Genomic DNA, 56,318 nt, shown 5'->3' with positions numbered 1-56,318 from the left:
GCCGAACAATGCGGAAGTCCATGATTCTTTGAAAAGTGGAACAAGCTGTTTCCGGGGTGAGTGAATCGCGATTCGGCTTAGTCACCTGCTGCCAAGTCCGAAACGTCCGCCCCGCGCCGCTGCCGCCCTGTGAACGTCGCACACGCCGGGGTTCCCGTGCTCACCGGATGACAAGTTTCCGAGTGGTTTTTGTGCCTTGCCTGACAGGTTCCGGATGGCCGGGGCCGGTATCGCGGAAATCTCCGATTCCGGTGTTGCCCGCCGAGGTTACTCGGCCGTAACGTGCCGGTGCGGTGCTCGGTTCCAGGTCGGTGGCCCCCGTCGGCCGGAGCCATGGCGGACACGTTCCGGCCCGTCCTCCCGTCGGGAGAGGGTGTCCGCCGGCGGGGTCCCGCGGGATCCACACCCCCCGGAACCGCGAGACCCTGCCCTGTCTCCCCGGAGACAAGTACGGGCCGGGCGGATTGTCAGCGCGGTGACAAGTTCCGCGGGGGTGCCGAAGATCCGTGCCGCACCCGTTGTCAGTGCGCTTCGGGCCGACTTAACGTGCGGGCCCGCAGCGCGTATCCGATTGGCGTCCGCTGGAGGTGATATGGGAATCGAAGTGGTGGTCGAGGGTCTGACCAAGTCCTTCGGTAAGCAGAGCATCTGGCGGGACGTGTCACTCACTCTTCCGGCCGGAGAGGTCAGCGTCATGCTGGGCCCGTCCGGAACCGGTAAGACCGTTTTCCTGAAGTCGCTCATAGGGCTGCTCAAACCCGAGAAGGGCCGTGTCCTCATCAACGGGGTGGACATGGTGAACAGTCCGGAAAGAGACATCTACGAGACCCGGAAACTGTTCGGTCTCATGTTCCAGGACGGCGCCCTCTTCGGGTCCATGTCCCTTTTCGACAACATCGCCTTCCCGCTGCGCGAGCACACCCGCAAGAAGGAGTCGGAGATCCGCCGCATCGTCATGGAGCGGATCGAGGTCGTCGGGCTGCTGGGCGCGGAGGGGAAGCTTCCGGGGGAGATCAGCGGCGGCATGCGCAAGCGGGCCGGACTGGCCCGCGCGCTCGTCCTGGACCCGCAGATCATCCTGTGCGACGAACCGGACTCCGGGCTCGACCCGGTCCGCACCGCCTACATCTCCCAGCTGCTCATCGACCTGAACGCCCAGCTCGACGCGACGATGCTGATCGTCACCCACAACCTCGACATCGCCGCCACCGTGCCCGACAACATGGGGATGCTCTTCCTGCGCGAACTCGTCACCTTCGGCCCGCGCGAGGTCCTGCTCACCAGTGACGAGCCGGTCGTGGCCCAGTTCCTCGGCGGCCGGCGCGAGGGACCCATCGGGATGTCCGAGGAGAAGGACGCGGCCACCCTCGCCGCCGAGGCGGACGCCGCCCCCGCGACCCCCGCCGCGCCCCGGGTGATCGTCCCGCAGCTGGAGCCGTCGCCCGGCCTGCCGCCGCGGCAGGCCGTGGCCCGCCGACGCAAGCGCGTCATGGGCATGATCGACACGCTGCCGCCCGCCGCGCGGTCCGCCATCCGGGACACCTACGCCAAGAGCTCCGAGGCGGCCACCCTGCCGATGCCTACCGCCGGGAGCGGCGCGTGATCACCGGCGCCCTGCGGCAGACCGGGCGGCTCTTCGCGCTCGCCGCGGAAGTGGTCCGGGCCGTCTTCCGAAGACCCTTCCAGTTCCGCGAGTTCGTCGAGCAGTTCTGGTTCGTCGCCAGCGTCACCATCCTGCCCGCCGCCCTGGTCTCGATCCCCTTCGGCGCCGTCATCGCCCTCCAGGTCGGCTCCCTGACCGAGCAGCTCGGCGCCCAGTCCTTCACCGGCGGCGCCAGCGTCCTCGCCGTCGTCCAGCAGGCCAGCCCGCTCATCGTCGCGCTGCTCATCGCGGGCGCCGGCGGCTCGGCGATCTGCGCCGACCTCGGCTCCCGCAAGATCCGCGAGGAACTCGACGCCATGGAGGTCATGGGCGTCTCGCCGGTGCAGCGCCTGGTCGTGCCCCGGGTGCTGGCCGCCATGGGCGTCGCGGTCCTGCTCAACGGCCTGGTCTCGGTCGTCGGCATCCTCGGTGGCTACTTCTTCAACGTCATCATGCAGGGTGGCACCCCCGGCGCCTATCTCTCCAGCTTCTCCGCCCTCGCCCAGCTGCCCGACCTCTACGTCAGCGAACTCAAGGCGCTGGTCTTCGGGTTCATCGCGGGCATCGTCGCCGCCTACCGGGGCCTCAACCCGCGCGGCGGCCCCAAGGGCGTCGGCGACGCCGTCAACCAGTCCGTCGTCATCACGTTCCTGCTGCTCTTCTTCGTCAACATGGTGATGACGGCCGTCTACCTCCAGATCGTCCCGCCGAAGGGAGGCTGAGGTCCGATGGCCTCCCCGCTCGTCTGGCTCGACCGCTCCGGCGACCAACTCCTCTTCTACGTCCGGGCCCTGCTGTGGATCCCGCGGACCCTGCGCCGCTACCTCAAGGAGGTGCAGCGCCTCCTTGCCGAGGTGGCCTTCGGCTCCGGCGGCCTCGGCGTCATCGGCGGCACCATCGGCGTGATGATCGCGATGACGCTCTTCACCGGGACCGTCGTCGGACTCCAGGGCTACGCGGCCCTCGACCAGATCGGCACCGCCGCGTTCACCGGATTCGTCTCCGCCTACTTCAACACCCGCGAGATCGCCCCCCTGGTCGCCGGACTCGCCCTCTCCGCCACCGTCGGGGCCGGCTTCACCGCCCAGCTCGGCGCCATGCGCATCAACGAGGAGGTCGACGCCCTGGAGGGCATGGGCATCCGCTCCATGCCGTACCTCGTCACCACCCGCATCATCGCCGGCGTCGTCGCCATCATCCCGCTCTACGCCATCGGGCTGCTCTCCTCCTTCCTCGCCTCCCGCTACGTGACCGTCCTGTTCAACGGCCAGTCCCGGGGGACGTACGACCACTACTTCAACCTCTTCCTGTCCCCGACGGACGTGCTGCTCTCCGTCCTGAAGGTGCTGATCTTCAGCGTGATGGTGATCGTCGCCCACTGCTACTACGGCTACCGCGCCTCCGGCGGCCCCGCGGGTGTCGGCGTCGCCGTCGGCCGCTCCGTGCGCAACGCCATCGTGCTGATCAGCGTCACCGACTTCTTCCTGTCGCTGGCCCTGTGGGGCGCGACCACGACCGTGAAGGTGGCGGGGTGAGATGAGCGCACGCCTGGGACCCCGAGGACACGCACTGCGCCGCCGGCTCGCCGGGGTGGTGTTCGTGCTGGTACCCGCCCTGCTGATCTGGCTGGCCGTCGCCGTCTACGACAAGGAGTTCACCGACTCCGACCCGGTGGTCGTCGAGACCGGCAGCGCCGGCAACCAGATGCACCCCGGCGCCGAGGTCAAGCTGCGCGGCGTGGTCGTCGGCGAGGTCCGCGCCATCGACGCCACCGGCGACGGCGCCCGGCTCACCCTCGCCATGAAGCCCGGCGCACTGGACGACGTACCCTCCGACGTCCGCGCGCAGATGCTGCCCACCACCCTGTTCGGCGAGCGGTTCGTGGCCCTCGTGCCGCCCGCGGACCCCTCGCCCGAACCGCTGGCCGCCGGGGCCGTCGTCCCCCAGGACCGGTCCGCGAACGCCATCGAACTCCAGCAGGTGCTCGACGACGTGCTGCCGATGCTCACCGCCGTCCAGCCGCAGAAGCTCTCCGCGACCCTGTCCGCCGTCTCGCAGGCCCTCGAAGGGCGCGGGGAGCGGCTCGGCGACACGCTCACCCTGCTGGACGAGCACCTGGCCGAGTTCAACCCCAACCTGCCCGCCCTCAACCGCGACCTCAAGGAACTCGTGAAGGTCAGCCATGTCTACGCGGACGCGGCGCCCGACATCGTCACGGCGCTCACCGACTTCACCACCACCAGCGGCACCCTCGCGGAGGAGGACGCGGAACTCGCCGCCACCCTCGGCGCCACGACCCGGACGGCCGAGGACGTCACGGCCTTCCTGCGCAAGAACAAGGACAACATCATCCGGCTCGGCGACACCAGCCGCCCCACCCTGGAACTGCTCGCCGAGTACTCCCCGGCCTTCCCCTGCACCCTGCGCACCCTCGCCGACTTCGTGCCGGCCATGGACAAGGCGCTAGGCAAGGGCACCGACCGGCCCGGCATCCACGTCGACGTCACCGCCGTAGCCTCGCGCGGCGCCTACCGCCCCGGTCGCGACACCCCGGTGTACGACTCCGGCGGCGGCCCCCGCTGCCCCTCCGTGCCCTACCTCGGCAGCCTGCCCCGGGCCACCGCACAGGCCGCCACCCCCGCGGCCGAGCAGGACCTCGGGCCCGCCAACTCCCCGCAGGAGAACGACCTCGTCAACGAACTCCTCGCTCCCGCCGCCGGGAAGAGCCCCGGCGACCTGCCCGACTGGAGCAGCCTGCTGGTCGGCCCCGTCTACCGCGGTACGGAGGTGACCCTCGGATGACCGGCGCCGACCACGCGCACACCCGGCGCCGTCCGCTGACCGGACCGCTGGTCAAGTCCCTCGTCTTCGTGGTGGTCACCGCCCTCGCCACCACCGTGCTCGGCCTGAGCGTCGCCGGCACCAGTGTCGACTCCGACGGCGGCGCCGGCACCTACAAGGCCCTGTTCAGCGACGTCACCGGGCTCGTCGACGGCGACAGCGTGCGGATCTCCGGGGTGACGGTCGGCGAGGTGACCGACGTACGCGTCGTCGACCGGCGCACCGCCCAGGTCACCTTCACCGTCCGCGACGACCGCACGCTGCCCCGCTCGACCACCGCCGCCGTGAAGTACCTCAACATGGTCGGCCAGCGCTACGTCTCCCTCGGCCGCGGCAGCGGGGACCTCACCGGCACCCTCCCGGAGGGCGGCACCGTGCCGCTGGACCGCACCACGCCCGCGCTCGACCTGACCCTGCTCTTCAACGGCTTCAAGCCGCTGTTCGAGGGACTCTCCCCGAAGGACGTCAACGAGCTGGCCGGATCGATCGTGCAGGTGCTCCAGGGCGAGGGCGCCACCGTCGACAGCCTGATCCGCCACATCGGCTCGCTCGGTACGACGGTCGCCGCCAAGGACAAGGTGATCGGCCAGGTCGTCGAGAACCTCACCACCGTCCTGGACACCCTCAACGACCGCGAGGACAGCTTCGACGACCTCGTCGTCACCCTCCAGAAGCTCGTCAGCGGCTTCAACCAGGACCGCAAACCCCTCGGCGAGGCCGTCGCCGCCATGGGCGACCTGACCACCGTCACCGCGGGGCTCCTGGAGGACGGACGCGCCCCCCTCAAGAAGGACATCCGCGAACTGGGCCGGCTCTCCACCAACCTCGGCGAGCACACCCCGCAGATCGAGGACTTCCTGGCGAAGACCCCCGCCAAGATGACCGCCCTGACCCGGCTGTCCTCCTACGGATCGTGGTTCAACCTCTACCTCTGCGAGGCGCGCGTGAGCGGAGTGACCACCTCCGACGGCTCGAAGCCGCCGACCGGCATCGCGATCACCGAATCGAGGTGCCGCGGATGAAGCGCCCCCGCCCCCGCCCTCGCATCAAGCCGGTCAAGGAGCGCAACCCCGTCGCCGTCGGCGTCGCCGGGCTGCTCGTCCTCACCCTGATCGCCCTCCTCGCCTACAACGTCGACCGGCTGCCGTTCGGCGGCGGCACCACCTACAGCGCCGACTTCTCCGAGGCGGCGGGCCTGGACGAGGGCGACGAGGTGCGCATCGCGGGCGTCAAGGTCGGCCGGGTCACCGGCGTCGCGCTCGACGGCGCCAAGGTGAAGGTCACCTTCGAGGTCGAGGACGCCTGGCTCGGCGACCGCACCACCGCCGCCATCGCCATCAAGACCGTCCTCGGCGACAAGTACCTGGCGCTCGACCCGCTCGGCTCCGGCCGCCAGGACCCCGGCAGCCGCATCCCGCTCACCCGCACCACCTCCCCCTACGACGTGACGCAGGCGTTCCAGGACCTCAGCGGCACCGTCGACGACATCGACACCGGGAAACTCGCGGAGAGCTTCGAGACCATCTCCGACACCTTCAAGGACTCCCCGCCGCACGTGCGCAAGGCGGCGACCGGCCTGTCCGACCTGTCGAAGTCGATCTCGAAGCGCGACGCGAAGCTCTCCGAACTCCTCAAGGGAAGCGCGCAGTTCACCAAGACGCTGGAGAACAACAAGTCCAGCTTCGAGACCCTCATCGAGGACGGCGGCCCGCTGCTCGGCGAACTCCGCGACCGCCGCACCGCCATCAGCGCCCTGCTCAAGGGCAGCCAGGACCTCGGCACCGAACTCGGCGGCCTCGTCAAGGACAACGAGAAGCAGCTCGGCCCCACCCTCAAGGCACTCGGCCGCGTCACCACCGTCCTGGAGAAGAACAACACCCAGCTCGGCGAGACCCTCGCCCTGGTCGGCCCCTACTACCGCCTGGTCGGCAACACCCTGGGCAACGGCCGCTGGTTCGACAGCTACCTGTGCGGCGTCGTACCCCGCGACTACCTGCCCGAGACCTCCCAGCCCGAGACCGGATGCCTGCCGCCGAAACAGCCGGCGGCGGCCCAGGGGAGCGGTGCGTGATGACCCGACGCCGAAAGTTCCTCACCGGGGTGCTCGCCCTCGTGGTCCTCGCCGCCGGCGGCCTGGCCGCCGCCCGGGTCCTGGCACCCGACGGCACCCGGGTCACCGCCTACTTCGACCGCGCCATCGGTGTCTACGCCGGGTCCGACCTGCGCATCCTCGGGGTACGGGTCGGCGAGGTGGAGTCGGTGGACCCCGAGGGCACCAGGGTCCGCGTCGGCCTCCGCCTGGACGCGGGGATCAAGGTCCCCGAGGACGCGCGGGCCGTCGTCGTCGCGCCGAGCGTCGTCGCCGACCGCTATGTGCAGCTCACCCCCGCCTACCGCAAGGGCCCCGCCCTCGCCGACGGCGCCGTCCTGCCCGCCGCCCGCAACCACGTCCCCGTCGAGATCGACCAGATCTACGCCTCGATCACCGAACTCGGCGACGCCCTCGGCCCGGACGGCGCCAACGCCGACGGTGCCCTGTCCGAGCTGCTGAGGACCGGCGCCGACAACCTCGACGGCAACGGCGAGGCCATCGGCGACAGCGTCGAGCAGTTCGGCAAGGCCGCCAAGACCCTCGACGGCAGCAGCGGCGACCTGTTCAAGACGCTCGCCGGCCTCCAGACCTTCACCACCATGCTCAAGAACAAGGACACCGACGTGCGCACCGCCCAGGAACGCCTGGACGAGGTCGTCGGCTTCTTCGCCGACAACAAGGACGACCTCACCGGCGCCCTGGAGGAACTCGGCAAGGCCCTCGGCCAGGTCAAGACCTTCATCGAGGACAACCGGGGCGAGCTGAAGGACAACGTCGACCGGCTCCTGCCCATCACCCGGACCCTGGTCGAGCAACGGGCCTCGCTGGCCGAGGCGCTGGACGTGGCACCGCTGGCCGCCGACAACGTCGTGAACGCCTACAACCCCGACACCCGCACCCTCGACGGCCGCGGCAACCTCAACGAGATCAGCATGGGCGGCCCGCTGCTGCCGCTGCCCGTGGCCGGGGCGGAGAAGGGGGAGGGGCGATGAAGCGCGCGACGCTCTCCAGAGGCCGGGTGGCCGGCCTCACCGCCGGGGGACTGGCCGCCCTCGGGCTCGCCCTCGCCCTGACCGTCGGCGGGGTCACCGTCGTACCGAGCGGCTTCGACGGCATCGAGGACCTGCCGCTGCCCGGCGGAGCCGACCTCGGCGACCACCCCTACACCGTCACCGCGGAACTCCAGGACGTGCTCAGCCTCGTGCCGCACGCCGCCGTACGGGTCAACGACGTCGCCGTCGGCCGGATCACCGGCATCGAACTCGGCGAGGACGACTGGTCGGCCCGCGTCACCATGGAGATCAACGGCGATGTGCGGCTGCCCGCCGACGCCACCGCACGGCTCGAACAGTCCAGCCTGCTGGGCGAGAAGTACGTCCAGCTCGTCGCGCCCGCCAAGGAGACCGGAACCGGCCGGCTGACCGACGGCAGCGTCATCCCGCTGGCCCGCACCAGCCGCAACACCGAGGTCGAGGAGGTGTTCGGCGCGCTGTCGCTGCTCCTCAACGGCGGCGGCGTCAACCAGCTCAAGACCATCACCCGGGAGCTCAACGCCGCGCTCGGCGGCCGCGAACCCGAGGTCCGCTCCATGCTGAAGCGGGTCAACACCCTGGTCGGCGACCTCGACGACCACCGCGGAGACATCACCGACGCCCTCGACGCCGTCAACCGGCTCTCCTCGACCCTCGCCACCCGCAAGGACGACGTCGGCACCGTCCTCACCGACCTGTCGCCCGGACTGAAGACGCTGGAGGAGCAGCGCGGCTCCCTGCTGACCATGCTGCGCTCCCTGGACACGCTGTCCGGCGTCGCCGTCTCCACCATCAACGCGAGCAAGGACGACATGATCGCCGACCTCAAGGCCGTCGCGCCGACGCTGAAGGCGCTCGCCGACGCGGGCACGGACCTGCCCGACTCGCTCCAGGTGCTGCTGACGTACCCGTTCACCGACGAGGTGCTGCGCGGGGTGAAGGGCGACTACCTCAACGCGTACCTGAGCATGGTCGCCGTGCCCGGGACCGAGGTGATCCCGCCGCTGGTGGACGGGGGCACGCCCGGGCCGACCGCATCCGCGACGGCGCAGGGCGGCGGATCGGACCCGGCCGCGAAGAAGCCGGCCGCCAAGGACCCGGCCGCGAAGAAGCCGACCTCGCGGAAGGGGTCCCCGGGAGAGCAGGGCTCCGCCTCGCCGCTGCCGCTGCCCTCCGTGTCAGGGGCCGGGCCGGCGTCCGGAGGTGACCGCGGGTGATCACCCTGGCCGTACGGTTGAAGAACCTCGCCTTCCTCCTCATCGCCGTCCTCGCCCTCTCCTACCTCGGCATCCGCTACGCCGACCTCGGCCGCTACGTCGGCGTCGCCGACTACTACACGGTGGACGTCCGACTCCCGCGCACCGGCGGCCTGTTCACCCACTCCGACGTCACCTACCGGGGCGTCTCGGTGGGCCGCGTCGGACCGATCGACCTCACCGCCGAGGGCGTCGTCGCCGAGCTGCGCATCAAGAAGTCCGCGCCCCGCATCCCCGCCGACACCAAGGCCGTGGTCGCCGGGCTGTCCGCCGTCGGCGAGCAGTACATCGACCTGCGGCCGGAGAGCGACGGCTCCCCCTACCTCGCCGACGGCACCCGCATCGAACAGACCGACACCGAGGTGCCCGCACCCGTCACCGACGTCCTCACCAGCGTCGACGACCTCGTCGGCTCGGTCCCGCTGGAGGATCTGCGCACCGTGGTCGACGAGTTCGGCAAGGCATTCGAAGGTCACGGCGACGACCTCCAGGTGCTGCTCGACAGCGGCAGCGACTTCGTCGAGGCGGCCGACCGCGCCCTGCCGTCCACCACCCTCCTCATCAACGACGGCGAGACCGTCCTGCGCACCCAGGCCGAGGAGGCGCAGGCCATCCGGGGCTTCGCGACCGGAGCGAAGGACCTGGCCGCCGCCCTCAAGGGCTCCGACGCCGACCTGCGCCGCCTGCTCGCGGTCACCCCCGAGGCCGCCACGCAGGTCAGCGGCCTGCTGCGGGACCTCGACCCCAGCCTCGGCGTCGTCCTCGCCAACCTCCTCACCACCTCCGAGGTAGCCGTCACCCGGCAGCGCGGCATCGAGGAGCTGCTGGTGAAGTACCCGGCGGCCGTCGCCGCGGGCGCCAGCGCCGTCGACGGGGGCAAGCTGAACCTCGGCCTGGCCGTCACCTTCTTCAGCCCCCTGCCCTGCACCGACGGCTACGGCGGCACGCGCTACCGCAACGGCCTCGACCTCGGCACCGCCCCCGCCCTCAACACCGACGCGGCCTGCACCGCCCCGGCGTCGAGCGGGAAGAACGTGCGCGGCTCGGCCAACGCCCCGAAGGGCGGCGCGGTGCCCGACCCGGCCAGACCGGGCTCCCTGCCCTCCGGCAGCGGCGGGGCCGCCCCGGCAGCGGACGGCACCCCCGCCGCGGACGGTTCCACGGCCCTCCCCGGTGCGCTCGCCCTGCCCGGACAGAGCGGCGAGGCACCGGCCGGCCTGACCGGTCTCCTCGCCCCGGCCACCGGGAGCACGCGATGAGGCGGGCGGGCATCCTCACCGGGGCGGGGCTCGTGCTGGCCCTCGGCGTCTGCGGCACCGGCGCCTGGACGTACGCGCAGGCGCGCACCGACGACGCGCTCGCCTACGGCCGGGAGCGGGACGAGGCGCTCGCCGACGGGCGGGCGGGCATCGCCGTCCTCACCACCCTCGACGCCTCCACCCGGCAGCGGGCGGAGCGGAGCATCCAGGAGTGGCGCACCGTCACCACCGGGCCGCTGCGCGAGGAACTCGGCGACACCGGGGCGGCGGCCGGGACCTCGGCACGCGGCACGGTCACCGACGCCGCCGTCACCGCCCTCGACACGCGGTCCGGCACGGCCAAGCTCATCGCCACCGTACGCGTCCAGGTCACCCCGGCCGGGACCAAGAAGCCGTCCACCGACCGCAAACGCCTGGAGGCGGTCCTGGCCCGCACGGGCGAGGGGGAGTGGAAGGTGCGGGCACTGAGCGCCGTACCGGTGGCGGAAGGGAAGGGCGAGGAGTGATGACACCGACCTGGCTGCAGCGCAGGCCCCCTCCACCGGAGCCCGGCACGGACCCGGCCCCGGACCCCGCGGACCCGCCCGCCACGGACGCGCCCGACCGGGACGCGCCCGCCACGGACACGGCAGACCGGAACGCGCGGGACGCGCCGGACCGGGACCCGGACGATCGAGACGCGCCCGACGGGGACGCGCCCGACGGGGACGCGCCCGGCGAGAAGGGTGTGCCGCACGGGCGGCTGCGGAAGGCGGTCCTGGCAGCGACCGCCGCGGTCCTCGTCCTCGGCGGCTGCGGATTCTTCTACGCGGCCCACCAGTTGAGGTCCCAGGCGCCCGCCCGGAACCACGCGCTCACCGACACCGAGGCCACCACCCGCGTCGCGGGCGACGTCGGCGACGCCCTCGCCCGGATCTTCTCCTACACGCCGGACGGCACCGCGGCCGCCGAACGCTCCGCGAGCACCGTCCTCGACGGCCGCGCCGCCCGCCAGTACGAGACCCTCTTCGCCCGGGTCCGCGACGACCTCACCGAGCAGCGCGTCACCCTGAGCACCCGGGCCGTCCGCACCGGAGTGATCGAGCTCGAAGGCGACCGGGCCCGCCTGCTGGTCTTCCTCGACCAGAGCTCCCACCGCGGCGACGGCAACGGCAACGGCAAGGACAAGGGCAAGGACGAAGGCGACGTCGAGGCCACCACCGCGGCGGCCCAACTCACCGTCACGGCACGGCTCGACGACGACCGGTGGCGGATCGTCGACATCAAGGCCCGCTGAGAATGCGCGGGAGACTGGAGCACCCCATGAAACGCGCGGTCCGCCTCCTCCACGCCGGCCGCCTCCGGCCGCTCCCGGCCCTGGCCCTCGTCCTCACTCTCGTCGCGGGCGGATTCGCCGCCTGGGCCGGTCAGGACTGGTACCGCGCGGCCCACGACGAGCAGGCCGAGTACGCCGCCCAGCGGGACGCGGCACTCTCCGCCGGGGAGCAGGCCGTGCAGAACCTCAACACCCTCGACCACCGTGAGCTGAAACGCGGCCTGGACCTGTGGGAGTCGTCGACCACCGGAGAACTGCACGAGCAACTCGCCTCAGGAAGGGACGAGTTCACAGCCCAGGTGAAGGAGGCGAAGACGGTGAGCACCGCCCGGGTGCTGTCCGGCGCCGTCACCGAACTCGACGACCGCGCCGGACGCGCCCGGGTACTGGTCGCCCTGCGCGTCACCGTCGAGGCGGCCGACGGGGCGAAGAGCGACAAGGACAGCCGCATGCTCGGCGAACTCACCCGGACCGACGGCCGGTGGAAGCTGAGCGCCCTGGGACAGGCACCCGTCGGCGGCACATCGACCGGCTGACCCGGTTCCGCACCGCGAAGCCGGCCGCAGCGAGGAGGACACCGCACCATGTCGACGACCCGTCACCACATCAACCGCCAGCGGCGCCGCCAGGCCCGCGAGACCCGGCCCGCCGCCCCCGCCGGGCACCCCGAGCGCACGCCGGTGCGGACGGCCGGGCGCGGCACCACGGCCGTCCTGTCGCCCGGGGACACCGTCACCGCCGACCCGCCCGCGGCCGAGGAGGAGAAACCCACCCCGTCCCGGTCGCGCCGCCCCCCGGTCCTCCTCCTGCTCTGCGCGCTCACGGTGCTCCTCGGCGGCTTCGCGGGCTGGGCGCACGCGGAGGCCGAGGGGCTCAGGTCCGAGCCCGAGCGGAGCAACACCGCGCTGACCGACCTCGCCCGCACCAGCGAGATCAAGGGGCAGGTGGCCAAGGCCGTCGACCGGCTCTTCTCCTACGACCACGCGGACCCCGGCGCCCTCGACGAGGCGGCGAAGGACCTCCTGACGGGCAAGGCCGTCGACCAGCACCACGACCTGCTCGCCGACGTCCGGGCCCGGGCCGACGAGCAGAAGGCGGTGATCACCACGACGGTCACCGAGAGCGCGGTCGAACGGATCGACGGCGACCGGGCCCGGGTCCTCGTCTACGCCGACCAGAGCAGCGTCGCCACCGGTGGCAAGAAGAGCAAGGAAGGCGAGGAGGCCGCGCAGGACGAGGGCGTGTACGCCGCGGCCATGCTCGCCGTCGACGTCGTGCACCGCGACGGACGCTGGCTGGTCTCCGCCCTCGACACCTTCGGCCGCTGAGCCGGACGACCGACCGCCCTCGTGGGCCACCCCCGCCCCCGCACCCCCGACGGATCCGACAGGAGTGACGACCATGTCCGTACGCCGTGCCCGACGCCTGTACCGCGGGCGGGCCCGCAAGGGACTGCGCACGACCGCGCTCGCGGTGGCGGCCATGGCGGCCCTCACCGCGTCCCAGGCCCCCGGCCTCACCGGCGACCCGGAGGACACCCACGCCGGAACGGCGGCCGACGATCTGAACGCGCCCGTGCCGGACGGTCCGTTCGCCGAGCTCGACCCGCCCGGCGACGGCTCGTACCACACCGAACTCCCGCCGCTGACGACGCGCGACGGCGGATCGGCCGCCTCTCCCGCGCTCGGGCCGGAGGTCCGCGCCCAGTCGGGCATCCCGGCCACCGTGCTGCGCGCCTACCGCGCCGCCGAGACCGCCGTCGGCAGGACGGACCCGGGCTGCCGGCTGCCCTGGGAACTGCTCGCGGCGATCGGCAAGGTCGAGTCCGGCCAGGCACGGGGCGGCGCGGTGGACCGGAACGGCACGACCCTCGGCCGTATCACCGGACCGCCCCTCAACGGCCGGGGCTTCGCCCTGATCCGGGACACCGACGGCGGCGCCCACGACGGCGACACGGTGTACGACCGTGCGGTGGGCCCGATGCAGTTCCTGCCGTCCACCTGGGCCCGCTGGGGCGCCGACGGCAACGGGGACGGCCGCGCCGACCCGAACAACGTCTTCGACGCGGCGCTGGCGGCCGGGCACTACCTGTGCGCCGGCGACCGGGACCTGGGCCGGGCGGCGGACCTGGACCGGGCGGTCCTCAGCTACAACAACTCCCGCACCTACCTCGAACTGGTCAGGCACTGGCTGGAGTTCTACAGCCGGGGCGTCCACACCGTCCCCGACGGCAAGGGCGTCGTCCCGAAGAGCCCCGGCGCGGGCGGCGACACCCCGGCGACCGAGCCCGTCGACGGCGGCAGCGGCGGCAGCGGAGGGAGCGGCGGCAGCGGCGGTGGGCACGGGGGCGGAAACGGCGGCGGAGGCGGGCACGACGGCATCGACATCGGCCCGGACCCGAGCACCACGCCGGACACCCCCGGGCCGTCCCCGTCCCGCCCCGTGCCGTCCACGGCACCGGAACCGTCCTCCCCGACCTCGCTGCCGACCGGCCCGGGCACCTCCGAGCCGCCCACCGAGTCCCCGGACCCCTCGCCGGACCCGACCGACCCGGGCCCTTCGCCGACCCCGACGGACGACTGCTCCACGGAACCGGAAACCCCGTCCGCCTCTCCCGACCCCACGGCATCCCCGACGGGCTCGCCCTGCCCCACGCCGTCGGACACCCAGGCCGCCTCGGCCGGTTAGCGGCAGGCGGCGGGATCAGCCCGCCCGGCCCATCCCCACGGCGTTCGGCCAGCCCGTCGCCGGGACGGACTCCAGCCCGTTGGTGCCCCGGACCTGGGCGGCGGTGAGGCCGCCGCGAGCCGGGACGCCGGGCGGAGTGGGACCGACGGGCGGTGGATACGCGGCGGGCGCCGGAACCGGCGCGGGCACGGGCTGCGGGACCGGTGCCGGGTGGGGGACCGGCACCGGCCCGGGGTACGGCGCCGGCTGGGGGCCCGGCACCGGCTGGGGCACCGGCGGCGGGCCGGGCGCGGTGGCCGCCGCCGGAGCGACGGGCGCCGCGACGGGCGCCGCGGCAGGGAGCGGCACGCCGGTGCCGGTGCCGGTGCCGGGGGACGGAGCGGCGGCGAGCCCCGGGGCACCGGCACCGGCGGTCTGGGCGGTGATCGCGCGCATGCCGGAACCGTTGGTCTCGTACATCAGGCGGTCCACCGCCGCCGTGCCCGAGCTGTAGCCGGTCCCGGTGGCCGGCCCGGGCACGGCGGCTCCCCTCCCGGCCCCGTAGAGCACCTGTTCCAGGCCGGTCACCAGGCGACGCACGTCCGTCTGGGGGCGCACCACGAGACGCAGGAAGCGGCTGGAGGAACCGATCTTGTTGCCGCACTCCCGGACCAGCACCCGGTGCTCGGTGAGCATGCGGTCGCGCACGGCGGTGCCCTCCGCGCCGACGGGAAGCCGGACGAAGAGGAAGTTGCCCTGGGAGGGGTAGACGGTCAGGCCGGGCAGCGCGGACAGCTGGGCGGCCATCTCCAGGCGGTCGCGCCGCACCTGGTGCAGGCTCTGGGCGTACTCGGGGCCGTGGTCGCGCAGCATGAACACCACGTGCTCCGCGAAGGAGTTGAGGTTCCACTTGGGCAGCATGGCGCGCACCCGGCCCGCGAGCGCCGGATTGGCGACCAGGTAGCCGAAGCGGATGCCGTGCAGCCCGAAGTTCTTGCCGAGGCTGCGCAGTACGACGACGTTGGGGCGCAGCATCGCCTCCTGGACCACGCTGGGTTCGGCCTCCGCGTCGGCGAACTCCAGGAAGGACTCGTCGATCACCACCAGGTCCCGGTCGGCCATCGCGTCCATGAACTGCACCAGCGCCTGCTTGTGCAGGTAGCCGCCGTCGGGGTTGTTGGGGTTGCAGACGACCACGGCCCGGGTGCCCCTGGCCCGGACGAACTCGGCGTACCGGGCGAGGTCGAGGGCGAAGCCGCCGGCCTCCTGGAGCGGGAACATGTCGACCCGCTTGCCGGTCTCCATGGGCTGGTCGGTCCAGCGGCCGAAGGTGGGCACGGGGACGGCGAGGGACTCCCGGACCAGCAGGTGGTCGATCCAGGTGATCAGCTCCGTGGAGCCGTTGCCCATCGCCACGCACTGCGGCGGGAGCTGGAGCAGGCTGCACAGTTCGGCGGTGATGGTGTCGGCGCTGCTCGGGTAGTACGTGATGATGTCGCGCAGCCGGCCGGCCATCTCGTCGAACATCGCCGGGGTGGGGAAGTACGGGTTGCAGGGGATGCAGAAGTCCACCGGTCCCGCGCCCGCCGCCTCGCCGCTCTCCCGCGCCAGCGCCGCCATCGAGGGGCTGTGCGCCGCGGTGCTGCGGAACAACGAGGTGACGTTGCCGGACAAGTGGACCTCCGTGAGTGGGCGGCCCGTGCGGGGACACGGGCCGCCCTTGTATACGGAGGCGGACGGGGCACCGTTCAACAGGTGTGAAGAAAGTGTGCCCGCGCCGTCCGGGTCCCCCGCCGCCTACGCGTCGAAGGAGTGCACCGTCGACGTCCGGTAGGTCTCGCCGGGCCGCAGCACCGTCGACGGGAACGACGGCTGGTTCGGCGAGTCCGGGAAGTGCTGGGTCTCCAGGCACAGGGCGTCGCCCTGGCGGTAGAGGGAACCACCGGTGCCGGTGAGGGTGCCGTCGAGGAAGTTGCCCGAGTAGAACTGCAGCCCCGGCTGGTCGGTGGCGATGCGCAGGGAGCGGCCGGAGGTGTGCTCGCTCAGGGTGGCGATGTGCTCGGGGCGGTCGGTGATGCCCTTGTCGAGCACCCAGTTGTGGTCGAAGCCCTTGGCGGTGACCAGCTGCGGGTGGGCGTCCCGGATGTCCCGGCCGATCGGCTTGGCCCGGCGGAAGTCGAAGGGAGTGCCGGACACCCGGGCCAGCTCGCCGGTGGGGATCAGGCCCGCGTCGGTGGGGGTGAAGCGGGAGGCGGCGATCGACAGCTCGTGGTCCTCGATCGTGCCGCTGCCCTCGCCGGCCAGGTTCCAGTAGACGTGGCTGGTGAGGTTGACGACGGTGGCCTTGTCGGTGGTGGCCTCGTAGTCGATGCGCCAGTCGCCGCGCCGGGTGAGGGTGTACGTCACCTTCGCCCTGAGCGTGCCCGGGTAGCCCATCTCGCCGTCGACGCTGGTGTAGTGGAGCACCAGGCCGGTGTCCGAGCCGTGGGTGAAGGGCTCGACGTCCCAGACCCGGTAGTCGAAGCCGAGGGCGCCGCCGTGCAGGGAGTTCTCCCCGTCGTTGACGGAGAGCTGGTACTGCTTGCCGTCCAGGGTGAAGCGGCCCTTGGCGATGCGGTTGCCGTACCGCCCGATCAGGGCGCCGAAGTGCGGGCTGCGGGCGACGTAGTCGTCGAGGTTGTCGAAGCCCAGCGAGACGTTGGCGTAGCGGCCCCGGCGGTCCGGGATCTCCAGGGACTGCACGACGCCGCCGTACGACAGCACCTTCATCCGGGTGCCGCCGTTCTCCAGCGACCAGCGGTACACCTTCGTCCCGTCGGCGAGCTTGCCGAAGAGTTCCTTCACGGGTTTCCTGCCTCCCGACGCGTGCGCCGTGCCGCCGACCGCGGTGGCGGCCACGCCGGCCGCTGCCGCCGACGCGATGACCGTTCGTCTGCTCAGTTCCATACGTGCGGCTCCTGTACTTCCGTGAGAAGAAGCGGGCCCCGCCGTGAGTGGCGGGGCCCGAGATCCGTTACGAACCGACCCTGCGCTTGTTCCACACGTCGAACCCGACCGCCGCCAGCAGCACCGCGCCCTTGATGACCTGCTGCCAGTCGGTGCCGATGCCGACGAGGTTCATGCCGTTGTTGAGCACGCCGAGGACCAGGCCGCCGATGATCGCGCCGAGGACCGTGCCGACGCCGCCGCTCATCGACGCGCCGCCGATGAACGAGGCGGCGATGGCCTCCAGCTCGAAGTTGAGGCCCGCCTTGGGCGAGGCCGCGTTGAAGCGGGCGGCGAAGACCAGACCCGCCAGGGCCGCGAGCATGCCCATGTTCAGGAAGACCAGGAAGGTGACCTTCTTGTCCTTCACACCCGACAGCTTGGCCGCGGGCAGGTTGCCGCCGATGGCGTAGATGTGGCGGCCGATGATCGCGTTGCGCATCAGATAGCCGAAGCCGACCACCAGCACGCCCAGGATGAGCAGCACGATCGGGGCGCCCTTGTAGCTGGCCAGCAGCAGTGTGACGACGAGGACGGCGGCGATCAGCGCGACCAGCTTGAGCAGGAACAGGTTGAGCGGCGGCACCTCGAGGGCGAACTCCTGCTGCCGCTTGCGGTCGCGGACCTCCTGGTACACCACGAAGGCGATCAGGGCGAAGCCCAGCAGCAGGGTGAGGTTGTGGTAGTTGGTGTTCGGGCCGACCTCGGGCAGGAAGCCGTTGGCGATCTTCTGCAGGTCCTTCGGGAAGGGGCCGAGGGTCTGGCCCTTGAGGAAGATCTCCGTCAGACCGCGGAAGAGCAGCATGCCCGCGAGGGTCACGATGAACGACGGTATGCCCAGATAGGCGATGAAGAAGCCCTGCACCGCGCCGGCGGCGGCGCCGATGGCCAGGCAGAGGATCACCGCCACCGGCCACGCCAGGTCGTGATTGACCATCAGGACGGCGGCCGTCGCGCCGACGAACGCGGTCAGTGAGCCCACCGACAGGTCGATGTGGCCCGCGATGATGACGAGCATCATGCCGATCGCGAGGATCAGGATGTAGCTGTTCTGCAGCACCAGGTTGGAGACGTTGCGCGGCAGCAGCAGGTCCCCGTCGGACCACACCGCGAACAGCACCACGATCAGGCCGAGGGCCATCAGCATGCCGTACTGGCGCATGTTGCGGCGCATGCCGTCGAGCATCAGCTGCAGCAGGCCGCCGCCGGAGGCCGAACCCTCTCTGCCGGGCGGCGCCGGTGCCGGGGTCTTGGCGGTCACGTCCGTGCTCATCGGCTTACCTCTTCGTCCTTCCGGGACTCGTGGTCCTGCTTGTCCTTCGTCATCTGCCGCATCAGCGCTTCCTGCGAGGCGTCCGCCCGCGAGAACTCGCCGGTGAGCCGTCCCGCGGCCATCGTGTAGATGCGGTCGCACATGCCGAGCAGTTCCGGCAGTTCGGAGGAGATGAACACGACCGCCTTGCCCTCGGCCGCCAGGCGGTCGATGACCGTGTAGATCTCGTACTTGGCGCCCACGTCGATGCCGCGCGTGGGCTCGTCCAGGATCAGCACCTCGGGACCCGCGAAGATCCACTTGCTGAGGACGACCTTCTGCTGGTTGCCGCCGGACAGCTTGCCGACCGGCTCGAAGACCGTCGGCGCCTTGATGTTCATCGACTTGCGGTAGTCCTCGGCGACCTGCTGCTCACCGTGCTCGTCGACCACGCCCCGTTTGGACACCTTGCCCAGCGCGGTCAGCGAGATGTTCCGGTTGATGGTGTCGATGAGGTTCAGGCCGTAGTGCTTGCGGTCCTCGGTGACGTACGCGATCCCGTGCCCGACCGCCTCAGGGACGGTCTTGGTACGGATCTCCCTGCCGTCCCTGAGGACCGTGCCGCCCGCGTGCCGGCCGTAGGTGCGGCCGAAGACGCTCATCGCCAGCTCGGTGCGTCCGGCGCCCATGAGTCCCGCGATGCCGACGATCTCGCCGCGGCGGACCTCGATCGAGACGTCGTCGACGACCTTGCGCTGCTGGTCGATGGGGTGGTGCACGGTCCAGTTGCGGATCTCCAGGGCCGGGGCCGTGCCCTCCTCGGGCTGGTGCGGGGTCCGGTCCGGGAAGCGGTTCTCCAGGTCGCGGCCGACCATCCCGCTGATGATCCGGTCCTCGGTCGTCTCCGCGGCCTTCACGTCGAGCGTCTCGATCGAGCGCCCGTCGCGGATGATCGTGACCGAGTCGGCGACCCGGCGGATCTCGTTCAGCTTGTGCGAGATGATGATCGAGGTCATGCCCTGTTCCTTCAACTGAAGGATCAGGTCGAGGAGTTTGCCGCTGTCCTCGTCGTTGAGCGCCGCCGTGGGCTCGTCGAGGATGAGCAGCTTCACCTTCTTCGACAGCGCCTTGGCGATCTCCACCAGCTGCTGCTTGCCCACGCCGATGTCGGCGACGCGGGTCTCGGGGTGCTCGTCGAGACCGACCCGGCGCAGCAGTTCGGTGGCGTGCCTGAGGGTGTCGTTCCAGTTGATCAGTCCGCGCTTGGCGTGCTCGTTGCCGAGGAAGATGTTCTCCGCGATCGACAGGTACGGCACCAGCGCCAGCTCCTGGTGGATGATCACGATGCCGTGCTGTTCACTCGCCCGGATGTCCTTGAACCGGCAGGTCTCGCCCTCGAAGAGGACGTCCCCCTCGTAACTGCCGTGCGGATGGACTCCGGAGAGCACCTTCATCAGGGTGGACTTGCCGGCGCCGTTCTCCCCGCAGATGGCGTGGACCTCGCCCTGGCGAACGGTCAGCGTGACGTCCGACAGCGCTTTGACACCGGGAAAGGTCTTGACGATCGAGCGCATTTCCAGGACGGGTCCCGCCATGGTCGTGCCTTCCAATCCTTGATGGGGCCCGGTTAGTTGAGCTTGTCCGCGGAGTAGTAGCCGCCGTCGACGAGGATCTTCTCCCAGTTGCTCTTGTCGACGCTGACCGGCTGCAGCAGGTAGGCGGGGACGACCTTGGCACCGTTGTCGTACGACTTGGTGTCGTTGACCTCGGGCTTCTTGTCGTTCAGGACCGCGTCGACCATGTTCGCGGCGACCTTGGCGAGCTGGCGCAGGTCCTTGAAGACGGTCTGGGTCTGCTGGCCCGCCTTGATCGACTTCACCGAGGCGATCTCGGCGTCCTGGCCGGTGACGACCGGCATCTTCTTGCTGCCGGAGCCGTAGCCGTCGGACTTCAGGGCGGACAGGATGCCGATGGAGATGCCGTCGTAGGGGGAGAGCACCGCGTCGACCCGGGCGCTGCGGTAGCTGGAGGTGAGCAGGTCGTCCATGCGCTTCTGCGCGGTGCCGCCGTCCCAGCGCAGGGTGGTGACCTGGTTGAGCGCGGTCTGCTTGGAGCGGACGACGAGCTGGCCCTTGTCCATGTAGGGCTTGAGGACCTTCATGGCGCCGTTGAAGAAGTACTTGGTGTTGTTGTCGTCGTTGGAGCCGGCGAACAGCTCGATGTTGAAGGGGCCCTTCTCGCCGGCCTTCAGACCGAGCTTGTCGACGATGTAGCCGCCCTGCAGCTCGCCGACCTTCTCGTTGTCGAACGAGGCGTAGTAGTCGACGTTCTCCGTGCCGAGGATCAGCCGGTCGTAGGAGATGACCGGGATGTCGGCGTCCTTGGCCTGCTGCATGACGTTGCCGAGGGACTTGTTGTCGATCGCGGCCACGATCAGCGCGTCCACACCCTGCGTGATCATGTTCTCGATCTGCGAGACCTGCTGGTCCGGGTCGTCCTCGCCGTAGACGAGCTTGGTCTTGAGGCCCTTGGCCTTCAGTTCCTTCTCGACGTTGGCGCCGTCGGTGATCCAGCGCTCGGAGGACTTGGTCGGCATCGCGATGCCGACGGTGGCGCCGTCGCTGCCGCCCTTGTCCTCCTCGCTGCCGCCCTCGCTGCTCTGGCCGCAGGCGGACAGGGTGAGGGCGAGGGAGGCGGCGGTGGCTATCGCGGCGAGTGCGGCTCTGCGGTTGCGCATGGTCATCATCCTTGATGTGAGGGCTGGGTCGGCGAGGCAGGTGTGTGGGATTGTGCGCGGTCGTGTCGTCTTTTGAGAAGGGAGTTTCCGGAACGTTATGACGAGATCTCGAACCGGTTGAGCGGCCCCGGCAGCCGGGTGCCGAGCGGCGCCATGTCCCCGTCCGCCCCGTGCCGGGCGAGCAGGTCGAGGGCGAGCCGACCGCGCCGCACCCGCTCCTTCGCGGTGGCCAGCGTCAGTTCCCGCAGGTGGTGGCCGTACGGGTAGATCCCGGGCGCCTTGGACAGGCCGAACTTCAGATACAGCGGGGCGCCGCGCCGGATCAGTTCGGCGACCTCGTACATCCGCACGTAGCCGCCGAGGTCGTCGGGAGCCTCGATGTACATGTCCATCGGCGCGGCCGAAACCCGACGTATTTCGGTCAGGTGATCCGGCGTCAGGTCGCTGGGCACGTTGATGGAGTCGGCGCCGAGCCGCTCGTACACCGCGTACGAGGCCGGGTTGACCGGACCGACGAGTGCGGAGAGCTTGAGCGTGGTGTCGGCGGGCAGGATGCCGGCCGCGCGGGCCCGGTGCAGCGTCCACAGCACGCCCTCGTCGGCGACGAGCAGGCACTTGACGCCCAGCTCGCTCGCCCGCACGGCGTCCTCGACGCATCCGGCGACCGCGGAGTGGCCGCGCGCCCTGAGGCCCGCACCGCCCGAGTCGGTCCGGGTGGAGCCGCCGATGTCCCAGGTGCCGCGCGGGCCGGTGAACAGGCAGAGCTCGATGTCGCGTTCGGCGGTGGCCTCGACCATCTCGGTGATCTCGGCGTCGGTCAGCATCCACACGCCGCTGCCCTGACTGATCCGGTGGATCGGCACGTCGAGGCGCGAGGACTCCTTGAGCACCACCCCCAGCGCCTCCGGCCCCTCGCAGGACGGGATCTCGGTGCGCCAGCGGCCGCCGCCCGGGAAGGAGTGCGGCGAGGCGTCGGCGGGGTCGGGGGCGGGCGCGGCCAGGCCGAGGGCGGTGAGGGCCTGCTCACCGGGCCTGCGTGCGGCGGCCGTGGCGGAAGCGTCGGTCACAAGCGTTCCTTAGTGTTCGATATGTCGGACGAAGTTCGCGGCTGCGGGTAGGGGTGCCGCGGTGCGAGCGCCTTCGGGTGGGGGCGACTCGGATGCGCGACGTCCGGTCCGGTGGGTGTACGCCGGTGCGGAGGCCGTCAGGTCGCCCCCGCACCGGCGTACGGCTCAGGGGAGGGGGTCCGGGTGCAGCAGCACCTTGCCGACCTTCGGGTCGCCGGAGCCCACCAGCGTGATGGCCTCCGAGAACTCGGCGAGGGGCAGCTCGTGCGTCACCAGCGGCCGCGGATCGAGCAGCCCGGCAGCGAAGACCCGCACCGTGTGCGCCCAGGCGTCCGGCGGCGCCCCGAAGACGGTGTGCACCTCCAGCTGCCGTACGACCAGGTCGGTGGGGTCGAGGCCGTCGGCGCCCGGGGCCGGGATGCCGGTCAGCACCAGCCGGCCGCCCCGGCGCAGCAGCGCGGCGGCCGTGCGGGCGGCGTCCGCGGACCCGGCGGTCTCGATCACCACGTCGAAGTCGTCCGGCAGCGGCCGGTCCTTGGTACGGAAGTCGGTCGCGCCGAACTCCCGCGACAGCGCCTCCCGGTCCCCGCGCGTCCCGACCACCAGCAGCTCGGCCGGGGAGCCGGCACGCAGGAACTGCACGGCGAACATGCCGAGCGTGCCCGTGCCGACGACGGCGACGCGCTCGCCGGGCCGGGCGTTCGCCTTCAGCGCGGCGGCGGCGATGCACGCCGCGGGCTCCAGCAGGGCCGCGGCGGTGAGATCGGCGTCGTCGGGCAGGGCGTGCAGCAGCCGGGCGGGCAGGGTCAGCGTCGACGCCATGGCGCCCGGCTGGGTGAACCCGGTCTCCTCGTACCCGGCCGTGCACAGCGTGGTCTCGCCCGCGTGACAGCGGTCGCACACCTGGCAGTTGCGGAAGCCCTCGCCCACCACCTTGCGGCCGACCAGCGAGCCCGGCACCCCGGTGCCGACCCGTTCCACGGTGCCGGACCACTCGTGCCCGGGGGTGAGCGGGTAACGCACGTACCCCTCGGGCCGGTTGCCCTGGTAGACCTCGCGGTCGCTGCCGCAGATCCCGGCGGCGTGCACCCGCACCAGCGCCTCCCCGGGCCCCGGCTCACGCGGCTCGTGCGGCACGAGCCGGTGCACCCCCGGCGCCTCGACGACGACGGCGCCGCTCATGCCCCGGTCCCCTTGGGGGCGCGCTTCTCCCAGCCCTCGGCCCACAGGTCGAACCGCGCCTGCTGCTGCGGGAACTCGGCCGCCGCGTCGGTGTCCAGCTCGACGCCGAGACCGGGCGCGTCGGAGAGGTGGAAGCATCCGTCCTCCGGGTCCACCTGGGGCGCGCCCTTCACGACCTTCTTGATCTCCGCGTCCGCGAAGTCGTTGAAGTGCTCAAGGATCTTGAAGTTCGGGGAGGTGAACCCGACCTGGAGGGAGGCCGCGGTGAGCACGGGGCCGCCGACGTTGTGCGGGGCGACCAGCGTGTAGTGCGTCTCGGCGGTCGCGGCCAGCTTGCGGGTCTCCCAGATGCCGCCGATGTGACCGACGTCGGGCTGGATGACGTCCACCGACTGGTCCTCGAACAGCTCGCGGAACTCGATCCGGTCGTGGATGCGCTCGCCGGTGGCGACCGGGATCTCGACCTTCTCGGCGACCTTCTTCAGCGCCCTGAGGTTCTCCGGCGGGACGGGCTCCTCCAGCCAGGCCGGCTTGAACGGCGCCAGTTCGCGCGCGAGCCGGACGGCGGTGGAGGGCGAGAACCGGCCGTGCATCTCCAGCATCAGCTCGGCGTCGGGCCCGATGGCGTCCCGCACGGCCTCGATCAGGGAGACGGCGTAGTTCGTCTGCCGCTGGTCCAGCTCGAAGTGCCCGGTGCCGAACGGGTCGATCTTCAACGCCCGGTACCCGCGCTCCATGACCCCCTGCGCGGCCTTGTGGTACGCCTCCGGCGTCCGCTCGGTGGTGTACCAACCGTTGGCGTACGCCTTGACCTTGTCGGTGACTTTGCCGCCCAGCAGCTGCCACACGGGGACACCGAGGGCCTTGCCCTTGATGTCCCAGCACGCCATCTCGACGACCGCGATGCCGGACATCACGATCTCGCCCGCGCGACCGTAGTCGCCGTACTTCATGCGGCGGACCAGGTCCTCGACAGCGAACGGGTCGGAACCGAGAATGTGGTTGGCCTCGGCCTCCTTCAGGTAGCCGAGGAGCGCGTCGGTGTGCCCCAGCATCCGGGTCTCGCCGACGCCGGTGACGCCCTCGTCGGTGTGCACCTGGACGTAGGTCAGGTTGCGCCACGGCGTCCCGACCACGTGTGTGCTGATTCCGGTGATGCGCACGGCGGCTGCCCTTCATTCTGTTCGATATTTCGTCACTCGTTCGAAATGCTGGCGTGACAGTAAGGATGCGGTGCGGGGAGTGTCAATGGGTCGGACCCATAACGGTTTCGGCACTTTCGAGGCGGGGGAGAGGCGCCGGCGAAGTGCTTCCCCACACAACTTTCACAGTGACCTCTAGGAACGCGCCCGTCCCGGAACTTAACCTTCCCGCGTCATGGACTACTGCCACCCGTGCCGACGGCACCTCAACGGCGCCCTCGCCTGCCCGGGGTGCGGCACGCCCGCCCACGAACTCCGCGCGTCGGGCGATGCTCTGACGGCCAGTGAGGGCGCCGGTCCGCGATACGGGACCGAGCCGTCGTCGGCCGACGGCACCCCCCGGCAAGCCCCGGAGCAGAAGCCCGGCGACGCCCCGGCCGGGACCCTCGACCAGGACGCCGAAGACGCCCCGGACGAGGACCCCGACGACGCCACCCCGCCCGGCGCGCGCTCCAGCCGCCGCGACCGCAAGGCCGCCGCACACCGCAGGCGCCGCCGCCGGACCCTGCTCGTCGTCGCGGGCTTCGTCCTGGCCGCCGGTGGACTGAGCCTCGCCGAACTCGGCATGGACGCCCCGCACTCCCCTCAGAAACCGGCCGCGGCGGGCGGTGAGACGACGGACGGCGAGGCGACCCGCGAGGTGGGCGAGGCGTCGGCGGTCCCGGTCGACGACACCTCGGGCAGGACCACGCCCTCCGGCACACCGTCCCCCGGCGCGTCGGCGTCGACATCGGCGTCGGCGTCCCCTTCGTCCTCCTCGGAGACGACGAAACCCGAGACGGCGGCCCACTCCGCCCCTCCGTCAGCCTCCCGCCCCCAGCCCTCGGACTCCACCGACCCCGCGGACCCGGACCCCTCGTCCCCCGAGCCCGACGACGACCCGCCCCCGACGACGACCCCCACCCCACCGCCGTCCCCGGACCCGACCCCGACGGAAACCTGCGACCGCTTCCTGTGGTGGTGCACGTAGCAGCTCTGCATGCCCCGCCGGAGACGCCCTGCCCGGCCTGGGGCCCGCTCAAGGGCGGGGTACGTCCTGATGGCCTGCCTCCGAGCCGGTTGCGGCCCAGGAGGCGAGCAGCATGAGGGCGTCGTGGTCGGGGGTGCCCGGTTCGGCGCTGTAGGCGGTCAGCGTGAGGCCGGGGTGGGCGGGCAGTTCCATGGCGTCGAAGTCGAGCGCGATCTCGCCGACGGCCGGGTGGCCGAACGCCTTGCGGCCGGTGCGGTGCAGGCGCACATCGTGCTTGGCCCAGGCCGCACGGAACTCGTCGCTGCGAGTGACGAGCTCGCCGATCAGCCCGGTCAGTTCGGTATCGCCCGGGGCTCGGCCGGCTTCGGTGCGCAGCAGGGACACGGTGGTGTTGACCGAGGCGTTCCAGTCGGGGAAGAAGCCGCGGCCGGCGGGGTCGAGGAACTGGAAGCGGGCGATGTTCACCGGGGTGGGAGCCGTGGCGGTGAACAGGGGTGCGTACAGGGCACGGCCGAGGTCGTTGACGGCGAGGATGTCGAGGCGGCCGTTGCGGATGAAGGCCGGTGAGCCGGTCATGGACTCCAGGACCCGCTTGAGGCTGGCAGGGACGGCGTCCTTGGCCCGGCGAGGGGTGCGGCGGGCCGGGCGCTGACGCTGGGCGGCGGCCAGGTCGTGCAGGTGGGAGCGTTCGGCGTCGTCGAGCTGGAGGGCGCGGCAGAGCGCGTCGAGGACTTCCTCCGAGGCGCCCGCGAGCCGGCCCCGTTCCAGGCGGACGTAGTAGTCGATGCTGACACCGGCGAGCAGGGCGACTTCCTCGCGGCGCAGTCCGGGGACCCTTCGCTTGCCGTTCCCGAAGTCGGGCAGGCCGGCCTGCTCGGGGGTGATCTTGGCACGGCGGGTGGCGAGGAAGTCCCGGATGTCGCGGCTGGTGTCCATGTTGTCCAGGTTAGGAGGAGCGGGAGCCGGCTGGGAGGTTCTGCCGGTACCTGGCACGGCAGAGCCTTCCGCACGCCTGTGAGCTGCGGTTTCCTCGACGGTGTCAGCAGATGCGGCCCGGCCCGGCCTGGCCCGGAAGGCAGAAGGCGGCCACCCCTTGCGGGATGCCTGCCGGCCCCGGGTGGACGACAGTGGCAATACCGCACCCTCGTGCCGCATCCCCGTCTCCGCGCCTCACAAGGAGTCACCCCATGGCCAAGCAGTCCGCACCCCAGGAGCTGGCCGGTATCGCGCCGAAGCTGGTCCAGCTCACCGACGAAGTCCTGTTCCAGGACGTGTGGGAGCGCCCCGGGCTCTCCCCGCGGGACCGCAGCCTGGTCACGGTCGGTGTGCTGGCCGCCCTCTACCGCAGCGAGCAGCTGCCCCACCACCTGGGTGTGGCCCTGGACAACGGGCTCACGGTCGAGGAGCTGTCCGAGGCGATCACGCACCTGGCGTTCTACGCCGGATGGCCCAACGCCATGACCGCGATCACCCTGCTGAAGAGGATCACGGACGAGCGCTCCGCCTGATCCCGAACCGGAAGGAGGAACAAGATGACCGGCAGCGGATTCGACCAGATCTTCCCGCTCGGGGAGAAGAACGACACCTTCGCGCAGTACTTCATCGGCCAGAGCTACCTGGCCCCGCTCACCTCGGGCAGCGTCCCCGTAGCGAACGTCTCCTTCGAGCCGAGCTGCCGCAACAACTGGCACATCCACCACGGCACGAACGGCGGCGGCGACCAGATCCTGCTGTGCACGGCGGGCAGCGGCTGGTACCAGGCCGAGGGCGAGGACCCCGTCAGCATGGAGCCGGGCACGGTGATCCGCGTCCCCGCCGGCACGAAGCACTGGCACGGCGCGAAGGCCGACGCCTGGTTCTCCCACCTCGCCTTCATCACCCCGGGCGAAGGTGTCAGCAACGAATGGCTGGAGCCCGTCACCGACGAGGTGTACGGCAAGCTGCCGAAGAACGGAGCGAACGCATGACCGTCCTGGAGGAGACCTACACCCTGTCGAACGGCGTCGAGATCCCGAAGCTAGGGCTCGGCACCTGGTTCATCGACGACGACAAGGCGGCCGAGGCGGTCCGCGCGGCCGTACGGATCGGCTATCGCAACATCGACACCGCCCAGGCGTACGGCAACGAGCGCGGCGTCGGCGAGGGCGTGCGCACCTCGGGCGTGCCGCGCGAGGAGCTGTTCGTCTCGACCAAACTGGCCGCGGAGATCAAGGACTACGACCAGGCGCTCGCCGCGATCGACGGCTCGCTGGAGAAGCTGGGCCTGGACCGCATCGACCTGATGCTGATCCACAGCCCGCAGCCGTGGGACGACTTCCGCGGCGGCGACTACGCCCAGGGCAACCGCGCCGCGTGGCGCGCACTGGAGGAGGCCCACCAGGCCGGAAAGATCCGGGCCATCGGCGTCTCCAACTTCCAGCAGCACGACCTGGAGAACATCGTCGAGGGCGCGACCGTCGTCCCGCACGTGAACCAGCTGCTCGTACACGCCGGGAACACCCCCGCCGAGTTGCTGGCCTTCTGCGAGAGCCGGCAGATCCTCGTCGAGGCGTACTCGCCGATCGCGCACGGTGCGATCCTGGAGAACGCCGAAGTCCGGTCGATGGCCGAGAGGTACGGCGTGTCCGTCCCCCAGCTCTGCATCCGCTACACCCTCCAGCTGGGCACGGTGTCACTGCCCAAGACGGCCAACCCCGAGCACATGCGCTCCAACGCCGACGTCGACTTCGAGATCACCGACACGGACATGAACGCCCTGCGGGACCTGCGCGACGTGGACTACGGCGACCACAGCGCCTTCCCCGTCTTCAGCGGCAAGTGACGCCGCCGCGGGGTCCGCGGCGGCGAACCGAGCAAGCAGCCAGCTTGCATCAACGGCAGGTTCAATGGTCCGGCGAGGGAGGGAAGGCTTTCGAACCCTCCCCGACCATCAGACGCAGCGCGTCCCGCAGCGCCACCCGCTCCGCCTCCGACAGCCCCGCCAGCGGCTCGCGCGCGAAGTGCAGGGACTCCCGCAGTCCCCGGGCCACCCGGCGGCCCTCCTCCGTCGCCGCCGCGACCTTCACGCGGCGGTCGCCGGGGTCGGGGCGGCGCTCGACCAGGCCCCGTGCCTCCAGCCGGTCCACGATCCCGGTGACGTTCGACGGCTCGCACTTCAGCTTCTGGGCCAGCTTCCGCATCGGCAGCGGCTCGAGCGACAGCAGGCTCAGCAGCTTGGCCTGCGCCCCGGTCAGGGCGCGCTCCGCCGCCGCCTCCTCGTAGTCCGCGTGGAAGCGGGCCACCACCTCGCCGATCAGCTCGACGACTTCCAGGGTGAGAGCGTCGGGGCGGCGGGTCGTGTCGCGTGGTGTGGCCATGCGATCCAGGGTACCCAGTTGTTTGACAAGCTGAAATGTTCAGCCGCATGGTTGTTTCAGAGCATGAAACATTCTCGGCAGGCAAGCCCGAGGAAGTCCCAGGAAACAAGCCCAGGAAAGGTTCCCCATGACCGACTCCCCCGCCCTCCCCGCCGTCAACCGCGAATGGCACCTGGTCACCCGCCCGGTCGGCTGGCCGAAGCCGGAGGACTTCGCGCTCGTCGAGGCGGAGGTCCCCACCCCGGGCGACGGGCAGGTGCTGGTGCGCAACCTGTACGTCTCCGTCGACCCGTACATGCGCGGCCGCATGAGCGCCGCCAAGTCCTACGCCGCCCCCTACGAGCTGGGCAAGCCCATGTTGGGCGGCGCGGTCGGCGAGGTCGTCGCCTCCAACGCCGAGGGCGTCGCCGTCGGCGACCACGTCCTGCACTTCCTCGGCTGGCGCGAGTACGCCGCCGTGGACGCGAAGAGCGCCGTCAAGGTGGACCCGGACGCGGCGCCCCTGTCGACGTACCTCGGCGTGCTCGGCATGACAGGGCTCACCGCCTACGCCGGCCTGCTGCGCACCGCCGCCTTCAAGGAGGGCGACTCCGTCTTCGTCTCGGGCGCCGCGGGTGCCGTCGGCAGCCAGGTGGGGCAGCTCGCGAAGCTCAAGGGCGCCTCACGGGTGATCGGCTCGGCCGGCTCGGACGAGAAGGTCAAGCTGCTCCTCGACGAGTACGGCTTCGACGCCGCCTTCAACTACAAGAACGGCCCGGTGAGCGAGCAGCTGCGCGCCGCCGCCCCGGACGGCGTCGACGTCTACTTCGACAACGTCGGCGGCGACCACCTGGAGGCCGCCGTCGGCTCCCTCAACCTGAACGGCCGCATCGCCATCTGCGGAGCGATCTCCGTCTACAACAACACCGAGCCCGCGCCCGGCCCGAAGAACCTCGCCCGTCTCATCCAGACCCGCGGCCGCATCGAGGGCTTCCTGGTCGGCGACCACTACGACCTCCAGCCGAAGTTCGTCGAGGAGGTCGGCCCCTGGGTCCGCACCGGCGAGCTGAAGTACCGCGAGACCGTCGTCGAGGGCATCGAGAACAACCTGGAGGCGTTCCTCGGGGTCCTGCGCGGCGACAACACCGGAAAGATGATCGTCAAGCTCTGACTTCCCGAAGATTCCGGCATGCGGTAGCGTCTTTCCGAAATCCGTCGTGATCGTGGGCGCGAGTCACGGCGGACCGAGGAGGAAGACACCCGTATGCCCATCCAGCAGTCCGAAGTCCTCTACACCGCCGTCGCCACCGCCGAGAACGGCCGCGACGGACGGGTGGCCACCGACGACGGCAAGCTCGACCTCGTCGTGAACCCGCCCAAGGAGATGGGCGGCAACGGCGCCGGCACCAACCCGGAGCAGCTGTTCGCCGCCGGGTACAGCGCCTGCTTCCAGGGCGCGCTCGCCGTCGTGGCCCGCCAGGAGGGCGCCGACGTCTCCGGTTCCACCGTCACCGCGAAGGTCGGCATCGGCAAGAACGACGACGGCTTCGGCATCATCGTCGAGATCTCCGCCGAGATCCCGACCGTCGACGCCGCCACCGCGCGGTCGCTGGTCGAGAAGGCCCACCAGGTCTGCCCCTACTCGAAGGCGACCCGCGGCAACATCACCGTGACGCTCGTCTGACCGGGGCCGTGCCGGGACCGGAAACGGTCCGGCACGCCGACCGGTAGAGTGCCGCCCATGCGTGATCTTGGGGCGGGGTTCGGCCACCTTCTGAAGGGCCAGCGCTGGGTGGCCCGGCACGGCCGGAGCTACGGCTTCGGGCTCGTCCCGGGCCTGATCACCCTGGTCCTGTACGTGGGCGTGCTGGTCGCGCTCGCGCTGTGGGGCGAGGACTTCGTCGGCTGGGCGACCCCCTTCGCCGACGACTGGTCGAGCCCCTGGCTCGGGCTCTTCCGCGGCTTCCTCACCGCCGTGCTCTTCGCCCTCGCCCTGCTCCTGGCGGTGCTCACCTTCACCGCGGTCACCCTGCTGGTCGGCCAGCCCTTCTACGAAGCCCTCTCCGAGCGCGTCGACCGGGACGTCTCCCCGGACGGCACCGCCCCCCGGTCCGCCCTGCCGCTCTGGCGCGAGCTGTGGATCTCCGGCCGCGACAGCCTGCGCATCCTGGCGCGCGCCGCCGTCTGGGGCGTACTGCTCTTCGCACTCGGCTTCATCCCGGTCGTCGGCCAGACCGTGGTCCCGGTGGTCGGCTTCTTCGTCACCGGCTTCTTCCTCACCGAGGAACTGGCCGCCGTCGCCCTCCAGCGCCGCGGCGTCGAACTGCGCGAACGCCTCGCCCTGCTGCGCTCCCGCCGGATGCTGGTCTGGGGCTTCGGCACCCCGCTGGGCGTCTCCTTCCTGGTGCCGTTCGTCGCCGTGTTCCTGATGCCGGGAGCCGTCGCCGGCGCCACGCTCCTCGCCCGGGAACTGCTGGGCGAGGAGACCCGCGACGGCGCCGACGACCAGTCCGAGGACGGTCCCGCCGACCCGGCGGTCAGTCCCGGCCGGCCCCCGCGGCACTGACCGCCACGCCCACGATCGCCCGCGTCTGCGCCACGATGTCCAGCCTGTTGCGCACGAACCCCGGGTCGGTGACCGCCCCCGTCGCCGGATCGGTGTTCCCGGCCCCGAACTGCAGCACCGGCGTGTGCACGTGCCCGCCCGGCAGCGTGCCGTGCAGCCCGAGCCGGTCCCGCAGCAGCGTCGCACGGTAGGCGATCTCGTTGGAGAGGTAGTTGCCGCCGCCGCCCTCCCGGGCCGTCGACCCCGGCGTGGGCCCGTCCGGCCGTACGACCGGCTCGTCGCCGCCCGCCGGGATCTCCGTCACGCTCGTGTTGTCGTACACGGGGAAGCGGCCGGTGTCCGCCGCCGTGATCGCCGCGTACGGCAGCGTGGTCGTCGTCCACTGCGGCTGCGAGGCCGGGTCGGCGACCGGGACCGTCTCCGTGCGGGAGACGTTGTCGTTGTCCGGGAAGCCGCCCCGCCATGCCCCGTTGGTCCGCTCCACGTCGAACCGCCCGACCCGGCCCTGGCTCACCGTGGTGAACAGGTCCACCCGCGGCAGGTACGGCCGCAGCGCCCGCTCCACCGTCCCCTCGGCGAAGTCCGCCCAGCGCACCGGGAACACGGCCGTCTCCACCCGGGCGGGGCCGTCCGGGGTGTCGATCACCGTGCCGTCCAGGGCGAGCGCTACGGCGCCCGACGGGTTGGAGATCCGGATGTCCCGGTCCAGCGTGAAGGGATCGAAGCCGGTGAGCAGCACCCGCTTGACCCCCTTGCCGTGCCCGCCGCGCGGCAGCCGGAGGTCGGTCTGACCGCGCGAGGTGCGCTCCAGCTCCGTCAGCAGCGCGGCCCGCTGCCGCTCGCTCAGCCCGAAGCCGGGCTCCCAGGTGCGCAGTTCGCGCGTCATGCCGAGCCTCGCCCAGTACAGCGGCCGGTCGTCGTCCCGGCTGAGGTCCCCGCGGGCCGGACCGCGCCCCTGCACCCGGTCCACCGCCCGCCGCCACAGCGCGGCGCCCTCGCGCGCCACCACGGCACGCGCCTCGCGATAGGAGTCCGCCCGCCCGAGCCTCCGGGCGAACGCCGGCGCCACCGCGCCGAATCCGGAGCGCCGCAGGATCTCCCGGGGCACCTCCCCGTCGAGCCGCCGCTCCTCCACAGTCGGTGCGGGGGCGGCACCGCCCGCCTCGGGGGCCGCCGTCGCCGCCGTGGGGGCCGCGAGCCCCGCCACCAGGGCCAGTCCGAGTACGCCGATCCGAACACGTATGGGTCTCAAGGGAGTCCAGGTCCTTCCGTCGCCGTGGGGTGCTGCCGGAACGGCGGCAGTATCGCGTGGCGGAAGGGGTGCGCGCCATGGCGCGTGACCGACCGACTCGTGGCCCTTTGTGAAGGGTTCGTACGAACTCCTGATCGGACGCCCGATCGCGGACCTTCGGCTCAGCACGGCGATTAACGTCGGACCGGGACGCGTGCGAGCGCGCCGTCCCCGTGAACAGCCCCGGTCCGGGACCTGACGGCCGGGCCGGGGCTCAGCCCGCCGCCGGTCTCCCCCCGGGACGACCTACCGGCGCACCGAGAAGCCGTACACCGTCTCCGAGCGGAACACCTCGCCCGGCCGCAGCATCGTGCTGGGGAAGCCGGGACGGTTCGGGGAGTCGGGGAAGTGCTGGGTCTCCAGCGCGATCCCGTCACCGGGGGCGAAGGGCTCGCCCAGGTGGTCGGCGGTGTACAGCTGGAGCCCCGGCTCGGTCGTCGCCACCGTGAGCACCCGCCCCGACGCCGGGTCGTACAGCTCGGCGACCTCCTCGGCGGTGCCGGTCACGCCCTTGTCCAGCACGAAGTTGTGGTCGTAGCCCGAGCCGACCTTGCGTGCCCGCCGGAAGTCGAAGCGCGTGTCCGTCACGTCGTCGAGGCCGCCCGTCGGGATCAGGCCGGCGTCGACCGGAGTGATCCGGGAGGCGGCCAGCCGCAGTTCGTGCCCGCCCGCGTGCCCGGAGCCGCTCAGGTTGAAGTAGCTGTGGTTCGTCGGGTTCAGCACGGTCGGCGCGTCCGTGACCGCCTCGTACACGATCCGCAGCGCGCCCGACCCGTCCAGCGTGTACGTCACCGACATCTCCAGGCGCCCCGGGAAGCCCTCCTCGCCGTGCGGGGAGACGCGGCTCAGCCGGACACCCTCCTCGACCGCCGCCACGTCCCACACACGCTTGTCGAAGCCCCGGGCGCCGCCGTGCAGCGTGTTGGGCCCCTCGTTGGGCGCCAGCGCGTACGTCCGGCCGTCCAGCGGAAAGCGCCCGCCCGCGATCCGGTTGGCGTACCGCCCGACCAGCGCGCCGAAGTACGGCTCCGGGTGCGCCACGTAGCCGTCCAGGTCAGCGAACCCCAGGACCACGTCGGCCGGGTGACCGTCCCGGTCCGGGACCTCGGCCGACTGCACGATCCCGCCGTACGACAGGACCCGGACCCGTACGCCGGCCCGCTCCAGGGTCCAGCGGTGCACCGGGGTGCCGTCGGAAAGTGTGCCGAAGAGTTCGCTCATGTGCGGAACTCTAGGACACGCCCAGGTCAGCGGCCGGGTCAGGGACTCTTCGCGGTGACCGCGCGGTAGGCGATCTCCGCCAGCCGCGCCTGGCCGTCCACACTCGGGTGGAACCAGTCCCAGTGGCTCAACTGGTCCGTGCCGAACCGGAACTCGTGCACCGCTCCGTCGTCGGTGCGGCACCGCCGGTCCTTCGCGCAGACCTCCCGCAGCACCTCGTTGTAGTCCGCCACCCGGTCGCGCACCGTGTTGCGCCGCAGGGTCGCCGCCGAGTCCAGGGAGTCCGCGTCGCCCAGCATCGACGGGCACAGGCCGAGCTTCCACACCTGCTTGCCCAGCGGGTTGGTGCGGCCCTGGGACCAGAGCCGCTTGAGGTCCGGGATGCTCGACACGTACACCTGCGCCTTGGGGAGCTTCTTGCGCAGGGTGGCCATCGCCTCCTCGAACTGCGCCCGGAAGTCCGCCACCGGCGTCATCGCCGAGGTCGTGGACCGGCACGCGTCGTTCGCCCCGGCCATCACCGCCACCAGCTCCGGCTCGCGCTTCGCCGCCCGCGTCACCTGATCGGTCAGATCCGCCATCCGGGCCCCGGTGACCGCGTAGTTCCAGCTGTGCTCGGCCGCGTCCGCCTTCCCCAGCAGCCGTACGGCCAGCGAGTCGACCTCGGCGCTGCTGCCGGTCGCCCACGACACCTCCGGGCAGTCGGACAGCACCGCGCAGGCGTCGAAGCCGCGCGTGATGGAGTCGCCCACGGCGGCGACGGATGCCGGTCTTGTGTCCCAGGCGGGCGCCGTACTCGTCCGCTTCGACGGGCTGCCGGACGGAGCGGGGGAGTCGCCGCCCACGGCGTCGCAGCCCGCCAGGCCCGCGCCCAGGGCGGCGGCGGTCAGGGCGGCGAGCGCGGCACGCGCCCGGCGACGGCCGTACCGCGTCCGCTGGTCCGTCCCTCGACCCATACCGGTCCCACCCCTCGCCTCGTGCCTCCACCGTGCTCAACCCATGACACCCCGCGAGGGTTCCCGAGGGCGACGATGCAACGGCTCACACCCGTACAAGCGTCCTGCCGGGTGAATGGCGGAGGTTTGTCGGCGGCGGGACCGACGGTACGTCACACTCCTTGGCCCGTCGCACGGTAGCCTCGCCATCACGTGGCCCGCCCGGTCACGGCCGTTCCACCCGTTCCGAGATGTCCCGCTCAGCCCGGAGGTTCCGGTGACGACACGTGGAGTCCTGTACGTGCACTCCGCGCCGCGCGCGCTCTGCCCGCACGTCGAGTGGGCCATCGCCGGGGTGCTCGGCACGCGCGTCGGCCTGGACTGGATCCGGCAGCCCGCCGCCCCCGGCACCTGGCGCTCGGAGTTCTCCTGGCAGGGGCAGACGGGCATCGCCTCCAAGCTCGCCTCCGCACTGCGCGGCTGGCATCTGCTCCGCTTCGAGGTCACCGCGGAACCCTCCGCGAACGCCGAGGGCGAGCGCTACAGCTGCACCCCCGACCTCGGTATCTTCCACGCCGTCACCGGCATCCACGGCGACATCATGATCCCCGAGGACCGGCTGCGCGCCGCCCTGGTCCGCTCCCAGCGCGGCGAGACGGACCTCGAGTCGGACCTCGCCAAGCTCCTCGGCAAGCCCTGGGACGACGAGCTGGAGCCCTTCCGGCACGCGGGCGAGGGCGCCCCGGTCCGCTGGCTGCACCAGGTGGTGTGACACCCGCCCGCCCCGCGCACACGAGGAAGGCCCCCACCGACCGGTGGGGGCCTTCCTCGTACGGTGGGCTACGTCGCTCAGACCGACCGGAACGCGAGGACCACGTTGTGCCCGCCGAAGCCGAACGAGTCGTTCAGCGCGGCGATACGGCCCTCCACCGGCAGCTTGCGGGCCTCGCCGCGGACGATGTCCGCGTTGGCCTCGGCCTCCGGGTCGAGGTTCTCGACGTTGATGGTCGGCGGCGCCACCCGGTGGTACAGCGCGAGCACGGTCGCCACGGACTCCACGCCGCCCGCGCCACCGAGGAGGTGACCGGTCATCGACTTGGTGCCGGAGACCGCCATGTGGTCGACGTCGTCGCCGAGGACCTTGCGCAGCGCCTTCAGTTCGGCGATGTCACCGGCGGGCGTCGAGGTGGCGTGCGCGTTGACGTGCACGATCTCGGCCGGGTCCAGGTCGTTGCGGTCCAGCAGGTTCTGCAGGGCGGCGGAGATGCCGCGGCCCTCCGGCTCCGGCTGCACGATGTCGTGGCTGTCGGCGGAGATGCCCTGGCCGACCGCCTCCGCGTAGACGCGGGCGCCGCGCGCGGCGGCGTGCTCGGCGGACTCCAGGACCAGGACGCCGGCGCCCTCACCGAGGACGAAGCCGTCGCGCGCCGTGTCGAAGGGGCGCGAGGCACCCTGCGGGTCGTCGTTGTTCTTGGACATCGCCATCATGTTGCCGAACGCGGCGATGGGCAGCGGGTGGATCGCCGCCTCCGTGCCACCCGCGACGACGACGTCGGCGCGGCCGGTGCGGATCATCTCGATGGCGTAGCCGATGGCCTCGGCGCCCGAGGCGCAGGCCGAGACCGGCGTGTGCACGCCCGCGCGGGCGCCCACGGCCAGGCCCACGTTGGCCGAGGGGCCGTTCGGCATCAGCATGGGGACGGTGTGCGGGGAGACGCGGCGGACGCCCTTCTCCTTCAGCACGTCGTACTGGTCGAGCAGCGTGGTCACGCCGCCGATGCCGGAGGCGATGACCGCACCGAGCCGGTCGGGGTCGACATGGGCCGCGCCGTCCTCGGCGGGGCTCTCGCCCGCCTTGCCGACGTACCCGGCGTCCTTCCATGCCTCCCGCGCCGCGATCAGCGCGAACTGCGCCGAGCGGTCGAGGCGGCGGGCCTGCGGCCGCGGGATGACCTCGGAGGGGTCGACGGCGGCCGGCGCGGCGATGCGGACCGCCTGGTCGGCGGCCCACTCCTGCTCCAGGGGCTTGGCTCCGGACTTGCCGGCGACCAGACCCTCCCAGGTCGAGGCTGCGTCGCCACCCAGCGGTGTGGTTGCGCCGATACCGGTGACGACCACGGTGCGATTGGTCGAGCTCACGGGAATTCTTTCTCCAACGGGATACGGATTCGTACGGCGCCACCGCCGGGTGGCGGGGCAGTCTGCCCGGATCTGACCGATACCCGGGACATGCCCGAGTATCGGCTGATCAGGCCTGGTGGTCGAGGATGTACTTCGTCGCGTCGCCGACGGTCTTGAGGTTCTTGACGTCCTCGTCCGGGATCTTGACGTCGAAGCGCTCTTCGGCGGCGACGACGACCTCGACCATGGACAGCGAGTCGACGTCCAGGTCGTCGGTGAAGGACTTGTCCAGCTGGACGTCCTCAACCGGGATGCCGGCGATCTCGTTCACGATCTCCGCGAGACCGGCGACGATCTCTTCCTGAGTGGCGGCCATGATGGCGCTCCTTCTTTGTTGTCCAGAGGGTGTGGCGGTCCGCCGCGTCGGCGGCGGGTGTTGCTGCTCTCCGTTCCGGACCGGGTGATCCGGCACGGAGTGCCTAGGGGAGGGTAACGACCGTCGCGGCGTAGACGAGACCCGCCCCGAAGCCGATGACGAGTGCGGTGTCGCCGCTCTTCGCGTCGCCGGTCGCCAGGAGCCGCTCCATCGCGAGCGGAATCGAGGCGGCCGAGGTGTTGCCCGTGGTGCGGATGTCACGGGCGACCGTGACGTGATCCGGCAGCTTCAGCGTCTTCACCATCGAGTCGATGATCCGCACGTTGGCCTGGTGCGGGATGAAGACGTCCAGGTCGTCCGGGCTGATCCCGGCCGCGTCCAGCGCCTGCTGCGCGACCTTCGCCATCTCGAACACGGCCCAGCGGAACACCGCCTGGCCCTCCTGCGTGATCGCAGGAAACTTGACGTTGCCCTCGGAGTCGAGGGGCAGTGCGGAGAGGTCGCCGACCCGGAAGCGGTCCCACGGGACCGTCTGCTTGATCGTTTCGGCCTTGTCGCCCTCCGAGCCCCAGACCGTCGGGCCGATCGCCGGCTCCTTGGACGGGCCGACCACCACCGCGCCCGCGCCGTCCCCGAACAGGAAGGCCGTGGCCCGGTCCTCCAGGTCGGTCAGGTCGGACAGCCGCTCCACGCCGATGACCAGCACGTACTCCGCCGAGCCCTCGACGACCATGCCCTTGGCCAGGGTCAGGCCGTAGCCGAAGCCCGCGCAGCCGGCCGAGATGTCGAAGGCCGCGGCCTTGTCGGTGCCGAGGCGGTCGGCGATCTCGGTGGCGATGGCCGGGGTCTGGCTGAAGTGCGACACGGTCGAGACGACCACGGCACCGATCCGCGAGGCGTCGACCCCGGCGGCCGCGAGGGCCTTGCCGGAGGCCTCCACCGACATCGCGGCGACGGTCTCCTCCGGCCCGGCCCAGTGCCGGGTCTCGATGCCGGAGCGCGAGCGGATCCACTCGTCGGACGAGTCGATCTTCTCGAGGATCACCTCGTTCGGCACCACCCGGGTCGGACGGTATCCGCCGACGCCGAGGATGCGCGCGTACGGGGCGCCCTTGCTGGGCTTGATCTTCGACATGCTCTCGCGCTCCTTGTCAGGCCTGGGTGTGCTCGGCGACGAGCTCGCGGGCCGCGTCGAGGTTGTCGGGGGTCTTCAGGGCCAGCGTCTGCACGCCGGGCAGTGCCCGCTTGGCCAGCCCGGTCAGCGTGCCGCCCGGACACACCTCGATGATCGCGGTGACGCCCAGCTCCTTGAAGGTCTCCATGCACAGGTCCCAGCGCACCGGGTTGGCGACCTGGCCGACCAGCCGGTCCAGTACCTCGGTGCCGGAGGCGACGGCCTGCCCGTCCTTGTTGGAGACGTACGTCACCTTCGGGTCGGCCGGCGTCAGCGTCTTCGCGGCCTCGGCGAGCTTGTCCACGGCGGGGGCCATGTGGTGCGTGTGGAACGCGCCGGCCACCTTCAGCGGGACGACCTTTCGGACACCCTCGGGCTTGTCCTCGTTCAGCGCGGCCAGTTGCTCCATGGTGCCCGCCGCCACGATCTGACCGGCGCCGTTCACGTTCGCCGGGGTCAGGCCGAGCCGCTCCAGGTGTGCGACGCTCACCTCGGGGTCGCCGCCGAGCAGCGCCGACATGCCGGTCTCGGTGACCGCGGCGGCCTCGGCCATGGCCAGGCCGCGACGGCGTACGAGGGACAGCGCGGCGGTGTCGTCGAGGACGCCCGCGAAGACGGCGGCGGTGATCTCGCCGACGCTGTGCCCGGCGACCGCGCCGGGCGCGAACCCGGAAATGTCACCGAGTGCCGCGGCGGACAGGATTCCGGCGGCGACCAGCAGCGGCTGGGCCACCGACGTGTCTCGGATCTCGTCCGCGTCGGCCTTGGTGCCGAAGTGGGCGAGATCGAGTCCGATGGCGTCCGACCACGCGGCGACGCGGTCGGCGGCACCGGGGAGGGCGAGCCAGTCAGTCAGGAAGCCGGGCGTCTGAGCGCCCTGGCCGGGAGCGACGAGTACGAGCACTCTCACACTCTCTCTTGAGGACGGCCGCGACCGCCCGTGGGGACAGGGACGAAGAACAGGAGCGGGATTTGTGGAACCCGCACAAAAGCTTAGAGCTGCGGATCTCCGTCGGCCAGACGCCCCAGGATGAGCGCGATCCGCAGTGTGAACGCAGACCGTACATCAGAGGGTGACCATCCGGTGACGTCAGTCACACGTCGGAGCCGGTAGCGCACGGTGTTCGGGTGAACGAAGAGCATCCGGGCGGCGCCTTCCAGACTGCTCGCCTGTTCGAGATAGACGCTGAGCGTCTCCAGGAGCGCCGCCCCCGCTTCCTCCAACGGTCTGTAGATCTCCTCCACCAACTGCTCACGGGCCGAGGGGTCGGAGGCGATCGCGCGCTCCGGCAGCAGGTCGTCGGCGAGCACCGGACGCGGCGCGTCCTGCCAGGCGGTGCACGCCTTCAGCCCGGCCGCGGCGGCCTGTGCGGACCGGGTGGCGGCCAGCAGGTCCGGCACCACGGGCCCGGCGACGACAGGACCCTGCGCGAACGGCCCGATCAGCGACTTCGCCACCGCCAGCGGGTCGTTGCGGCCCCCGGCGATCACCACGAGCCGGTCCCCGAGCACCCCGGTCAGCACCTGGAGCTTGGCGTGCCGGGCCGCGCGTCGGATGGCCTCCACGGTCAGCTCGGAGTCCCCGTCGGGAGCGGTGCCCAGCACGACGCACACGTGCTCCGGCGAGTTCCACCCGAGGGCGGCGGCCCGCGACACGGCGCCCTCGTCGGCCTCCCCGCTGAGCACGGCGTTCACCACCAGCGACTCCAGGCGCGCGTCCCAGGCACCGCGTGCCTCGGCGGCCTGGGCGTACACCTGGGCGGTCGCGAAGGCGATCTCCCGGGCGTACACGAGCAGCGCCTCGCGCAGCACCGACTCGTCCCCGGGCGCGGCGACCTCGTCGATCGCGGACTCCATCACCTCGATGGTGGTCCGCACCATTTCCACGGTCTGGCGCAGCGTGATCGCCCGGGTCAGCTCGCGCGGGGCGGTGCCGAAGACGTCGGTGGAGATGGCCTGGGGTGCGTCCGGCCGCCGGAACCACTCGGTGAACGCGGCGATGCCGGCCTGGGCGACCAGCCCGATCCAGGAACGGTTCTCCGGTGGCATCGCCCGGTACCACGGCAGCGTCTCGTCCATGCGTGCGATGGCCTGCGCGGCGAGTGATCCGGAGGACTGCTCCAGTCGCTTCAGGGTCGCGGTATGCGGGTGGGCGGGCTGGGCGGGGGCGTCGGGCTTGCCGGTTTCGGGTTCGGGCACGGGGACAAGACTGCCTTATCGGGCCGGGCGGGTGTGCCGCCGGGGCTACGGTGAACGACGTGATGGACGTACGCCGCGCCGACGAGCGCTACCCCGGGGGCGACGAGGCCGCGGGCATCGCCTCCCGCCACGCCTTCTCCTTCGGCCCCCACTACGACCCCGACAACCTCCGCTTCGGCGCCCTGCTGGCCTGCAACGAGGAGCGTCTGGCCCCCGGTGCCGGCTTCGACGAGCATCCGCACAGCCACACCGAGATCGTCACCTGGGTCGTGGAGGGCGAGCTGACCCACCGGGACAGCGCGGGCCACGAGACGGTGGTCCGCGCCGGTGACGTGCAACGCCTCAGCGCGGCGGGCGGCGTCCGGCACGTGGAGCGCAACGACGCCGCCGTCCCCCTCACCTTCGTCCAGATGTGGCTGGCCCCGCACGAGCCCGGCGGCGAGCCCGCCTACGAGATCGTCCGCGGCATCGCCGACTCCACCCCGTACGCGGTGCCGGAGGCGGGGGCGATGCTCCACGTGCGCCGCCTGGCCGCGGGGGAGCGGACGGCGGTGCCGGACGGGGCGTACGTGTACGTCCACGTGGTGTGCGGTGGAGTACGCCTCGGCGACGCGGAACTGGGCGCGGGCGACGCGGCCCGGGTCACGGGGGCGCGGGGGCTGTCAGCGGTCGGCGTGACGGACGCCGCTCTCCTGGTCTGGGAGATGGGGGACGTCTAGCCGGTGCCGGGGCGCCTGCCGGGCGGCCGACGGCAGGGGCGATCCCCGGCGGGCGTTGACTTCCCCAGGGCACTTCGCCGGTTCACTTCCGCAGCTCACGGGATATGGCGTGCTCGTCCCGTCCCAGCACGGTCTCCTCCAGACTGTGGTCGTCCCGGCGGGAGAAGTGCTCGCCCGCGGCGAAGTCGTCCTCGCTCAGCACCCGCCCGCACCACTCGCCCCGCCCGGCCACGTGATCGTCGAACGGTACGGCGGCGCCCTCACCGAGGACGACCCACAGGCCGTCGTCCCAGCGGAGGGCGAGAACGTAGGTGTGCCCGATCTCCAGCCGGGGTGCCTGGGGAGCCGTGCGCTTGGTCCGGTTCCCGCTCCGGTGGACCGACCAGCCGGGAGCCTTCATCTCGAAGTCGCTCGCCACCTCGTGCCGGGGATGCCCGGCGGACCACAGGGTCTCCTCCCGCCGCAACGTCACCGACCGGTCGACCGTGTACCGCACGGGCCCCTCGTCGAAGTCCTCCCGGTCGGTCTCACGCTCGGAGGCCGGTCTCGCCACGACGACGTGGTCCGCGCCGGCCTTCCAGTCCGCCGCGGTCCGGGACGGGTACGGGTCGCCGACCGGGCCGCAGCCCACCACCGTGGTCAGCCCCTCCCGACCGGTCAGCACACCCGCGGTGAGACCGGCGAGGGCCAGCAGCGCGACGGCGGGTCTGCCGCCCGGCAGCCGCGGGACCGGATTGCTGTGGATCATGAGAGCAGTCTGTCCCGCGAGGAACGCCGACGGACCCGCGAAAGGGGGTCTGTCGGTCCTACCCGAACTCGGCCAGCACCGCGTCCGTGAGCGCCGGCCAGACCTCGACCGCCCAGGGGCCGAAAGCGCGGTCGGTGAGGGCCACGCAGGCGAGGCCCGCGTCCGGGTCGATCCAGAGGAACGTGCCGGACTGACCGAAGTGGCCGAAGGTGCGCGGGGAGGAGGCGGAGCCCGTCCAGTGCGGGGACTTGGAGTCGCGGATCTCGAAGCCGAGGCCCCAGTCGTTGGGGTTCTGGTGGCCGTAGCCCGGCAGCACGCCCTTCGTGCCGGGGTACTGGACCGTCATCGCCTCGGCGACCGTGCGCGGGTCCAGCAGCCGGGGCGCCTGCACCTCGGCGGCGAAGCGGAGCAGGTCCTCGACGGTGGACACGCCGTCCTTCGCCGGGGAGCCCTCCAGGGCGGTGGACGTCATGCCCAGCGGCTCCAGCACCGCCTGCCGGGCGTACTCGGCGAACGGCATGTCCGCCGCCTTCGCGACGTGGTCGCCGAGCTGCTCGAAACCGGCGTTGGAGTACAGCCGCCGCTCCCCGGGCGCGGAGGTCGTCCGGTGCTCGTCGAAGGCCAGCCCCGAGGTGTGCGCGAGCAGGTGGCGGACCGTCGCGCCGGGCGGCCCGGCGGGCTCGTCCAGCTCGACCGCGCCCTCCTCGTAGGCCACGAGCGCCGCGTAGGCCGCGAGCGGCTTGGTCACCGAGGCGAGCGGGAAGCGGTGCGCGGCCGGGCCGTGGGTGCCCAGGACCGTGCCGTCGGCCCGTACGACGCCCGCCGCGGCGGTGGGGACCGGCCAGTTCTCGATCGACGCGAGGCTCTTCAAGGACATGGCGTCGAGCCTAAGCGCTCAGAGCGTCAGCTCCAGCAAGGGGTCCGGCTTGAGCCGGAAGCCCATCGAGACGTACAAGGGCTCGGCCTGCGTGGACGCGGTGAGGCGGACCCGCCGGGCGCCGCGCTCGCGGAACCACTCCAGCAGCGCCTCCATGCAGGCGCGCGCATACCCGCGGCGGCGCGCGTCCGGGTCGGTGGCGACGCTGAACACGTAGCCGTCGGTGCCCAGAGGATTGCCCGCGCCGCCGATGCGGTAGTCGAGCGTCCCGGCCACCAGTGCCGCCAGCGTCCCCGGGCGCTCCGGGTGATCCACCACGAACGCGGCGAAGAGGCCGTCCGGCTCGGCCAGCCTCCCGCGCAGCACCGGCAGGGACTCGGCGTGCCAGTCGGTGGAGCGATCGGACCGGGCCAGCGAATCGATCATCACCTGACGCAGCCGGAGTACTTCCTCCGCGTCCTCGGGCCGTGCACGGCGTACCAGGGTCATGCCGGGCATGCTAGACAGCCCGGGCACCCGCCGGCCCGTGATTTTCCCGCCGTGCGCGCTTGCTTGGAGTGCACTCCAAGGCCATAGCGTGGGGCACATGACGGTGATGCAGACCACGGCCGGGACCCTCGCGCCGAACGCCACCAGAACGGACATCTGCTCCGCCCCGCCCCGGCGCCACCCGCGCCCCGACGGGCAGGACCGCTACACCATCAGCGAGGTCGTCGCCTTCACCGGCCTGACGGCCCACACGCTGCGCTGGTACGAGCGGATCGGCCTGATGTCCCACATCGACCGCTCGCACACCGGGCAGCGCCGGTACAGCAACCGCGACCTGGACTGGCTCGACTTCGTCGGCAAACTGCGCCTGACGGGCATGCCGGTCGCCGACATGGTCCGGTACGCCGAGCTGGTCCGCGAGGGCGAGAGCACCTACCCCGACCGGCGGGAACTGCTGGAGTCCACCCGCCGGGACGTGCTGACGCGGATCGCCGAACTCCAGGACACCCTCGCCGTACTCGACCGGAAGATCAGTTTCTATGGGGACGCCGGACGTTCCCGCGAAACGGAGAGCACCCGATGACCGACAGCACCGTCCCCACCGCCAGGCTCGGCGACGACGGCCCCGAGGTGGGCGTCCAGGGCCTGGGCTGCATGGGTATGAGCTTCGCCTACGGCCCCACGGACACCGACGCCTCGCGGGCGACCCTGGAGCGCGCGCTGGAGCTGGGCGTGACGCTCTACGACACGGCCGACGCGTACGGCGCGGGCGAGAACGAGCGGTTCCTGGCGCCGTTCTTCAAGGCCCACCGCGAGGAGGTCGTCGTCGCCACCAAGTTCGCCCTGTCGATCCCGCCGGACGACCCGACCCGGCGGATCATCCGCAACGACGCGCCGTACATCCGCGAGGCCGTCGAGGCGAGCCTGCGCCGCCTCGACCTCGACGTGATCGACCTCTACTACATGCACCGGCGCGACGTGAACGTGCCGATCGAGGAGACCGTCGGCGTCATGGCCGACCTGGTGCGCGAGGGCAAGGTCAAGCACCTCGGGCTGAGCGAGGTGACGGGCGGGGAGCTGCGGGCCGCGCAGGCGGTGCACCCGATCGCCGCCGTGCAGTCGGAGTGGTCGCTGTTCAGCCGGGACATCGAGGCGGGCGTCGTACCCGCCGCCCGTGAACTGGGCGTCGCCCTCGTCCCCTACTCGCCGCTCGGCCGGGGCTTCCTCACCGGCTCCTTCGCCGACGCCGACCAGGACCTCACGCAGGGCGACTTCCGCCGTCAGCAGCCGCGCTTCACCGGCGACAACGCGGCGGCCAACGCCGCCCTCCTCGCCCCGGTCCGCACCGTGGCCGAGGCCCACGGCGCCACCCTCGGCCAGATCGCCCTGGCCTGGGTCCAGCAGCGGGCCCGGGTCCACGGACTGCCGGTGATCCCGATCCCGGGCACCCGGAAGCCGACCCGGGTGGAGGAGAACACGGGGGCGACGCGGATCGTCCTGACGGAGGACGAGCTGTCCCTGCTGGAGCCGATCGCGGAGAAGGTCGCGGGGGACCGGTACGCGGACATGACGTTCACTTCGGCCGGACGGGAGTAGCAGAGCACCCCTGGGGACGCGCCCCTCAGGGGCGCGGGGCTGTTTCGATTTGCGGCTCCGCCGCGTGGGCGCGACCAGCCACGACGCGGCTGCACCCGAAAAGGAAACAGGACCCGGCAGACGCTAGAGCTCCGCCAACAACTCCGCCTTCTTCGAGGAGAACTCCTCGTCCGTCACCAGCCCCTGCTGATGCAGCTCCCCCAGGTGCCGGATCCGCTCGGCGATGTCCGCCGGGTCCCGCCGGGGTGCCGGCACGGATACCGGCACCGGGGCGCTCGCGCCCCGTTCCCGCACCGCCGCCAGCACCGCCGCCGCGAACGGCAGTGACTCGTGCACCGGCCCGTACCCGAGCCCGAACACGACCGCCGCGGGATCCTGGTCGGCCTGGGGGACGACCGGTGCGGCGGAAGCGGCGGACGCGGCGGGGGCCGCCGACGCGTCGGCGTCGCGCGGCAGCAGCCGCAGGTACCCCTCGAACATCTCGGGGGAGCGCCACTCCACCCCGCCCAGGTCGGCGACCGGGAAGCTCTGGTCGCCGGCCTTCCACTTCGCCGACGACGCGCCCGTCCAGGACCACCGGAAGGACACCGCCTTCCCGTCGAAGGACGCCTTCCCGTCGTACGCCTTGAAGTGCAGCGGTGCCTCGGGCGGCGCCACCAGGTAGCGCTCGGTCCGGTCCGACTCGGTCAGCAGCGACCGCAGCTCGTCGGCGTAGTACTCCGCGAGCGTCTCCCGTTCGGCGGGCAGCACCAGCCGGTAGGGGTCGCCGCTCTCCTTCAGCTGCCCGGCCGCCGCCTCGATCAGCGGATCGGCACCCGCGCGCGGTTCGACGCGCAGCACGACGGTGCCACGCCTGCCGGGCGCGAGCGTCACGCCGGCGATGGCCTCCAGCGGCACCCGGCGTTCCCCCAGGGCCTGGAACAGCTTGGGTGTTCGAATCCCCCGTTCGTAGCGGATGAGCACGGAGTCGGACTCGAACTCCCAGGCGGCATGAAATCCGGCCAGTACGTCACCCATGCGGCTCATCGTATGCGGCACGAGCCTTCCCGTCCCCTCCCCGTGCAAACCGGAGTTTCTGCGCCTCTACGCGCGTCCGGCCGCCGTCGCCGCGGACAAACCCGCCCGGCATGTGTCGTCTTCGCCGGCGCAGGCGACCGTGCGGTATGCGCCAACCCCGATCCCCGCGAAGTTCCGCAGGCTGTCCGTACCGGGCACGAAGTAGCCGCTGTGCCCCTGGGCGTCCCGCGCGGACAGCACCCGCGCCCCGAAGCCGGCGGACACCGGGTCGGCGCCGTGCCCGAGGCCGCCGACCTCCAGGTACGGCACGTCCTGGATCCAGTCGTCGGCATCCCGCATCGCCCACACCCGGGCGGAGGTGTCCAGGCGGGAGGCGTTCTCGGCACGCATGCCGGGACTGCCGGCCACCGCTATGTCGCTCACCCGGCCGGGCAGCGTGTCCGCGGCGAGGCCGCACACCACCGAGCCGTAGCTGTGGCAGAAGAGGGAGACCGGGGACCGGCCGGGCAGTGCCCGCAGCAGCGCGTTCAGCCGCGCCGCCCCGTGTTCGGCCCGGTTCGCGGTGGCCGCCTCCATGCCGAGACCGCTGGGGGAGGTGTAGTCGGCCCAGGCGATCACGGCCGTGTCGGTGCCGGGACTCGCCGCGCGCTCGGCCGCGTACAGCGACTTGGCCATGCCGACCGGCGCCGCGTACTTCTTGCGGTCGGTGCGCTGGAAGGTGAGCAGTTCGGTGTCCACACCGGGCACGACGACGGACACGCGGTCGGCGCGGTTCAGGTTCCCGAACACCTCGGCGACCCGGCCCGAACCCGCCGGGTCGAAGGCGAGGATGTGCCGGCCGGGGTCGAGCAGCGCCTCGTAGTTGCGCATCCGCCGGCCGGCCTCGCGCTGCCCGGCGGGGGAGAGGCGCTTGTCGTGCGTGCGGGCGCGCTCCACCGACCGCGCCTTCTGCAGTGCGGAGCGGTTGGCGAGGTAGCGCAGCTGGACGGGGGCGCCGTTCATGTTGCCGACGGCCAGCGGATACCGGTGGGCCAGGCTGGTGCGCTGCCATGCGGTGAGCGAGGCGAAGAAGCGGGCCAGCCGGGCGGGCGCGGCCTGGGCGTCGGGCAGATGCCGTCCGTCGATCCGGCCGTGCTCCCAGGCCGTGACCGACGCTTCGAGTGCCGTGGGGCCCCGCTGGTTGCGCAGGGCGGTCCAGCCGGTGGTCGCCAGCATCACGAACACCACGGCCAGGGCGAGCAGTGCGCGCCAGACGTTCAGCTGCGGGGAGGTGTCGAAGGAAGTCACTGGGAGGACACACTAGGAGAACGGGAGGGTCTCGCGTGAATCCAGTGACACGGATCACGTTTCGGAGCTGCGCCAGTTCCCCGTGAGCGCGGGCGCCACGTGATCGAGGTAATCGGCCGTCAGGTCCCGCAGGGCCGCCAGGCTCGCGTCGTCGCGCGCCGACCAGATCCGTTCGGTCACCCGCATCACCGCGCCGAAGACGGCCACGACCACACGGGGCCGCGGGTCCGCGTCCAGGTCGAGGCCCTCACGGCCGGCGACGACGCGGGCGATCTCCTCCTCCAGCTCCGTCGCCCGCCGCAGGTGTGCGGCGAGCAGTGCGGGCGTCGACTCGATCACCCGGTAGAAACGCATGTGCAGTTCGAGCGGGACCAGCTGCTCGACGGCCTCGCCGATGGTGCTCCAGCTCGCCGCGAGGGCCAGGCGCAGCGCGTCCAGGGGCGCCTCCTCGGGCGGCCGTGCGTGCACCGCTTCGACGAAGCGGGACTCCGCGAGCCGCGACACGAAGAACGCCGCGTCCTCCTTGGAGGCGAAGTAGCGGAAGAAGGTCCGCTGCGAGACGTCGGCGGCCTCGGCGATGTCGTCGACGGTCGTCTCCTCGTAACCGCGCTCGGTGAACAGTTCGAGGGCGGAGCGCAGCAGCAGGTCCCGGGTGCGCTGCTTCTTGAGTTCACGCAGCCCGGGGCGGGAGGCCGCGGGGGCGGTCTCCGGGGGTGCGGTCTCCGGGGGTGCCGATGTGCCGGCCACCTTCAAAGGTCGTCTCCTTCGTACGGTTTCCCCTGTTCAAGCTATAGGGGGATGTCATGTCAGTTACTGACTGGTGAATTGGTTTGTCAACTGTCAGCGGCTGTCATTAGCCTCAGCGGTATGACTAGTCAGACCACGCTCGACAAGCCGGGACCGGGCGACGGCCCGCCGGCGGGTTCGGCGCCCGCCAAGGGATGGCGCGGCCATCCGTGGGTGACCCTCGTCACCGTCGCGGTCGGGGTCATGATGGTGGCCCTGGACGGCACCATCGTGGCGATCGCCAACCCCGCCATCCAGGACGACCTGGACGCCAGCCTCGCGGACGTCCAGTGGATCACCAACGCCTACTTCCTCGCGCTCGCGGTCGCCCTGATCACCGCCGGCAAGCTCGGTGACCGCTTCGGCCACCGGCAGACCTTCCTCATCGGCGTGGCGGGCTTCGCCGTCTCCTCCGGTGCCATCGGACTGTCCGGCAGCATCGCCGCGGTCATCGTCTTCCGTGTCTTCCAGGGCCTGTTCGGCGCGCTGCTGATGCCGGCCGCGCTCGGCCTGCTGCGGGCCACCTTCCCGGCCGAGAAGCTCAACATGGCCATCGGTATCTGGGGCATGGTCATCGGCGCCTCCACCGCGGGCGGACCGATCCTCGGCGGCGTGCTGGTCGAGCACGTCAACTGGCAGTCCGTGTTCTTCATCAACGTGCCGGTGGGCATCGTCGCCGTCGTCCTCGGCGTCATGATCCTGCTGGACCACCGGGCCGAGAACGCGCCGCGCTCCTTCGACGTCCTCGGCATCGTGCTGCTGTCGGCCTCGATGTTCGCCCTCGTCTGGGCCCTCATCAAGGCGCCCGAATGGGGCTGGGGTTCGGGTCAGACCTGGCTGTTCATCGGCGGGTCGGTAGTGGGCTTCGTCCTGTTCTCCATCTGGGAGACCAAGGTGCGGGAGCCGTTGATCCCGCTGGCGATGTTCCGCTCGGTGCCGCTGTCGGCCGGTGTGGTGCTGATGGTCCTGATGGCCATCGCCTTCATGGGCGGCCTGTTCTTCGTCACCTTCTACCTGCAGAACGTCCACGGCATGAGCCCCGTCGACGCCGGCCTGCACCTGCTGCCGCTGACCGGCATGATGATCGTCGCCTCGCCGCTGGCCGGCGCGATGATCACCAAGGTGGGCCCGCGCATACCGCTGGCCGGCGGCATGGTGTGCACCGCGGTCGCCATGTTCGGCATCTCCACGCTGGAGACGGACACTGGCAGCGGTCTGATGTCGATCTGGTTCGCCCTGCTGGGCCTCGGTCTCGCGCCCGTCATGGTCGGCGCCACCGAGGTCATCGTCGGCAACGCCCCGATGGAGCTGTCCGGCGTGGCCGGCGGTCTCCAGCAGGCGGCGATGCAGATCGGCGGCAGCCTCGGGACGGCCGTGCTGGGTGCCGTGATGGCCTCCAAGGTCGACAGCGACCTGGCCGGCAACTGGAAGGACGCGGGGCTGCCCGCGCTGACGCCGGAACAGGCGGACCAGGCATCCGAGGCGGTCCGGGTCGGTGTCCCGCCGGTGGCGCCGGGCACCCCCGCCGAGGTCGCCGGGAAGATCACCGACGTCGCCCACGACACCTTCATCTCCGGCATGAGCCTGGCCTCGCTGGTCGCCGCCGGGGTCGCGGTCGTGGCGGTGTTCGTCGCCTTCCTCACCAAGCGCGGCGAGAACGCCGAGGCGGGCGCGGGCGTGGGCCACATCTGATCCGGCCCGCGGAGTTCGTCGGCCCCGTCCCCGTTTCGTCCATCAGGGTGACAGGGGCCGCGAACCCTCCCCTCCACCGGACCGTGCAGGTCACAGTGGGTCAAGTCCTCCGCAGGGCACGGAGGGCGCGAGGCTGCGGCGCGCTGCCGGAGGGGGGCGGCGCGCAGGCAGCACGTTCGAAGCAGGCATGACACTCCGCACGGGGGTACTCGAACTCCACAGGGAGTCCATGGAGTTGCTGATGGCGAGCTTCGGAAACGGATCGCGCAGGCGCCCCCGCTCACGTGGCCGGACGTGGTCACGGACCGGGCCGGATCGCGCGACGCTCGCGACGGGCCCCGGCTCTTGGCACCCGTCCGGCGCGTAGGAGCGACGACTCCGGGCAACGGCACCTTCCGGGCCGCTGCACGGCGTCACCCTCACCCTTCGCCCGGATGTTCCCACCCCCGCCCGTTACGGACGGGGGTGAGCCATGTGCCGCTCCGGCTGGGGTGCGTCCACTCCGGCCGGGGTGCGTCCTACGCGTCCCCGCCGGCCACCCCCGGGTCCGCCGCCGTCACGTCGAGCAGCCGGTACCGGTCGATCGCCTGCTTCAGCACCGACCGGTCGACCTTGCCCTCCCGCGCCAGCTCGCTCAGCACACCCACCACGATCGACTCCGCGTCGATGTGGAAGAACCGCCGCGCAGCCCCGCGCGTGTCCGCGAAGCCGAACCCGTCCGCGCCCAGCGACTGGTACGTCCCCGGCACCCACCGCGCGATCTGGTCCGGCACCGACCGCATCCAGTCGGACACCGCCACGAACGGCCCCTGCGCGCCCGCCAGCTTGCGGGTCACGTACGGCACCTGCTGCTCCTCCTCGGGATGCAGCAGGTTGTGCTCCTCGCAGGCCACGGCCTCGCGCCGCAGCTCGTTCCAGGAGGTCGCCGACCAGACGTCGGCGCGCACGTTCCACTCCTCGGCGAGGATGCGCTGCGCCTCGACGGCCCACGGCACGGCCACGCCCGAGGCCATGATCTGCGCCGGGATCGAGCCGCCGGTGCCCTCGCTGAAGCGGTACACACCCTTGAGGATGCCCTCGACGTCCACGTTCTCGGGCTCGGCCGGGTGCCGGATGGGCTCGTTGTAGACGGTGAGGTAGTAGAAGACGTCCTCGCCGTGCGGGTGCTGCTCGTCCCCGCCGTACATCCGGCGCAGCCCGTCCTTGACGATGTGCGCGATCTCGAACCCGAAGGCGGGGTCGTACGCCACGCACGCCGGGTTGGTCGAGGCGAGCAGCTGCGAGTGGCCGTCCGCGTGCTGGAGGCCCTCACCGGTCAGGGTCGTACGGCCCGCGGTCGCGCCCAGGACGAAACCGCGCGCCAGCTGGTCGCCCATCTGCCAGAACTGGTCGCCGGTGCGCTGGAAACCGAACATCGAGTAGAAGACGTACACCGGGATGAGCGGCTCGCCGTGGGTGGCGTACGCCGATCCGGCCGCGATCAGCGAGGCCGTGCAGCCCGCCTCCGAGATGCCGTCGTGCAGCATCTGCCCGTTCGGCGCCTCCTTGTAGGCGAGCAGCAGATCGCGGTCCACCGACTCGTACTGCTGGCCAAGCGGATTGTAGATCTTCGCACTCGGGAAGAACGAGTCCATGCCGAACGTGCGGTACTCGTCCGGCGCGATCAGCACGAACCGCTTGCCGATCTCCTTGTCCCGCATGAGGTCCTTGAGCAGGCGCACAAACGCCATCGTCGTCGCGATGGACTGCTGGCCCGACCCCTTCTTCACGGTCGCGTACGTCTTGTCGTCCGGCAGTGCGAGCGGCTTCGACCGCACGACCCGGGTCGGCACGTACCCGCCGCAGCCCAGGCGCCGGTCGTGCATGTACTGCATCTCCTCCGTGTCCCGGCCCGGGTGGTAGTACGGCGGCGGGCCGGACTCCAGCTCCTTGTCGGAGATCGGCAGGTGCAGCCGGTCGCGGAAGCGCTTCAGGTCGTCGACCGTCAGCTTCTTCATCTGGTGCGTGGCGTTGCGGCCCTCGAAGTTCGGGCCCAGCGTCCAGCCCTTGATCGTCTTGGCCAGGATGACCGTCGGCTGGCCCTTGTGCTCCAGGGCCGCCTTGTACGCCGCGTAGATCTTGCGGTGGTCGTGACCGCCGCGGCCCAGGTGCAGGATCTGGTCGTCGGTCATGTTCTCGACCATCGCGCGCAGCCGGTGGTCGTCGCCGAAGAAGTGGTCGCGGATGTAGGCGCCGGACTCGGTGGCGTACGTCTGGAACTGGCCGTCCGGGGTGGTGTTCATGCGGTTGACCAGCACGCCGTCGCGGTCCTGGGCCAGCAGCGGGTCCCAGGTGCGGTCCCAGACCAGCTTGATCACGTTCCAGCCGGCGCCCCGGAAGACCGACTCCAGCTCCTGGATGATCTTGCCGTTGCCGCGTACCGGGCCGTCCAGGCGCTGGAGGTTGCAGTTGACCACGAAGGTCAGGTTGTCCAGGCCCTCCCGGGCGGCGATGGACAACTGGCCCAGCGACTCCGGCTCGTCCATCTCGCCGTCGCCGAGGAAGGCCCACACGTGCGACTTCGAGGTGTCCGCGATCTCGCGCGCGTGCATGTAGCGGTTCATCCGCGCCTGGAAGATCGCGCCGATCGGGCCGAGGCCCATCGAGACCGTCGGGAACTCCCAGAAGTCCGGCATCGACCGCGGATGCGGGTACGACGACAGCATGTTCGGCGCCTTGGACTTCTCCTGGCGGAAGCCGTCGAGGTGCTCCTCGCTGAGCCGATCCAGCAGGTACGCGCGCGCGTAGATGCCCGGTGAGGCGTGGCCCTGGAAGAAGACCTGGTCGCCGCCGTCGCCCTCGTCCTTGCCCCGGAAGAAGTGGTTGAAGCCGACGTCGTACAGGGAGGCGGAGGAGGCGAAGGTCGCGATGTGGCCGCCGACGCCGATGCCGGGCCGCTGCGCGCGCGAGACCATCACCGCCGCGTTCCAGCGGGTGGCGTTGAGGATCTTGCGCTCGATCTCCTCGTTACCGGGGAAGAACGGCTCGCTCTTGGTCGGGATGGTGTTGACGTAGTCCGTGCTGCGCATCTCGGGCACGGCCACGCGCTTCTCGCGGGCCCGCTCGATCAGCCGCAGCATCAGGTAGCGGGCCCGCTCCCGGCCGCGCGCGTCGACGGCGGCGTCGAGGGAGTCGAGCCACTCCTGGGTCTCCTCGGGATCGAAGTCAGGAACCTGACTCGGAAGGCCGCCAATGATGATCGGGCTGCGATCACTGCGATCGGATGCGGAAGCCACGCTGTTCCTTCGCTGTCAGAGGGCCGTTTTTCCGGGTTTCTCCCCGGGTTCTTCCCGGTTTCTTCCCGGGTTTCTGCGCCGATTCCCCCGCTGGTTCCCCATCGTGTACCTCGCGGGGGCGATCGTCATCTGTACCGTGGGGTAACCGGTTCTCCCGTGAGGATCGGGGGCACGTTCATTCGAGTCTCGTACCCACACATGGTTCCCAAATACGCAAACGGGGCAGATAGGTGTGGTGTACGTCACCTTCGGGCTGGACGGCATGGCTGGAGTTGCGACGACACGGCCGGGATCGTCACCGTTTCGGCGGTCCCAGACGCCGGGTACTTGCGCGATCCGTCCCGCCCGTGTGGACTACGGCCAAGCTTCGCGCACGCGCGTGGCTGAAGACATCTACCGAAACATGATCAGGAGGCAACCCGTGAGCGCGACCGCGGACCACGCGGAGGAGCGGACGAACCCTGCCGCCAGGCTGGGTTTCCAGCCCGGGCAGGTGGTCCAGGAGATCGGCTACGACGACGACGTCGACCAGGAGCTCCGCGAGGCCATTGAGGGCGCCGTCGAGGGCGAGCTGGTGGACGAGGACTACGAGGACGTGGCCGATGCCGTCGTGCTGTGGTTCCGTGACGACGACGGCGACCTGACGGATGCGCTGGTGGATGCCACCACGTACATCGAAGAGGGCGGGTCGATCCTCCTTCTCACGCCGAAGACCGGCCGTGACGGGTACGTCGAGGCCAGTGACATCTCGGAAGCCTCGACGACCGCCGGACTGACGGCGTCCAAGAGCGTCAGCGTCGGCAAGGACTGGAGCGGCAGCCGGCTGGCGACGCCCAAGGCCGCCAAGTCCAAGCGGTAGCCCGCAGGGCTCCGTGACATCCGGGCCCCGGACGGGCCGGCCGCTGTCGGCCCGTCCGCGGGTCCGTGACCTTCCGTGCGTAGGGTGGTTCCCAGCGAATCACCTACGGAGAACCTCCTGCGGAAGGGACGAACGGGACATGACGATCCAGGTCGGCGACAAGGCCCCCGACTTCGAGCTCAAGGACAACCACGGTGCGACCGTCCGGCTGTCCGAGTTCCGCGGCCGCAAGAACGTCGTGCTGATCTTCTACCCCTTCGCCTTCACCGGTGTGTGCACCGGCGAGCTGTGCGAGGTGCGCGACAACCTGCCGCAGTTCTCCGACCGCGACACCCAGGTGCTCGCCGTCTCCAACGACTCCATCCACACCCTGCGCGTCTTCGCCGAGCAGGAGGGCCTGGAGTACCCGCTGCTGTCCGACTTCTGGCCGCACGGCAACGTCTCGCGCGACTACGGCGTCTTCGACGAGGACAAGGGTTGCGCCGTCCGCGGCACCTTCGTGATCGACCAGGAGGGCGTCGTGCGCTGGACCGTGCGCAACGGTCTGCCGGATGCCCGTGACCTGACCGAGTACGTGAAGGCGCTCGACGCCCTGTGACCTGCGCCCGCCGGCCGGCACCGCGTGGTGACGCGAAGTACCGCGTGGCGACGCCAAGTGCCGACACCCCGTGATTTGTCGGCTCCGGGGACTGCGGGGCGCGGGAACCCGTCACTAGGATCGACTCGTTGATCCGATATCCACGCACTACGGGGCACCCCGCCCCTGGACACCAATGGAGGACTCGTGGGAGTCAGCCTCAGCAAGGGCGGCAACGTTTCGCTGACCAAGGAGGCCCCCGGCCTGACCGCGGTCATCGTCGGTCTGGGGTGGGACATCCGCACCACGACCGGCACCGACTTCGACCTCGACGCCAGCGCGCTGCTGCTGAACAGCGCGGGCAAGGTCGCCAGCGACGCGCACTTCATCTTCTTCAACAACCTGAAGAGCCCGGACGGGTCGGTCGAGCACACCGGCGACAACATCACCGGTGAGGGCGAGGGCGACGACGAGCAGATCAAGATCAACCTCGCCACGGTCCCCGCGGACATCGAGAAGATCGTCTTCCCGGTCTCGATCTACGACGCCGAGAACCGCCAGCAGTCCTTCGGCCAGGTCCGCAACGCGTTCATCCGCGTCGTCAACCAGGCCGGCGAGGCCGAGATCGCCCGCTACGACCTGAGCGAGGACGCCTCCACGGAGACCGCCATGGTCTTCGGCGAGCTGTACCGCAACGGCGCCGAGTGGAAGTTCCGCGCCATCGGCCAGGGCTACGCCTCGGGCCTGCGCGGCATCGCCCAGGACTTCGGCGTGAACGTCTGAGTCACCGTCTCGACACGTCCGGCGCCGCACGGTTTACGTGCGGCGCCGGACGCGCAGGAAACCCAAGAACCATCACCCGGGGAGGGGACCATCACCATGGGCGTCACGCTTGCCAAGGGCGGCAACGTCTCCCTGTCCAAGGCCGCACCGAACCTGACACAGGTACTGGTCGGACTCGGCTGGGACGCGCGTTCCACCACCGGAGCACCCTTCGACCTCGACGCGAGCGCACTCGTGTGCAGCAGCGGCCGGGTGCTCGGCGACGAGTGGTTCGTCTTCTACAACCAGCTCAAGAGCCCGGACGGCTCGATCGAGCACACCGGCGACAACCTCACCGGCGAGGGCGACGGCGACGACGAGTCGCTGCTGGTCGACCTCTCCAAGGTGCCGGCCCACTGCGACAAGATCGTCTTCCCGGTCTCGATCCATATGGCCGACGAGCGCGGCCAGACCTTCGGCCAGGTCAGCAACGCCTTCATCCGGGTCGTCAACCAGGCCGACGGCCAGGAACTGGCCCGCTACGACCTCAGCGAGGACGCCTCCACGGAGACCGCGATGATCTTCGGCGAGCTCTACCGCTACCAGGGCGAGTGGAAGTTCCGTGCAGTGGGGCAGGGGTACGCGTCGGGGCTTCGCGGCATCGCTCTAGACTTCGGAGTCAACGTTTCGTAAAGCCGAGTACGGCGCGGGGGAGCCCCGTACACACACGATTGGGTAGCCAGTGCTTCTGAAAACCTTCGGCTGGTCGTTCGCGGTCACCGCGCTCGGCCTGGTCGCGGCGATCTTCTACGGGGGGTGGACCGCCTTCGGCATCGTCGCGATCCTCTCGATCATGGAGATCTCGCTGTCCTTCGACAACGCGGTGGTCAACGCCGGGATCCTGAAGAAGATGAATGC

The 56,318-nt window shown here is 71.3% G+C and carries 54 protein-coding genes and 3 pseudogenes; 32 read left to right on the top strand and 25 right to left on the bottom strand.

The features are described from left to right. The first annotated feature begins 592 nt into the window (after positions 1-592). From IE258_RS09035 to IE258_RS08970, 14 genes and pseudogenes are all read left to right on the top strand, one after another. On the top strand, positions 593-1,603 hold the full coding sequence (locus IE258_RS09035; protein ID WP_189741364.1) for an ABC transporter ATP-binding protein: 1,011 nt from the start codon (positions 593-595) through the stop codon (positions 1,601-1,603). Positions 1,604-1,608: 5 nt separating this feature from the next. Then, positions 1,609-2,364 (top strand): annotated as a pseudogene (locus IE258_RS09030) (MlaE family ABC transporter permease); the annotation flags it as partial. 6 nt (positions 2,365-2,370) lie between these two features. After that, positions 2,371-3,177, top strand: a complete 807-nt coding sequence (locus IE258_RS09025; protein ID WP_007388461.1) for an MlaE family ABC transporter permease — start codon at positions 2,371-2,373, stop codon at positions 3,175-3,177. A 1-nt stretch (position 3,178) separates the two neighbouring features. Continuing rightward, complete coding sequence (locus tag IE258_RS09020) at positions 3,179-4,444, top strand: MCE family protein (RefSeq protein WP_189741362.1); 1,266 nt, start codon at positions 3,179-3,181, stop codon at positions 4,442-4,444. After that, the gene (locus tag IE258_RS09015; RefSeq protein WP_189741359.1) at positions 4,441-5,505 is read left to right on the top strand and encodes an MCE family protein; all 1,065 of its coding nucleotides are present in this window, start codon (positions 4,441-4,443) and stop codon (positions 5,503-5,505) included. Before IE258_RS09020 ends, IE258_RS09015 begins: the two co-directional genes overlap by 4 nt. Beyond that, positions 5,502-6,554, top strand: coding sequence for an MCE family protein (locus IE258_RS09010; RefSeq protein ID WP_189741355.1), 1,053 nt, complete (start codon positions 5,502-5,504; stop codon positions 6,552-6,554). The genes IE258_RS09015 and IE258_RS09010 overlap by 4 nt, the downstream gene beginning before the upstream one ends. After that, positions 6,554-7,567: an MCE family protein gene (locus IE258_RS09005; protein WP_189741352.1), complete on the top strand. Its 1,014-nt coding sequence runs from the start codon at positions 6,554-6,556 to the stop codon at positions 7,565-7,567. The genes IE258_RS09010 and IE258_RS09005 overlap by 1 nt, the downstream gene beginning before the upstream one ends. Further along, positions 7,564-8,823: an MCE family protein gene (locus tag IE258_RS09000; protein ID WP_189741349.1), complete on the top strand. Its 1,260-nt coding sequence runs from the start codon at positions 7,564-7,566 to the stop codon at positions 8,821-8,823. The genes IE258_RS09005 and IE258_RS09000 overlap by 4 nt, the downstream gene beginning before the upstream one ends. Continuing rightward, entirely contained in the window at positions 8,820-10,121 is a 1,302-nt protein-coding gene (locus IE258_RS08995; protein WP_189741346.1) for an MlaD family protein, read from the top strand. The genes IE258_RS09000 and IE258_RS08995 overlap by 4 nt, the downstream gene beginning before the upstream one ends. After that, positions 10,118-10,627 carry a hypothetical protein gene (locus IE258_RS08990; protein ID WP_189741343.1) on the top strand — a complete coding sequence of 170 codons (510 nt, stop codon included), beginning with the start codon at positions 10,118-10,120 and terminating at the stop codon, positions 10,625-10,627. Before IE258_RS08995 ends, IE258_RS08990 begins: the two co-directional genes overlap by 4 nt. Next, the gene (locus IE258_RS08985; protein WP_189741340.1) at positions 10,627-11,397 is read left to right on the top strand and encodes a hypothetical protein; all 771 of its coding nucleotides are present in this window, start codon (positions 10,627-10,629) and stop codon (positions 11,395-11,397) included. The genes IE258_RS08990 and IE258_RS08985 overlap by 1 nt, the downstream gene beginning before the upstream one ends. A gap of 26 nt (positions 11,398-11,423) precedes the next feature. Then, on the top strand, positions 11,424-11,972 hold the full coding sequence (locus tag IE258_RS08980; RefSeq protein ID WP_189741337.1) for an Rv1363c family protein: 549 nt from the start codon (positions 11,424-11,426) through the stop codon (positions 11,970-11,972). A 48-nt stretch (positions 11,973-12,020) separates the two neighbouring features. Beyond that, a complete protein-coding gene (locus IE258_RS08975; RefSeq protein ID WP_189741333.1) occupies positions 12,021-12,764 on the top strand; it encodes a hypothetical protein in 744 nt (247 codons plus the stop codon). Positions 12,765-12,837: 73 nt separating this feature from the next. Continuing rightward, on the top strand, positions 12,838-14,124 hold the full coding sequence (locus IE258_RS08970; protein ID WP_189741330.1) for a lytic transglycosylase domain-containing protein: 1,287 nt from the start codon (positions 12,838-12,840) through the stop codon (positions 14,122-14,124). A 15-nt stretch (positions 14,125-14,139) separates the two neighbouring features. Here the strand turns inward: IE258_RS08970 and IE258_RS08965 are convergent, their stop codons facing one another. The 8 genes from IE258_RS08965 to IE258_RS08930 form a co-directional block, all read right to left on the bottom strand. After that, the gene (locus IE258_RS08965; protein WP_189741327.1) at positions 14,140-15,777 is read right to left on the bottom strand and encodes a pyridoxal phosphate-dependent aminotransferase; all 1,638 of its coding nucleotides are present in this window, start codon (positions 15,775-15,777) and stop codon (positions 14,140-14,142) included. 123 nt (positions 15,778-15,900) lie between these two features. Further along, complete coding sequence (locus tag IE258_RS08960) at positions 15,901-17,049, bottom strand: aldose epimerase family protein (protein WP_189741324.1); 1,149 nt, start codon at positions 17,047-17,049, stop codon at positions 15,901-15,903. A gap of 67 nt (positions 17,050-17,116) precedes the next feature. After that, positions 17,117-18,361: a multiple monosaccharide ABC transporter permease gene (mmsB, locus tag IE258_RS08955; protein ID WP_189741321.1), complete on the bottom strand. Its 1,245-nt coding sequence runs from the start codon at positions 18,359-18,361 to the stop codon at positions 17,117-17,119. Further along, positions 18,358-19,935: a multiple monosaccharide ABC transporter ATP-binding protein gene (mmsA, locus tag IE258_RS08950; RefSeq protein ID WP_189741318.1), complete on the bottom strand. Its 1,578-nt coding sequence runs from the start codon at positions 19,933-19,935 to the stop codon at positions 18,358-18,360. The genes mmsB and mmsA overlap by 4 nt, the downstream gene beginning before the upstream one ends. A gap of 32 nt (positions 19,936-19,967) precedes the next feature. Beyond that, complete coding sequence (gene chvE, locus IE258_RS08945; RefSeq protein ID WP_159327433.1) at positions 19,968-21,077, bottom strand: multiple monosaccharide ABC transporter substrate-binding protein; 1,110 nt, start codon at positions 21,075-21,077, stop codon at positions 19,968-19,970. Positions 21,078-21,172: 95 nt separating this feature from the next. Next, on the bottom strand, positions 21,173-22,144 hold the full coding sequence (locus IE258_RS08940) for a hypothetical protein (RefSeq protein ID WP_189741316.1): 972 nt from the start codon (positions 22,142-22,144) through the stop codon (positions 21,173-21,175). A 165-nt stretch (positions 22,145-22,309) separates the two neighbouring features. Continuing rightward, complete coding sequence (locus IE258_RS08935) at positions 22,310-23,326, bottom strand: zinc-dependent alcohol dehydrogenase (RefSeq protein WP_189741311.1); 1,017 nt, start codon at positions 23,324-23,326, stop codon at positions 22,310-22,312. Then, a complete protein-coding gene (locus tag IE258_RS08930; RefSeq protein WP_189741307.1) occupies positions 23,323-24,489 on the bottom strand; it encodes a mandelate racemase/muconate lactonizing enzyme family protein in 1,167 nt (388 codons plus the stop codon). Before IE258_RS08930 ends, IE258_RS08935 begins: the two co-directional genes overlap by 4 nt. Before the next feature lie 214 nt (positions 24,490-24,703). On the opposite strand from IE258_RS08930, the gene IE258_RS08925 reads away from it, so the two are divergent. Beyond that, positions 24,704-25,498 (top strand): SCO2400 family protein, encoded by a 795-nt coding sequence (locus IE258_RS08925; protein WP_189741305.1) that lies wholly within the window; start codon positions 24,704-24,706, stop codon positions 25,496-25,498. 48 nt (positions 25,499-25,546) lie between these two features. On the opposite strand, the gene IE258_RS08920 is transcribed toward IE258_RS08925, so the two are convergent. Beyond that, on the bottom strand, positions 25,547-26,434 hold the full coding sequence (locus IE258_RS08920; protein ID WP_189741302.1) for a helix-turn-helix transcriptional regulator: 888 nt from the start codon (positions 26,432-26,434) through the stop codon (positions 25,547-25,549). A gap of 251 nt (positions 26,435-26,685) precedes the next feature. Between IE258_RS08920 and IE258_RS08915 the strand changes: the two genes are divergently transcribed. The 3 genes from IE258_RS08915 to IE258_RS08905 are packed head-to-tail and all read left to right on the top strand — an operon-like array spanning position 26,686 to position 28,319. Next, positions 26,686-27,006, top strand: a complete 321-nt coding sequence (locus tag IE258_RS08915; RefSeq protein ID WP_189741299.1) for a carboxymuconolactone decarboxylase family protein — start codon at positions 26,686-26,688, stop codon at positions 27,004-27,006. A gap of 24 nt (positions 27,007-27,030) precedes the next feature. Further along, complete coding sequence (locus IE258_RS08910) at positions 27,031-27,465, top strand: cupin domain-containing protein (protein WP_189741296.1); 435 nt, start codon at positions 27,031-27,033, stop codon at positions 27,463-27,465. After that, entirely contained in the window at positions 27,462-28,319 is an 858-nt protein-coding gene (locus IE258_RS08905; RefSeq protein ID WP_189741293.1) for an aldo/keto reductase, read from the top strand. Before IE258_RS08910 ends, IE258_RS08905 begins: the two co-directional genes overlap by 4 nt. Before the next feature lie 61 nt (positions 28,320-28,380). Here the strand turns inward: IE258_RS08905 and IE258_RS08900 are convergent, their stop codons facing one another. Next, positions 28,381-28,854, bottom strand: coding sequence for a MarR family winged helix-turn-helix transcriptional regulator (locus IE258_RS08900; RefSeq protein WP_189741290.1), 474 nt, complete (start codon positions 28,852-28,854; stop codon positions 28,381-28,383). Between the two features lie 127 nt (positions 28,855-28,981). Between IE258_RS08900 and IE258_RS08895 the strand changes: the two genes are divergently transcribed. From IE258_RS08895 to IE258_RS08885, 3 genes are all read left to right on the top strand, one after another. Next, positions 28,982-30,004, top strand: a complete 1,023-nt coding sequence (locus IE258_RS08895) for an NADP-dependent oxidoreductase (RefSeq protein ID WP_189741284.1) — start codon at positions 28,982-28,984, stop codon at positions 30,002-30,004. Positions 30,005-30,097: 93 nt separating this feature from the next. Beyond that, positions 30,098-30,517: an organic hydroperoxide resistance protein gene (locus IE258_RS08890; RefSeq protein ID WP_159327446.1), complete on the top strand. Its 420-nt coding sequence runs from the start codon at positions 30,098-30,100 to the stop codon at positions 30,515-30,517. Between the two features lie 57 nt (positions 30,518-30,574). Beyond that, entirely contained in the window at positions 30,575-31,399 is an 825-nt protein-coding gene (locus IE258_RS08885; RefSeq protein ID WP_189741281.1) for an EI24 domain-containing protein, read from the top strand. Here IE258_RS08885 and IE258_RS08880 read toward each other — a convergent pair. From IE258_RS08880 to IE258_RS08870, 3 genes are all read right to left on the bottom strand, one after another. After that, a complete protein-coding gene (locus tag IE258_RS08880; RefSeq protein WP_189741277.1) occupies positions 31,371-32,651 on the bottom strand; it encodes a pyroglutamyl-peptidase I in 1,281 nt (426 codons plus the stop codon). The genes IE258_RS08885 and IE258_RS08880 overlap by 29 nt on opposite strands. Before the next feature lie 285 nt (positions 32,652-32,936). Then, positions 32,937-33,911 carry an aldose epimerase family protein gene (locus IE258_RS08875; RefSeq protein WP_189741274.1) on the bottom strand — a complete coding sequence of 325 codons (975 nt, stop codon included), beginning with the start codon at positions 33,909-33,911 and terminating at the stop codon, positions 32,937-32,939. 38 nt (positions 33,912-33,949) lie between these two features. Beyond that, positions 33,950-34,867 (bottom strand): SGNH/GDSL hydrolase family protein, encoded by a 918-nt coding sequence (locus IE258_RS08870; protein ID WP_189741271.1) that lies wholly within the window; start codon positions 34,865-34,867, stop codon positions 33,950-33,952. Between the two features lie 256 nt (positions 34,868-35,123). On the opposite strand from IE258_RS08870, the gene IE258_RS08865 reads away from it, so the two are divergent. Continuing rightward, complete coding sequence (locus IE258_RS08865; protein WP_189741268.1) at positions 35,124-35,618, top strand: DUF3145 domain-containing protein; 495 nt, start codon at positions 35,124-35,126, stop codon at positions 35,616-35,618. Between the two features lie 77 nt (positions 35,619-35,695). Here IE258_RS08865 and IE258_RS08860 read toward each other — a convergent pair whose 3' ends face one another. The 5 genes from IE258_RS08860 to fasR form a co-directional block, all read right to left on the bottom strand. Next, entirely contained in the window at positions 35,696-36,985 is a 1,290-nt protein-coding gene (locus tag IE258_RS08860; protein WP_189741265.1) for a beta-ketoacyl-[acyl-carrier-protein] synthase family protein, read from the bottom strand. A 109-nt stretch (positions 36,986-37,094) separates the two neighbouring features. After that, entirely contained in the window at positions 37,095-37,343 is a 249-nt protein-coding gene (locus tag IE258_RS08855; protein ID WP_052842858.1) for an acyl carrier protein, read from the bottom strand. A 103-nt stretch (positions 37,344-37,446) separates the two neighbouring features. Next, a complete protein-coding gene (locus tag IE258_RS08850) occupies positions 37,447-38,478 on the bottom strand; it encodes a ketoacyl-ACP synthase III (protein ID WP_189741262.1) in 1,032 nt (343 codons plus the stop codon). A gap of 16 nt (positions 38,479-38,494) precedes the next feature. Further along, positions 38,495-39,421: an ACP S-malonyltransferase gene (locus IE258_RS08845; protein ID WP_189741259.1), complete on the bottom strand. Its 927-nt coding sequence runs from the start codon at positions 39,419-39,421 to the stop codon at positions 38,495-38,497. Between the two features lie 89 nt (positions 39,422-39,510). Further along, complete coding sequence (gene fasR / locus IE258_RS08840) at positions 39,511-40,716, bottom strand: fatty acid biosynthesis transcriptional regulator FasR (protein WP_052842855.1); 1,206 nt, start codon at positions 40,714-40,716, stop codon at positions 39,511-39,513. Positions 40,717-40,778: 62 nt separating this feature from the next. Here fasR and IE258_RS08835 point away from each other — a divergent pair, with 62 nt between their 5' ends. After that, positions 40,779-41,435 (top strand): pirin family protein, encoded by a 657-nt coding sequence (locus tag IE258_RS08835; RefSeq protein ID WP_189742603.1) that lies wholly within the window; start codon positions 40,779-40,781, stop codon positions 41,433-41,435. 82 nt (positions 41,436-41,517) lie between these two features. On the opposite strand, the gene IE258_RS08830 is transcribed toward IE258_RS08835, so the two are convergent. Genes IE258_RS08830 through IE258_RS08820 form a run of 3 tightly spaced genes read right to left on the bottom strand, consistent with a single transcriptional unit; the run spans position 41,518 to position 43,549 of the window. After that, positions 41,518-42,183, bottom strand: coding sequence for a hypothetical protein (locus IE258_RS08830; RefSeq protein WP_189741256.1), 666 nt, complete (start codon positions 42,181-42,183; stop codon positions 41,518-41,520). 58 nt (positions 42,184-42,241) lie between these two features. Beyond that, positions 42,242-43,060 carry a serine hydrolase domain-containing protein gene (locus IE258_RS08825; RefSeq protein ID WP_189741253.1) on the bottom strand — a complete coding sequence of 273 codons (819 nt, stop codon included), beginning with the start codon at positions 43,058-43,060 and terminating at the stop codon, positions 42,242-42,244. An 18-nt stretch (positions 43,061-43,078) separates the two neighbouring features. Continuing rightward, positions 43,079-43,549, bottom strand: a complete 471-nt coding sequence (locus tag IE258_RS08820) for a GNAT family N-acetyltransferase (RefSeq protein WP_189741250.1) — start codon at positions 43,547-43,549, stop codon at positions 43,079-43,081. A gap of 97 nt (positions 43,550-43,646) precedes the next feature. Here IE258_RS08820 and IE258_RS08815 point away from each other — a divergent pair, with 97 nt between their 5' ends. Then, on the top strand, positions 43,647-44,132 hold the full coding sequence (locus IE258_RS08815) for a MerR family transcriptional regulator (protein ID WP_189741245.1): 486 nt from the start codon (positions 43,647-43,649) through the stop codon (positions 44,130-44,132). Continuing rightward, complete coding sequence (locus IE258_RS08810; RefSeq protein ID WP_189741243.1) at positions 44,129-45,145, top strand: aldo/keto reductase; 1,017 nt, start codon at positions 44,129-44,131, stop codon at positions 45,143-45,145. Before IE258_RS08815 ends, IE258_RS08810 begins: the two co-directional genes overlap by 4 nt. A gap of 123 nt (positions 45,146-45,268) precedes the next feature. On the opposite strand, the gene IE258_RS08805 is transcribed toward IE258_RS08810, so the two are convergent. The 3 genes from IE258_RS08805 to IE258_RS08795 form a co-directional block, all read right to left on the bottom strand. Further along, positions 45,269-46,162 carry a DUF4429 domain-containing protein gene (locus IE258_RS08805; RefSeq protein WP_189741240.1) on the bottom strand — a complete coding sequence of 298 codons (894 nt, stop codon included), beginning with the start codon at positions 46,160-46,162 and terminating at the stop codon, positions 45,269-45,271. A gap of 66 nt (positions 46,163-46,228) precedes the next feature. After that, the gene (locus IE258_RS08800) at positions 46,229-47,449 is read right to left on the bottom strand and encodes an alpha/beta hydrolase family protein (protein WP_189741237.1); all 1,221 of its coding nucleotides are present in this window, start codon (positions 47,447-47,449) and stop codon (positions 46,229-46,231) included. Between the two features lie 54 nt (positions 47,450-47,503). Further along, entirely contained in the window at positions 47,504-48,202 is a 699-nt protein-coding gene (locus IE258_RS08795; RefSeq protein WP_189741234.1) for a TetR family transcriptional regulator, read from the bottom strand. 114 nt (positions 48,203-48,316) lie between these two features. Between IE258_RS08795 and IE258_RS08790 the strand changes: the two genes are divergently transcribed. Both IE258_RS08790 and IE258_RS42005 read left to right on the top strand, forming a co-directional pair. After that, the gene (locus IE258_RS08790; protein ID WP_189741232.1) at positions 48,317-49,927 is read left to right on the top strand and encodes an MFS transporter; all 1,611 of its coding nucleotides are present in this window, start codon (positions 48,317-48,319) and stop codon (positions 49,925-49,927) included. Between the two features lie 187 nt (positions 49,928-50,114). Beyond that, positions 50,115-50,255 (top strand): annotated as a pseudogene (locus tag IE258_RS42005) (small hydrophobic protein); the annotation flags it as partial. A gap of 190 nt (positions 50,256-50,445) precedes the next feature. On the opposite strand, the gene aceE reads toward IE258_RS42005, so the two are convergent. Next, positions 50,446-53,202, bottom strand: a complete 2,757-nt coding sequence (aceE, locus tag IE258_RS08785; RefSeq protein ID WP_189741229.1) for a pyruvate dehydrogenase (acetyl-transferring), homodimeric type — start codon at positions 53,200-53,202, stop codon at positions 50,446-50,448. A 421-nt stretch (positions 53,203-53,623) separates the two neighbouring features. Here aceE and IE258_RS08780 point away from each other — a divergent pair, with 421 nt between their 5' ends. The 5 genes and pseudogenes from IE258_RS08780 to IE258_RS08760 all read left to right on the top strand — a co-directional run. Further along, positions 53,624-54,061: a DUF3052 domain-containing protein gene (locus IE258_RS08780; protein ID WP_007449195.1), complete on the top strand. Its 438-nt coding sequence runs from the start codon at positions 53,624-53,626 to the stop codon at positions 54,059-54,061. A gap of 139 nt (positions 54,062-54,200) precedes the next feature. Further along, a complete protein-coding gene (locus IE258_RS08775; RefSeq protein ID WP_159327462.1) occupies positions 54,201-54,659 on the top strand; it encodes a peroxiredoxin in 459 nt (152 codons plus the stop codon). A 186-nt stretch (positions 54,660-54,845) separates the two neighbouring features. Next, positions 54,846-55,421, top strand: a complete 576-nt coding sequence (locus tag IE258_RS08770; protein WP_189741226.1) for a calcium homeostasis/redox stress adaptation protein — start codon at positions 54,846-54,848, stop codon at positions 55,419-55,421. 96 nt (positions 55,422-55,517) lie between these two features. After that, positions 55,518-56,093 carry a TerD family protein gene (locus IE258_RS08765; RefSeq protein ID WP_003976437.1) on the top strand — a complete coding sequence of 192 codons (576 nt, stop codon included), beginning with the start codon at positions 55,518-55,520 and terminating at the stop codon, positions 56,091-56,093. A gap of 49 nt (positions 56,094-56,142) precedes the next feature. Further along, positions 56,143-56,318, top strand: a pseudogene (locus IE258_RS08760) (DUF475 domain-containing protein); the annotation flags it as partial.

Source organism: Streptomyces tendae, assembly GCF_014650435.1.
GTDB classification, from domain to species: domain Bacteria; phylum Actinomycetota; class Actinomycetes; order Streptomycetales; family Streptomycetaceae; genus Streptomyces; species Streptomyces tendae.
This window is presented reverse-complemented; position numbering and strand designations above follow the sequence as displayed.

Bases quoted from the DNA above. Each gene is read 5' to 3' on its own strand.
- IE258_RS08820 (WP_189741250.1), bottom strand. From the start codon at position 43,549: ATGACCCTGGTACGCCGTGCACGGCCCGAGGACGCGGAGGAAGTACTC.
- IE258_RS08920 (WP_189741302.1), bottom strand. From the start codon at position 26,434: ATGGACACCAGCCGCGACATCCGGGACTTCCTCGCCACCCGCCGTGCC.
- IE258_RS08815 (WP_189741245.1), top strand. From the start codon at position 43,647: ATGACGGTGATGCAGACCACGGCCGGGACCCTCGCGCCGAACGCCACC.
- IE258_RS09015 (WP_189741359.1), top strand. From the start codon at position 4,441: ATGACCGGCGCCGACCACGCGCACACCCGGCGCCGTCCGCTGACCGGA.
- IE258_RS09000 (WP_189741349.1), top strand. From the start codon at position 7,564: ATGAAGCGCGCGACGCTCTCCAGAGGCCGGGTGGCCGGCCTCACCGCC.
- IE258_RS08910 (WP_189741296.1), top strand. From the start codon at position 27,031: ATGACCGGCAGCGGATTCGACCAGATCTTCCCGCTCGGGGAGAAGAAC.
- IE258_RS08960 (WP_189741324.1), bottom strand. From the start codon at position 17,049: ATGGAACTGAGCAGACGAACGGTCATCGCGTCGGCGGCAGCGGCCGGC.
- IE258_RS08805 (WP_189741240.1), bottom strand. From the start codon at position 46,162: ATGGGTGACGTACTGGCCGGATTTCATGCCGCCTGGGAGTTCGAGTCC.
- IE258_RS08985 (WP_189741340.1), top strand. From the start codon at position 10,627: ATGACACCGACCTGGCTGCAGCGCAGGCCCCCTCCACCGGAGCCCGGC.
- IE258_RS08915 (WP_189741299.1), top strand. From the start codon at position 26,686: ATGGCCAAGCAGTCCGCACCCCAGGAGCTGGCCGGTATCGCGCCGAAG.
- IE258_RS08890 (WP_159327446.1), top strand. From the start codon at position 30,098: ATGCCCATCCAGCAGTCCGAAGTCCTCTACACCGCCGTCGCCACCGCC.
- chvE (WP_159327433.1), bottom strand. From the start codon at position 21,077: ATGCGCAACCGCAGAGCCGCACTCGCCGCGATAGCCACCGCCGCCTCC.
- IE258_RS08835 (WP_189742603.1), top strand. From the start codon at position 40,779: ATGGACGTACGCCGCGCCGACGAGCGCTACCCCGGGGGCGACGAGGCC.
- IE258_RS08825 (WP_189741253.1), bottom strand. From the start codon at position 43,060: ATGTCCTTGAAGAGCCTCGCGTCGATCGAGAACTGGCCGGTCCCCACC.
- IE258_RS08905 (WP_189741293.1), top strand. From the start codon at position 27,462: ATGACCGTCCTGGAGGAGACCTACACCCTGTCGAACGGCGTCGAGATC.
- IE258_RS08970 (WP_189741330.1), top strand. From the start codon at position 12,838: ATGTCCGTACGCCGTGCCCGACGCCTGTACCGCGGGCGGGCCCGCAAG.
- IE258_RS09020 (WP_189741362.1), top strand. From the start codon at position 3,179: ATGAGCGCACGCCTGGGACCCCGAGGACACGCACTGCGCCGCCGGCTC.
- IE258_RS09025 (WP_007388461.1), top strand. From the start codon at position 2,371: ATGGCCTCCCCGCTCGTCTGGCTCGACCGCTCCGGCGACCAACTCCTC.
- IE258_RS09035 (WP_189741364.1), top strand. From the start codon at position 593: ATGGGAATCGAAGTGGTGGTCGAGGGTCTGACCAAGTCCTTCGGTAAG.
- IE258_RS08790 (WP_189741232.1), top strand. From the start codon at position 48,317: ATGACTAGTCAGACCACGCTCGACAAGCCGGGACCGGGCGACGGCCCG.
- IE258_RS08875 (WP_189741274.1), bottom strand. From the start codon at position 33,911: ATGAGCGAACTCTTCGGCACACTTTCCGACGGCACCCCGGTGCACCGC.
- IE258_RS08925 (WP_189741305.1), top strand. From the start codon at position 24,704: ATGGACTACTGCCACCCGTGCCGACGGCACCTCAACGGCGCCCTCGCC.
- IE258_RS08830 (WP_189741256.1), bottom strand. From the start codon at position 42,183: ATGATCCACAGCAATCCGGTCCCGCGGCTGCCGGGCGGCAGACCCGCC.
- IE258_RS08765 (WP_003976437.1), top strand. From the start codon at position 55,518: ATGGGCGTCACGCTTGCCAAGGGCGGCAACGTCTCCCTGTCCAAGGCC.
- IE258_RS08775 (WP_159327462.1), top strand. From the start codon at position 54,201: ATGACGATCCAGGTCGGCGACAAGGCCCCCGACTTCGAGCTCAAGGAC.
- IE258_RS08900 (WP_189741290.1), bottom strand. From the start codon at position 28,854: ATGGCCACACCACGCGACACGACCCGCCGCCCCGACGCTCTCACCCTG.
- mmsB (WP_189741321.1), bottom strand. From the start codon at position 18,361: ATGAGCACGGACGTGACCGCCAAGACCCCGGCACCGGCGCCGCCCGGC.
- IE258_RS08870 (WP_189741271.1), bottom strand. From the start codon at position 34,867: ATGGGTCGAGGGACGGACCAGCGGACGCGGTACGGCCGTCGCCGGGCG.
- IE258_RS08850 (WP_189741262.1), bottom strand. From the start codon at position 38,478: ATGTCGAAGATCAAGCCCAGCAAGGGCGCCCCGTACGCGCGCATCCTC.
- IE258_RS08810 (WP_189741243.1), top strand. From the start codon at position 44,129: ATGACCGACAGCACCGTCCCCACCGCCAGGCTCGGCGACGACGGCCCC.
- IE258_RS08885 (WP_189741281.1), top strand. From the start codon at position 30,575: ATGCGTGATCTTGGGGCGGGGTTCGGCCACCTTCTGAAGGGCCAGCGC.
- IE258_RS08990 (WP_189741343.1), top strand. From the start codon at position 10,118: ATGAGGCGGGCGGGCATCCTCACCGGGGCGGGGCTCGTGCTGGCCCTC.
- IE258_RS08975 (WP_189741333.1), top strand. From the start codon at position 12,021: ATGTCGACGACCCGTCACCACATCAACCGCCAGCGGCGCCGCCAGGCC.
- IE258_RS08855 (WP_052842858.1), bottom strand. From the start codon at position 37,343: ATGGCCGCCACTCAGGAAGAGATCGTCGCCGGTCTCGCGGAGATCGTG.
- mmsA (WP_189741318.1), bottom strand. From the start codon at position 19,935: ATGGCGGGACCCGTCCTGGAAATGCGCTCGATCGTCAAGACCTTTCCC.
- IE258_RS08980 (WP_189741337.1), top strand. From the start codon at position 11,424: ATGAAACGCGCGGTCCGCCTCCTCCACGCCGGCCGCCTCCGGCCGCTC.
- IE258_RS08935 (WP_189741311.1), bottom strand. From the start codon at position 23,326: ATGAGCGGCGCCGTCGTCGTCGAGGCGCCGGGGGTGCACCGGCTCGTG.
- IE258_RS09010 (WP_189741355.1), top strand. From the start codon at position 5,502: ATGAAGCGCCCCCGCCCCCGCCCTCGCATCAAGCCGGTCAAGGAGCGC.
- IE258_RS08895 (WP_189741284.1), top strand. From the start codon at position 28,982: ATGACCGACTCCCCCGCCCTCCCCGCCGTCAACCGCGAATGGCACCTG.
- IE258_RS09005 (WP_189741352.1), top strand. From the start codon at position 6,554: ATGACCCGACGCCGAAAGTTCCTCACCGGGGTGCTCGCCCTCGTGGTC.